The 57671-nt window shown below is 44.8% G+C and carries 45 protein-coding genes, 3 pseudogenes and 1 riboswitch (2 of these 49 cut by a window edge); of the genes and pseudogenes, 41 read left to right on the forward strand and 7 right to left on the reverse strand.

The features are described 5' to 3' along the window. The 7 genes from glyS to BM101_RS05165 form a co-directional block, all read left to right on the forward strand. On the forward strand, nt 1-1378 hold the 3' portion of the coding sequence (gene glyS, locus BM101_RS05135; protein ID WP_087031810.1) for a glycine--tRNA ligase subunit beta. Its footprint begins 686 nt before the window's first position; the window shows 1378 of its 2064 coding nt (coding positions 687-2064); its start codon lies beyond the left edge, outside the window; the stop codon is at nt 1376-1378. Nucleotides 1379-2204: 826 nt separating this feature from the next. Beyond that, the gene (gene obgE / locus BM101_RS05140) at nt 2205-3509 is read left to right on the forward strand and encodes a GTPase ObgE (RefSeq protein WP_087031807.1); all 1305 of its coding nucleotides are present in this window, start codon (nt 2205-2207) and stop codon (nt 3507-3509) included. Nucleotides 3510-3533: 24 nt separating this feature from the next. After that, complete coding sequence (locus BM101_RS05145) at nt 3534-5393, forward strand: acyltransferase family protein (RefSeq protein ID WP_177194389.1); 1860 nt, start codon at nt 3534-3536, stop codon at nt 5391-5393. A 2-nt stretch (nt 5394-5395) separates the two neighbouring features. Then, nucleotides 5396-6328, forward strand: coding sequence for a ribonuclease Z (gene rnz / locus BM101_RS05150; RefSeq protein ID WP_087031802.1), 933 nt, complete (start codon nt 5396-5398; stop codon nt 6326-6328). A gap of 174 nt (nt 6329-6502) precedes the next feature. Next, nucleotides 6503-6907, forward strand: a complete 405-nt coding sequence (locus tag BM101_RS05155; protein WP_087031799.1) for a lipopolysaccharide assembly protein LapA domain-containing protein — start codon at nt 6503-6505, stop codon at nt 6905-6907. Nucleotides 6908-7100: 193 nt separating this feature from the next. Further along, complete coding sequence (gene recJ, locus BM101_RS05160) at nt 7101-9431, forward strand: single-stranded-DNA-specific exonuclease RecJ (protein ID WP_177194390.1); 2331 nt, start codon at nt 7101-7103, stop codon at nt 9429-9431. Nucleotides 9432-9448: 17 nt separating this feature from the next. Next, complete coding sequence (locus BM101_RS05165; RefSeq protein ID WP_087032117.1) at nt 9449-9961, forward strand: adenine phosphoribosyltransferase; 513 nt, start codon at nt 9449-9451, stop codon at nt 9959-9961. 100 nt (nt 9962-10061) lie between these two features. On the opposite strand, the gene lexA is transcribed toward BM101_RS05165, so the two are convergent. Continuing rightward, nucleotides 10062-10685, reverse strand: coding sequence for a transcriptional repressor LexA (gene lexA, locus BM101_RS05170; RefSeq protein ID WP_087032115.1), 624 nt, complete (start codon nt 10683-10685; stop codon nt 10062-10064). Between the two features lie 233 nt (nt 10686-10918). Here lexA and BM101_RS05175 point away from each other — a divergent pair, with 233 nt between their 5' ends. From BM101_RS05175 to BM101_RS05185, 3 genes are all read left to right on the forward strand, one after another. Continuing rightward, nucleotides 10919-11149 (forward strand): YneF family protein, encoded by a 231-nt coding sequence (locus BM101_RS05175; RefSeq protein ID WP_087031796.1) that lies wholly within the window; start codon nt 10919-10921, stop codon nt 11147-11149. 92 nt (nt 11150-11241) lie between these two features. Beyond that, nucleotides 11242-12993: an ABC transporter ATP-binding protein gene (locus BM101_RS05180; RefSeq protein WP_087031795.1), complete on the forward strand. Its 1752-nt coding sequence runs from the start codon at nt 11242-11244 to the stop codon at nt 12991-12993. After that, the gene (locus tag BM101_RS05185) at nt 12993-14768 is read left to right on the forward strand and encodes an ABC transporter ATP-binding protein (RefSeq protein WP_087031791.1); all 1776 of its coding nucleotides are present in this window, start codon (nt 12993-12995) and stop codon (nt 14766-14768) included. The genes BM101_RS05180 and BM101_RS05185 overlap by 1 nt, the downstream gene beginning before the upstream one ends. Before the next feature lie 496 nt (nt 14769-15264). Here the strand turns inward: BM101_RS05185 and BM101_RS05190 are convergent, their stop codons facing one another. After that, on the reverse strand, nt 15265-15891 hold the full coding sequence (locus BM101_RS05190; protein ID WP_087031788.1) for a lysophospholipid acyltransferase family protein: 627 nt from the start codon (nt 15889-15891) through the stop codon (nt 15265-15267). Between the two features lie 169 nt (nt 15892-16060). Here BM101_RS05190 and BM101_RS05195 point away from each other — a divergent pair, with 169 nt between their 5' ends. From BM101_RS05195 to BM101_RS05270, 16 genes are all read left to right on the forward strand, one after another. Beyond that, nucleotides 16061-19279: a DEAD/DEAH box helicase gene (locus BM101_RS05195; protein ID WP_143084431.1), complete on the forward strand. Its 3219-nt coding sequence runs from the start codon at nt 16061-16063 to the stop codon at nt 19277-19279. Nucleotides 19280-19450: 171 nt separating this feature from the next. Then, nucleotides 19451-20236 carry a 30S ribosomal protein S2 gene (gene rpsB, locus BM101_RS05200; RefSeq protein WP_087031782.1) on the forward strand — a complete coding sequence of 262 codons (786 nt, stop codon included), beginning with the start codon at nt 19451-19453 and terminating at the stop codon, nt 20234-20236. Nucleotides 20237-20371: 135 nt separating this feature from the next. Then, nucleotides 20372-21253 (forward strand): translation elongation factor Ts, encoded by an 882-nt coding sequence (gene tsf / locus BM101_RS05205; protein WP_087031779.1) that lies wholly within the window; start codon nt 20372-20374, stop codon nt 21251-21253. Nucleotides 21254-21615: 362 nt separating this feature from the next. Next, nucleotides 21616-22338 (forward strand): UMP kinase, encoded by a 723-nt coding sequence (gene pyrH, locus BM101_RS05210; protein ID WP_087031776.1) that lies wholly within the window; start codon nt 21616-21618, stop codon nt 22336-22338. 2 nt (nt 22339-22340) lie between these two features. Next, entirely contained in the window at nt 22341-22898 is a 558-nt protein-coding gene (gene frr / locus BM101_RS05215; RefSeq protein ID WP_087031773.1) for a ribosome recycling factor, read from the forward strand. 202 nt (nt 22899-23100) lie between these two features. After that, a complete protein-coding gene (locus BM101_RS05220) occupies nt 23101-23862 on the forward strand; it encodes an isoprenyl transferase (RefSeq protein WP_087031770.1) in 762 nt (253 codons plus the stop codon). Nucleotides 23863-23872: 10 nt separating this feature from the next. Continuing rightward, complete coding sequence (locus tag BM101_RS05225) at nt 23873-24667, forward strand: phosphatidate cytidylyltransferase (RefSeq protein WP_087031766.1); 795 nt, start codon at nt 23873-23875, stop codon at nt 24665-24667. Between the two features lie 41 nt (nt 24668-24708). Further along, nucleotides 24709-25983 carry an RIP metalloprotease RseP gene (gene rseP, locus BM101_RS05230; RefSeq protein WP_087031763.1) on the forward strand — a complete coding sequence of 425 codons (1275 nt, stop codon included), beginning with the start codon at nt 24709-24711 and terminating at the stop codon, nt 25981-25983. A gap of 87 nt (nt 25984-26070) precedes the next feature. After that, entirely contained in the window at nt 26071-30408 is a 4338-nt protein-coding gene (locus tag BM101_RS05235; RefSeq protein ID WP_087031760.1) for a PolC-type DNA polymerase III, read from the forward strand. 166 nt (nt 30409-30574) lie between these two features. Further along, nucleotides 30575-31048: a ribosome maturation factor RimP gene (rimP, locus tag BM101_RS05240; protein WP_087031757.1), complete on the forward strand. Its 474-nt coding sequence runs from the start codon at nt 30575-30577 to the stop codon at nt 31046-31048. A 31-nt stretch (nt 31049-31079) separates the two neighbouring features. Beyond that, entirely contained in the window at nt 31080-32384 is a 1305-nt protein-coding gene (gene nusA, locus BM101_RS05245; RefSeq protein ID WP_087031756.1) for a transcription termination factor NusA, read from the forward strand. A gap of 18 nt (nt 32385-32402) precedes the next feature. Further along, complete coding sequence (gene rnpM, locus BM101_RS05250) at nt 32403-32687, forward strand: RNase P modulator RnpM (RefSeq protein WP_087031753.1); 285 nt, start codon at nt 32403-32405, stop codon at nt 32685-32687. Next, the gene (locus BM101_RS05255) at nt 32684-32992 is read left to right on the forward strand and encodes a L7Ae/L30e/S12e/Gadd45 family ribosomal protein (protein ID WP_087031750.1); all 309 of its coding nucleotides are present in this window, start codon (nt 32684-32686) and stop codon (nt 32990-32992) included. Before rnpM ends, BM101_RS05255 begins: the two co-directional genes overlap by 4 nt. Before the next feature lie 21 nt (nt 32993-33013). After that, complete coding sequence (infB, locus tag BM101_RS05260; protein WP_087031747.1) at nt 33014-35443, forward strand: translation initiation factor IF-2; 2430 nt, start codon at nt 33014-33016, stop codon at nt 35441-35443. 38 nt (nt 35444-35481) lie between these two features. Then, nucleotides 35482-35838 carry a 30S ribosome-binding factor RbfA gene (gene rbfA / locus BM101_RS05265; protein ID WP_087031745.1) on the forward strand — a complete coding sequence of 119 codons (357 nt, stop codon included), beginning with the start codon at nt 35482-35484 and terminating at the stop codon, nt 35836-35838. A 335-nt stretch (nt 35839-36173) separates the two neighbouring features. Then, on the forward strand, nt 36174-38198 hold the full coding sequence (locus tag BM101_RS05270) for a Na+/H+ antiporter (protein ID WP_087031742.1): 2025 nt from the start codon (nt 36174-36176) through the stop codon (nt 38196-38198). A gap of 289 nt (nt 38199-38487) precedes the next feature. Here BM101_RS05270 and BM101_RS14345 read toward each other — a convergent pair. After that, nucleotides 38488-38820, reverse strand: a pseudogene (locus tag BM101_RS14345) (hypothetical protein). Between the two features lie 497 nt (nt 38821-39317). Here BM101_RS14345 and katG point away from each other — a divergent pair. From katG to BM101_RS05305, 5 genes are all read left to right on the forward strand, one after another. Continuing rightward, nucleotides 39318-41510, forward strand: coding sequence for a catalase/peroxidase HPI (gene katG / locus BM101_RS05285; RefSeq protein ID WP_087031737.1), 2193 nt, complete (start codon nt 39318-39320; stop codon nt 41508-41510). Nucleotides 41511-41663: 153 nt separating this feature from the next. Next, complete coding sequence (locus BM101_RS05290; RefSeq protein WP_087031734.1) at nt 41664-42110, forward strand: nuclear transport factor 2 family protein; 447 nt, start codon at nt 41664-41666, stop codon at nt 42108-42110. A 9-nt stretch (nt 42111-42119) separates the two neighbouring features. Then, on the forward strand, nt 42120-43052 hold the full coding sequence (locus BM101_RS05295) for an SDR family oxidoreductase (protein ID WP_087031732.1): 933 nt from the start codon (nt 42120-42122) through the stop codon (nt 43050-43052). A gap of 72 nt (nt 43053-43124) precedes the next feature. Next, nucleotides 43125-43520: a hypothetical protein gene (locus BM101_RS05300; RefSeq protein ID WP_087031730.1), complete on the forward strand. Its 396-nt coding sequence runs from the start codon at nt 43125-43127 to the stop codon at nt 43518-43520. 410 nt (nt 43521-43930) lie between these two features. Next, complete coding sequence (locus BM101_RS05305) at nt 43931-44560, forward strand: RNA-guided endonuclease TnpB family protein (protein ID WP_218149883.1); 630 nt, start codon at nt 43931-43933, stop codon at nt 44558-44560. Between the two features lie 364 nt (nt 44561-44924). Here the strand turns inward: BM101_RS05305 and BM101_RS05315 are convergent, their stop codons facing one another. Further along, nucleotides 44925-46151: an arginine deiminase gene (locus BM101_RS05315; RefSeq protein WP_177194391.1), complete on the reverse strand. Its 1227-nt coding sequence runs from the start codon at nt 46149-46151 to the stop codon at nt 44925-44927. A 198-nt stretch (nt 46152-46349) separates the two neighbouring features. Further along, on the reverse strand, nt 46350-47051 hold the full coding sequence (locus tag BM101_RS05320) for a hypothetical protein (protein ID WP_143084432.1): 702 nt from the start codon (nt 47049-47051) through the stop codon (nt 46350-46352). Nucleotides 47052-47738: 687 nt separating this feature from the next. Here BM101_RS05320 and BM101_RS05325 point away from each other — a divergent pair. The 3 genes from BM101_RS05325 to ilvD all read left to right on the forward strand — a co-directional run bounded on the left by BM101_RS05325 (nt 47739) and on the right by ilvD (nt 50912). Beyond that, the gene (locus BM101_RS05325; RefSeq protein ID WP_177194393.1) at nt 47739-48287 is read left to right on the forward strand and encodes a redoxin domain-containing protein; all 549 of its coding nucleotides are present in this window, start codon (nt 47739-47741) and stop codon (nt 48285-48287) included. 455 nt (nt 48288-48742) lie between these two features. Further along, nucleotides 48743-49138, forward strand: a complete 396-nt coding sequence (locus BM101_RS05330) for a VOC family protein (protein ID WP_087031714.1) — start codon at nt 48743-48745, stop codon at nt 49136-49138. 79 nt (nt 49139-49217) lie between these two features. Then, nucleotides 49218-50912: a dihydroxy-acid dehydratase gene (gene ilvD, locus BM101_RS05335; RefSeq protein WP_087031711.1), complete on the forward strand. Its 1695-nt coding sequence runs from the start codon at nt 49218-49220 to the stop codon at nt 50910-50912. 102 nt (nt 50913-51014) lie between these two features. On the opposite strand, the gene BM101_RS05340 is transcribed toward ilvD, so the two are convergent. Then, on the reverse strand, nt 51015-51218 hold the full coding sequence (locus BM101_RS05340; RefSeq protein ID WP_087031708.1) for a hypothetical protein: 204 nt from the start codon (nt 51216-51218) through the stop codon (nt 51015-51017). A 322-nt stretch (nt 51219-51540) separates the two neighbouring features. Next, nucleotides 51541-51701: riboswitch (M-box (ykoK) riboswitch) on the forward strand. Between the two features lie 307 nt (nt 51702-52008). On the opposite strand from BM101_RS05340, the gene BM101_RS05345 reads away from it, so the two are divergent. From BM101_RS05345 to BM101_RS05360, 5 genes and pseudogenes are all read left to right on the forward strand, one after another. Beyond that, nucleotides 52009-52287, forward strand: coding sequence for a hypothetical protein (locus BM101_RS05345; protein WP_087031705.1), 279 nt, complete (start codon nt 52009-52011; stop codon nt 52285-52287). Between the two features lie 57 nt (nt 52288-52344). Further along, nucleotides 52345-53292 (forward strand): magnesium/cobalt transporter CorA, encoded by a 948-nt coding sequence (gene corA, locus BM101_RS05350; protein ID WP_087031701.1) that lies wholly within the window; start codon nt 52345-52347, stop codon nt 53290-53292. A 154-nt stretch (nt 53293-53446) separates the two neighbouring features. Further along, a complete protein-coding gene (locus BM101_RS14070; protein ID WP_177194394.1) occupies nt 53447-53617 on the forward strand; it encodes a hypothetical protein in 171 nt (56 codons plus the stop codon). A gap of 219 nt (nt 53618-53836) precedes the next feature. After that, nucleotides 53837-53947 (forward strand): annotated as a pseudogene (locus BM101_RS05355) (NAD(P)-binding domain-containing protein); the annotation flags it as partial. Nucleotides 53948-54191: 244 nt separating this feature from the next. Further along, nucleotides 54192-54452, forward strand: a pseudogene (locus tag BM101_RS05360) (NADP-dependent phosphogluconate dehydrogenase); the annotation flags it as partial. 147 nt (nt 54453-54599) lie between these two features. On the opposite strand, the gene brnQ reads toward BM101_RS05360, so the two are convergent. Further along, nucleotides 54600-55976, reverse strand: coding sequence for a branched-chain amino acid transport system II carrier protein (gene brnQ / locus BM101_RS05365; RefSeq protein ID WP_087031695.1), 1377 nt, complete (start codon nt 55974-55976; stop codon nt 54600-54602). Nucleotides 55977-56216: 240 nt separating this feature from the next. Here brnQ and BM101_RS05370 point away from each other — a divergent pair, with 240 nt between their 5' ends. Next, on the forward strand, nt 56217-57089 hold the full coding sequence (locus BM101_RS05370; protein WP_087031692.1) for a LysR family transcriptional regulator: 873 nt from the start codon (nt 56217-56219) through the stop codon (nt 57087-57089). Nucleotides 57090-57593: 504 nt separating this feature from the next. Continuing rightward, nucleotides 57594-57671 carry the beginning of a 5-methyltetrahydropteroyltriglutamate--homocysteine S-methyltransferase gene (locus BM101_RS05375; protein WP_087031689.1) on the forward strand. Its footprint extends 1047 nt past the window's final position, so only the first 78 of its 1125 coding nucleotides appear in the window; its start codon is at nt 57594-57596; its stop codon lies off the right edge, out of view.

A 57671-nucleotide genomic window follows, 5' to 3' on the forward strand; every position in this document is an offset into this window, starting at 1 on the left:
CGAAGCCGAGAACGACTGGATCATCCCTACTGATGAAGCTCTATTGGAAGAAGTGACTTCGTTGGTTGAATACCCTACAGCATTTTATGGGGAATACGACGAAAGATATCTGACCTTGCCTGAAGATGTATTGATCACATCCATGAAAGACCACCAACGTTACTTTGAAGTGAAGAACAAATCCGGCAAATTGCTTCCTTATTTCATTTCTGTCAGAAACGGAAATGCGGCATTCATCGACAACGTGAAAAAAGGGAACGAAAAAGTTTTGACCGCTCGCTTGGAAGATGGGCTATTCTTCTTCAACGAAGACAAACGCATAACGATTGAACAATGTGTCGAAAAACTTAAAAAAGTAACTTTCCATACGAAAATCGGCAGCATCTACGACAAGATGGGAAACACATCGGAAATCGCAGCGCATCTTTCCGATATTTTGGATCTGACCGTAGACGAAGAGAAACACCTGTTGCGTGCGGCCTCCATCTATAAGTTTGACCTAGTGACGAACATGGTATCCGAATTCACGGAACTGCAAGGTATCATGGGTGAAGTATACGCCGTTCAACGAGGCGAAACGGATGCAGTAGCTGCCGCTATCCGTGAACATTACTTGCCTATTTCCAGCGAAGGAGAGCTTCCGGAAACGCAAGTCGGGGCAGTGTTGGCTGTTTCCGATAAATTGGACAGCATCATCAGTTTCTTCCTGCAAGGAATGATTCCGACTGGCTCAAATGATCCGTATGCTTTGCGCCGCCAAATGATCGGGGTTATCCAAATCATCGAGAAATTCCAATGGGCCTTCTCTTTTGAGGAATTGCTGTCGAATCTTCTGAAAGAGGTCTATGCGGTATCCGATGAAGCATTGTTTGCAAAAACGATGTCAGAATTGATCGTCTTCGCTAAGGGCCGCGTGCAACAAAAATTGCAGGGCTACGATATTCGATATGATGTGGTGGACGCTACGTTGCAATCAACCGAAAAAGACGTGAATACAATGATCGCAAATGCGAAAGTGCTCCAGTTGCACAGCAACGATCCTTCGTTCAAACAAGTGGTGGAATCATTGGCGCGTGTCGTAAACATTGCCGGTGATGCAGAGGAAACGATCGCTGTACAAGCCGATCTTTTGGAGACGGCAAGTGAAAAGAATTTGTATGTTCAAATCAATCATTTGAATATCGCTTTGTTACATGGCGATCCCGAAGCGGATTATGCCGCTTTGGAAGCCATCACACCGTATATCGATGCTTATTTCGATGAAAATATGGTAATGGTCGAGGATATCGCAATCCGCAGCAACAGATTGAACACTTTGGGCAATCTGAAGTTGAGCATCATGCAATTTGCGGATGTCAGAAAATTGATTATTAAATAATAAAGTGATGGGGGCAGGGCTAACATTGTTTATTCCTGCCTCCCTTATTTTGGCTATTAGGGCAAGGATACCGTTGTGAAGCAAAGGGAACTCAGCTATTCCCTTCCTGTTTCGATAAGAATATGGTAAATTAAGTGCAGGGATAAAAGAGTCGCTCGGTTGTACAATGGAATCGCAGAGGATATTTTCTTTCCTGTAGCTGATTGCAGATTTCCATCTGAGCCATCGCTCGGAAATGATAAGATGATGTCAATCATCGTTCTTTTCCTGAAAAATTTGATTGGCACTGTGCTGTTCATATTTACCATTCAATAATGGAATGGTTGGTCAAGGGCTGAAAGGTCAACAAACCTACCGGACGGATAGGTGATTCTTGAAGCAATAAATCCTAAAGACTGTAAAAAATGCCGAAAGTATTGTGGAGAAGCTGATTCATGGCTCAAAAAAATTAAAAAACAAATTATTGCAGGATTTAAAAATAGTGCAGGTCCGTTCCAAGACCCATGTTTTGTAATCCTCCATGCAGACAGTCCGATTCATGCAAAGGAATGAGAGCTGGAATTCTTTGCTTGTTTCCGCATGCACGAATACGGATGTATGGTTCCCTCTATGGAGCCCATACAAGCATCGATGGATTAGGTATCTTTGTTTTAGATCAAGAGCCACAGCTAATGAACGTAATATTCGAAACAGTGCGTTTTTTCTCCGAGGAGTAAAACGGCTGGAATTAAGGATATACAATTGACTTAACGTTCGGTCGAAGAAAATAGATTTAATTTTGTTTAATATAAGAAAGTATTAAACATTTTTCCAAGGGGGAAAAAAGATGTCAATGTTTTTAGATCATGCGACCGTACATGTAAAAGCGGGTAAAGGTGGCGACGGGATGGTTGCATTCCGCCGCGAAAAATATGTTCCGGATGGCGGACCAGCAGGTGGCGACGGCGGCCGAGGCGGCAGCATCATTTTTGAAGTGGATCCAGGCTTGCGCACGTTGCTTGATTTCCGTTACAATCGCAGTTTCAGAGCGAAGCCCGGCGAAAACGGGATGAGCAAAAGTATGTTTGGGCGCGGCGCAAAGGATTCAGTGATCAAGGTTCCACCGGGTACCATTGTCCGCAACGCTGAAACAAAAGAATTGATTGCGGATTTGACCGAAGTGGGACAAAGAGCAATTATTGCAAAAGGCGGACGCGGCGGCAGAGGGAACAATCGCTTTGCTACGGCTTCAAATCCTGCTCCTGAAATCGCCGAAAACGGCGAACCGGGCGAAGAATTCGAGCTTGAGCTTGAATTGAAAGTCATTGCGGATGTTGGTTTGGTTGGCTTCCCTTCCGTTGGGAAATCAACGCTTTTATCGGTTGTATCAAAAGCGAAACCTAAAATTGCTGCCTATCACTTCACCACGCTTGTCCCGAATTTGGGGATGGTAGAAACAAGAAGCGGCGAGCAGTTTGTAATGGCCGACTTGCCAGGGCTTATCGAAGGCGCATCGCAAGGGATAGGCCTGGGGATTCAGTTCTTGCGCCATATCGAGCGCACAAGGGTCATCCTGCATGTCATCGATATGGGCGGCACCGAAGGCAGAGAGCCTTTCGATGACTACGAAAAAATCAACAAGGAATTGGAAAGCTACCAATTGCGTCTATTGGAACGCCCAACCATCATTGTTGCCAATAAAATGGATATCCCTGAAGCGGAAGAAAATTTAAAAGAATTTGAAGAAAAATTAATTGCAAAATTCGGCGCCGAAAATGCACCAAAAATATTCCCGATTTCAGCCTGGTCGACTACCGGTGTTGCCGAATTATTGGATTATACTGCAGAGATATTGCAGTATACGCCGGAATTCCCCTTATTCGATGAAGAGATCGAAACTTCTGTCCTTTACAAATTTGAAGATGGCAAAGACGAAATCAAGATTACGCGCGACCCAGATTCAACCTGGGTATTGAACAGCGAAAAATTGGAGAAATTATTCAATATGACCAATTTCGAGCACGACGAAAGCATTATGCGATTCGCCCGTCAAATGCGTGCAATGGGCATCGATGAGAAATTAAGAGCCCGTGGAGCGAAAGATGGCGATATGGTTCGCATCATGGACTTTGAGTTTGAGTTCGTCGATTAAGAAGGAAACAGGAAGGGGAAAATTGTGAACAGGCAGAATCGATTCATTGCTTTAGACGGATTACGGTCGATTGCGATTTTAGCCATCATTTTTTACCATTTGATTCCTTACCAAATTCCGGGCGGTTATTTGGGCGTCAACATATATTTTGTCTTAACTGGCTATTTCATAACGGATTATGTCATGAAAGAATACCAGGTTAAGCAAAAGCTTGCTTATAAAAGTTATATTACCAGACGTTTTAATCGGTTGGTTCTTCCGTTGTTGTGGATGATGGTAACCGTCACAGCTTACATCACCCTATTCCAAAGGGATTTATTATTGAATATCCGTTCATGGATCGTGTCCTCTTTGGGCATGTATAACAACTGGTGGCAAATCGCCAACGGAAGTTCCTATTTTGATCAATTCTATGGTCAATCGCCTTTTACTCATCTTTGGTTTTTATCTGTGTTGAGCCAATTCTATATTATTTGGCCATTGGTCGCACTGCTTGTTCTTGCGAAATTTAAGAAAAAAGATGCTCTTCTGTTAACAACGGTGGGGCTTTCTTTCCTTTCCATCGCTTCGATGGCTCTGCGCTATGCACCCGGCCAAGATTTTTCCCGCATCTACTATGGAACGGATACGCGGTTCTTTGCTTTCATGATCGGTGCGGCTCTATCCATCCTGTGGCCACTGCATTCTTTGAGCCCAGGGATTTCGAAGAAGGCAAAGCGCAGATTGAATAGCATAGGGGCGGTCGCCTATCTGATTGTCGGCATCATGATGAGAGTCATGTTGGACAATCAGGCGTTCACCTATCTGGGCGGGATGTATCTGAATGCGCTCGTCATTGCCATCGTCATTGCGGTGACCGCTCATCCGGCTACGTTTTTCTCTAAAGCGATGCGGTTTAAGCCAATCCAGTGGATCAGCAGAAGAAGCTATTTTCTTTATCTATGGTACTATCCAGTCATTGTTCTTTATCAAGCAAAAGTGCTGGATACAAGCAATGACCCCAATCGGCATATACTGATCCAACTCGTGCTCATTCTCATCGCCTCGGAAACCAGCTATCAATTTTTTGAAAGGGAAGCGTGGCTTCTCCCTTTTGTCCAGTCATGGGGAATGAAATCCAATATCCGGATAATGAAAGATATTTGGAAACGGGGAGAAAAGAAGCATCCTTGGAGTAAAACCGCAACACTGCTGTGCGGCGCGATTGTACTTGTTGCGGCGGTCGGTTTTGTTCAAGCGAAAACAGGTGAGGATCCTTCCGTAAAAGAACTGCAGGAACAGATCACGAAAAATCAAAAGACGATTGAAGCAGTCAATGATTACGACCAGTCAAGAAGCAGGGCGATCAATAATATCGAAGGCCTGAACCGAGACGTGATTCTGTTTTCTCATGATTTGAAGGTCACCTTCATTGGGGATTCCATCCTCTTAGCTGCAGCGGATAAACTGACACCGATTTTTGGTCAAGCAGTCATTGATGGTGCCGTATCCCGGCAATTATATCAGACTAATACGGTGCTCAAATCGCTGAAAGCCGAAGAAAAGCTGTATGATACAGTAGTCGTCTTTTTGGGGACAAATGGCACCTTCACGAAAGAGCAGATGGATGAGTTCCTGAATGCAATCGGTACGGACAGGACGGTTTTCCTCGTTACCACAAGCGTGCCGAGAAGCTGGCAAAATAGTGCCAATAGCCAAATGTTGCTTGCGGAACAGAATTACGCGAATGTCCACATTTTGGATTGGAATACGTACAGTAAGGGGCATGATGATTGGATGAGGGCTGATTTGGTCCATCCGAACGAAGAAGGCGCAAGACAGCTAGCTTTATATGTGGCTGAAGGGATTTATGCGGTTTTAAATGATGATAATGGGAGCAATTGACTATGAAAATACAATTTTTAGGAACAGGAGCCGGCGTCCCCTCCACCAGCAGGAATTTATCCAGCATTGCATTGAAACTTTTAGATGAGCGGAATGCGATCTGGCTCTTTGATTGCGGAGAAGGGACACAACAACGTGTTTTAAAGACGGCTATCCGGCCTCGGAAAATAGAAAAGATATTTATTACACACTTGCATGGGGATCATATTTTTGGCTTGCCGGGACTACTGAGCAGCAGAGCATTCCAAGGGGGCAATACGCCTTTGAATATCTATGGGCCCAAAGGTGTGAAAGAATTTGTTCTTACTAGTTTGCGCATCTCTCAATCCCATTTGCGGTACCCTATTTTCTTTCACGAAATAGAAGAAGAGGGTGTCATTTTCGAAGATGAACAATTTAGGGTCAGTTGCATGAAGTTGAACCACGGTATCGTATCATATGGATACAGAGTGGAAGAGGCTGACTATCCAGGCGAGCTGCAGGCTGAACGGCTGAAGGAACAGAATGTCCCGGCTGGACCGCTATATGGAAAATTGAAAAATGGGGAAACGGTGACGCTACCGGATGGCCGCATCATAAACGGGCAGGACTTCATCGGCAGACCGACAAAAGGCAGAATCGTCACCATTCTTGGGGATACAAGAAGGACAAAGAATACTGTTGTTCTGGCAAAGGATGCGAATGTCCTTATCCATGAGAGCACTTTCGGGAAAGAGGACCAAGCCATCGCGGCTGACTATTTCCATTCAACCTGCATCGATGCGGCAAACGTCGCAAAAGAAGCCGGCGTCAAGCAACTCTATTTAACGCACATCAGCGCCCGTTATTTGAGCGGAAATGCTACACAGCTTCAAAAAGATGCGCGCAGAATATTCGAGAACAGCAAATTGGTGAATGACTACGATGAGTTCGATGTTCCATTGGAAAAACTGTAACGGGGAGCCGCTTTTATGGGAAATGCAAATTTTCCATAAAAGGCCCCCGTTTTTCTTATCTTGCTGAAAGCAATAGCCCGATTAGTTTCTCAAACGGGGAGTTCTCAGTTGACTCTTTAATCGATTTACAGGGATAATAGGCTTGTAGATAAAAAGATAGGTGAGGCGATAAAAATGAAAAACCAATGGAGACTTGTTGCCAGTATCATCTTAATTTTAATCATTACTTTATTTGCGGTTTTTAATGTCGATACCGTACCCGTTAACTTTGGCTTTACCTCGGTCAAGGGGCCCTTGATCATTGTCATTCTGCTTTCCTTATTGATGGGGTCGCTCATAACCTTATTGGTTGCCACGGGCAGCGCTTCAAAGAAGAATAAGGAATTCAAACAAATGCGCGCAGAAATCGAATCAAAAGGAAGCGACATTCAACGTGCAGTCGACGAAGTGAAAGCAAATCATCAAAAACAAGTTGAAGAACTGCAAAATCAGCTGCTCGAAAAAGACGGCAAAATCAAATCACTGGAAGAGGAATTGATCAAAAGATATACCGCTGGCACACCCGTTCAACCGGGATAACAACAGAGTCTGCTGCAACGGGAAGATGGGGAACAAATCATGGAGTGAGATTTGTTTTCCACCTTTTTTCTTTGCGCGTATACAGACCATATTCTGATTTAGAAAAATAGCGGATTATGGTATCATAAATAGGTTGATGCTTAATGGCGTGAGCGATTAAGCATATGAATTGATGGAGTAAGGGGTAGTCGATGTGTTAACGGCAAAATTAAATTGGAAATTAAGGGAAATGCAGATGAGCCCAGAGGAATGCGCAAAAATCAGCAAATCATTGGGGCTCTCTGAAACATTCGTGAAGCTCTGCTTTCAACGGGGGCTGACTTCAGAAAAGGAAATCAAGCTGTTTATCGACGGTTCTGAAATGGCATTCCATGATCCTTTTTTGTTATATGATATGGAAAAGGCGGTCGAAAGACTTTCCCAAGCCATTGAAATGGGAGAGGAAATCGTCGTCTATGGAGACTACGATGCGGATGGCATCACAAGTACGAGCATCCTGGTCGAAACAATCGAGGTGCTGGGCGGCAATGTAGGCTATTATTTGCCGAATCGTTTTACGGACGGATATGGCCCGAATGCAGCGGCATTCATGAAATTGATCGAAAACGGTGCCCAACTGATCTTGACGTGCGACAATGGCGTCACCGGGCACGAACCGATTGAGATGGCAAAGAAAATGGGCGTGGATGTCATTATTACCGATCACCACGAATTGCCGGAAACATTACCGGACGCGTATGCAGTCATCCATCCGCGCCATCCGCTAGGGGAATATCCTTTCGCCGAGCTATCGGGGGCAGGCGTGGCGTTGAAGGTGGCGGCTGCGCTATTGGGGGAATTGCCTTACGAATCGCTTGACTTGGCGGCCATCGGGACCGTAGCTGATTTGGTGAGCTTGACGGGGGAGAACCGTTGGTTAGTGAAGCAAGGCTTAACCGTCATGAAACAATCCCAACGCTTGGGCTTGGCCGCACTGATGGAAGCGGCAGGCGTCACTGTCGACGCGATCGATGAAGAGACGATCGGATTCACGATCGGACCACGCCTGAATGCGATCGGCAGACTGGATGATGCCAGTCCGGGCGTTGAACTGATGCTGAGCTTTGATGAAAGCAGGATAGGCGAATTGGTTGACCATATCCAAGACAAGAATGTTGAGAGACAAGGGATCGTTAGCGACATATTCCAAAAAGCGCTTGCGGAATTGGACAAGTTTGAAAACGTTCCGGATGTCATTGTCTTGGGCAACGAGGAGTGGCACGAAGGCGTATTGGGGATCGTGGCCAGCAAAATAGTCGAAGAAACCGGTCGTCCCACCATCCTCTTCAATATCAACAAGCAGACCGGCGTAGCGAAAGGCTCAGCCCGCAGTATCGAAGCGTTGCACATCTATGAAGCGTTGGCGGCTTGCAAAGAGCTCTTATCAAAATTCGGCGGCCATAAGATGGCAGCCGGGATGAGCTGCCCGGCAACCTCGTTGGCTGATCTAGCAAAGAAGATCAACGAATATGCGGCACCCTTCCATGAAGATATATTGCAGGGCGAAACCATCTATGTGGATGATATTCTGACGCTGAGCACGGTAACGATGCCTTTTTTGAAGGAACTGGAGCTATTCAAGCCTTATGGGACGGACAATCCCAAGCCGATTTTCGGCTTCGAAGATATTCCGTTGACGGACGTCAGACAAATAGGCGCAGACAACAAACATCTGAAGTTTAAGCTTCAAGAAAACGAACTGTATTTGGACGTCATCGGATTCAATAAGGGGAATATCGGCAACCATCTGAACGAATTGGACAAGGTATCCTTGATTGGGGAACTTTCAATCAACAAATGGAAGGACATGGTTAAACCGCAACTTCAACTGAAGGACATCAAAAATAACCAGATCCAATTCTTTGATAAACGCAGCTCGACGATCCAAGAACAAATGCTGCAGATTGAGAATGCTGTTTATCTGTTTTCCAGTTCTTCCATGATGAAGCATTTCCACGAACGGATTCCCGCAAGTTCGGAAGCCGTCCTGCTTTCCGACATCACGGTGCATGCTTTGCGCGAGAAGGAATACACAAACCTGGTCATTTTCGAATGTCCGAGCGCCAATGAATTGGTGGCGCAATTGTTGAAGGGAAACAGCTTCGCCAACGTCTATGTGGCGAGCTATGCAACGGACAGCGTCTACAGCGAAGGAATTCCGTCCAAAACGCAATTCGCTTCATTCTACCAATATATCCGGACGCACCGCGACATCAATGTTAGAAACAGATTAGATGAATTGGCCAATTATTTAAAAATCAAGAAGAATATTATCATTTTTATGATTCAAGTGTTTTTGGATGCTGAATTTGTTACAATAGAGGACGGTTTTGTTAAGGAAGTGAAGGATCCGGCAAGAAGAGAGTTGGAGAAAACGAAAGCTTACCAGAATCGCATACTGAAAATGGATGCAGAAAAATTATTTTTATTCAGTCCTTTCTCGGAATTGACAAATTGGATGAATACGCAAATTAAAGCAGGATGAAAATGGAGGAATACAAAGTGGACTTGAAAAAATATATTGCAGACGTAAAAGATTTCCCGGAAAAAGGCATCATCTTCCGTGATATCTCGCCTTTGATGACGGATGGAGAAGCTTATCGTTACGCGATCAATGAAATTGTCGCCTATGCGAAAGATTTGAACGTGGATAAAGTAGTTGGGCCTGAAGCGCGCGGCTTTATGGTTGGTTGTCCGGTAGCGGTCGGACTGGGCTGCGGTTTTGCGATGGCGCGCAAGAAGGGCAAGCTTCCTCGTGAAACAGTCGAAGTATCCTATGGCCTTGAATACGGAGAAGCGACGCTTCAATTGCATAAAGATGCCATCCAACCTGGTGACAAAGTATTGGTCTGCGATGACCTGTTGGCGACCGGCGGAACAACTGCCGCAACAATCGAATTGGTCGAAAAATTGGGCGGAGAAGTTGTCGGTTTGGCGTTCCTGATCGAATTGTTGGGCTTGAAAGGGCGCGACTTGATCCAAGGCTACGACGTATTCGCTTTGATGGAATACTAAAAAAGAGCCACAAAAGATGTAATCAAGTAGGCTCTTGGGACCGAGTTGCGAAAGGCTAAAGCTAAAAAAAGAACGTACAGATTTCCTGTACGTTCTTTTTTTAGCTGATGTGGTTTCTGTATAGTCCGACGACTTTTCCCAGTATATGCACGTTGTCCAAAATGATGGGGTCCATGGTCGGGTTTTCCGGTTGCAGACGGAAATAGCCATTTTCCTTGAAGAATCGCTTGCACGTTGCCTCATCATCATCGGTCAGCGCAATGACGATATCGCCATTCTCAGCGCTGGCTTGTTGTCTGACGATGACGGAGTCGCCGTCGTAGATGCCCGCGTCGATCATGCTTTCGCCGCGAATCTTCAGCATGAATAAGCTGCCTGATACCGTTTTTAAATCTGGCGGCACTGGGAAGTAGTCGGTTGCCTCTTCTACAGCCAAAATCGGTTCACCGGCAGTGACGGTTCCCAGTAAAGGCATTTTATCCGATAGGATACCCAACTTATCCAACCCGGCTTGCGTCAATTCGATTGCTCTTGGTTTTGTCGGATCGCGTTGGATGAACCCATTTTTTTCTAATCGGGATAAATGGCCATGTACAGTGGATGTCGATGACAAATGAACGGCATTCCCTATTTCCCGCACGGTAGGAGGGTATCCTTTACCTTGTACCTCTTCATAGATGTATTGGAGAACTTCCAATTGACGCGAATCTTTATTTTTAATCATGAGATCATCATCTCCGTAATCTTTATTTATTTCATACAGTTTATCATTTATTGGAAAATAAATCAAACAAATGTTCGCATCCGACGGTGATTTTTGCTGCAGAGAACAGTGTTTTCAACAAAAAATAAAACGTTTTCTGTTTTGGCCGAAATATTTGCTGTGTTCCTATTTCTTTTTCCTCTCATTTTTAGTACAATAAACGAATGAATGCTTTTGGAAAGGGGGATGAATACGTGTCAACTACAGCATGGGTAATGATTGTGATTTTAGGTATTATTTTAGGAGCGGTTGGCGGATTTTTCCTTGCGAGACGTTATATGGTTAAATATTTCGAAGAGAATCCACCGATCAACGAAGATATGTTACGCTCTATGATGATGCAAATGGGACAAAAACCGTCTGAAAAAAAAGTGAAACAAATTTTGGCTTCCATGAAAGCACAATCTTCAAAGAAAAAGAAATAGAACATGAAAAAACGTACAAAATGTGGAGCTGCATAGATCCACATTTTTATTTTTTTGCACTAAATTAAAAATGATTGCAGGTGAAAATATAAATGGGGATTTTTAAAAAACTGAATTGGTTTTTTAAACAGGAATGGAAATCATATGTAGTTGGCGTTTTCTTCTTGATAATCGTGGCAATTTTACAGGTGGTCTCACCTAGGGTTGTAGGGATCATCATCGACGAAATCGCACAAGGGACTTTGAGCAGGTCTTCCCTGGCGAAATGGGTGTTGCTCATCCTCGTTTCTGGTATTTTACAATATCTATTCCGTTATATCTGGCGGATGAAAATCTGGGGCACATCTGCAGAGCTTGAAAAGATATTGCGTTCGCGCCTTTTCAAACATTTCACGGAAATGGATGCCACGTTCTATCAAAAATTCCGTACCGGCGATTTGATGGCGCATGCCACCAATGATTTGAATGCAATCCGGATGGTTGCAGGAGCAGGCATCCTGACGCTTGCCGATTCGATTTCTTCTGGCGGGATCACCTTGTTTACGATGTTCTTCCTGATCGATTGGCGCTTGACCCTGATCGCGATGATTCCACTTCCCGGGTTGACGCTGGTTTCAAGGATATTGGGGAAAAGGATGCACAAAAGCTTCCGGAAGGCCCAAGCGGCTTTTTCTGATCTGAACGACAAGACGCAGGAAAGTGTATCCGGCGTAAAAGTCATCAAGACCTTCGGGGAAGAAGAGCAAGACATCAGGGACTTTGAAGCCCGCACCAAGGATGTCATGTTGAAAAATAAGGAAGTATATCGGACGGATGCCTTGTTTGATCCGGCGATTCAATTGATACTCGGGCTTTCTTACGCTTTGACGATCATCTTTGGAGGACGATTCGTTGTGGAAGGCAGCATCAGTATCGGACAACTGGTTTCCTTCATCAGTTACATCAGCATGATGACCTGGCCGATGTTGGCAGTCGGCAGATTATTCAATGTCCTGGAAAGAGGGAGCGCAAGCTACAGTCGGATCGAAGAGTTGTTGGAAGAAAAATCGTCGATTGTCGAGAAGAAAGAATCATTTCCGAGCCTCATATCCGGAAACCTCGATTTTCAAGTTGAGCAATTCAAGTATCCGAACGCTACCGAAGCAAGCTTATCCGATGTAGTCTTCCATTTGGAACAAGGACAGACGTTGGGGATCGTCGGCAGAACCGGAGCGGGTAAAAGCAGCATTTTCAAACTGTTATTGCGCGAATATGATAATTACGAAGGCCGCATCCTCTATGACGGGGTGGATATCCGCGATTACTCCTTGGATGCCCTGTTGAAGGGCATCGGGTATGTTCCGCAAGATAATTTTCTGTTCTCGACCGATATCAGGGAAAATATCCGCTTTGCGGATCCGTCCATCAACCAAGAGGCGGTTGAGGCGGCAGCCAAATTGGCAGCCATCCACAATGATGTATTAGGCTTCCCTGAGGGCTACGATACGTTGGTTGGAGAGCGTGGCGTCTCCTTGTCTGGGGGGCAGAAACAAAGGATTTCCATCGCTCGTGCAGTGGTTCTGAATCCGGAATTGTTGATCCTGGACGACTCTTTGTCTGCTGTCGATGCGAAAACGGAGGAAGCGATCCTTAGCGGATTGAAGGAGAGACGCGCCGACAAAACGACCATCATCGCGGCGCACAGAATCAGCAGCGTCATGCATGCGAACGAAATCATCGTCCTAGACGAAGGGCGCATCGTCGAAAGAGGGACGCACCAGGAATTGATGCATTTGGATGGTTGGTACCACAGAATGTACGAAAAACAACAACTGGAAATTAAACTGGAAGGGGAGGATGCCTAATGGAGAAATCAGCGTGGGCTAAAAATGTTCCGATAAAAGAACAGTTTCGGGCAGTGAAGCGTATTTTTAAATACGCACATCCTTTCAGATTGCAATTTTATATTGCCTTGCTCTTCAGCATCGGCCTCTCTTTGGTGAACGTTGTTGCACCACGTATTATCCAAATTTATATGGACGAATATTTGTCAAAAGGAAATGCAACGACAAAAATAAGCGTTCTCTTTGCCGCTTTATATGTTGCGGTTGTCCTGGTAAAAATGCTGGTCATGTATCTGGAACGCTATATATTCAGCATGGCATCCGAAAAGACAGTGGAAAACATCCGCAATAACGTTTTCCGGAAAATCAACCAATTGGGCATGCGCTATTACGATACGACCCCCGCAGGTTCAATCGTATCCAGGGTCACCAATGACACCGAAACGATCAAAGAGTTTTGGAATGTGTTTTTGGCGTTGGCTGAGGGAATCTTCAGCATCATCACCGTCTTCTTTGCGATGTGGACATTGGATAAGGACATCACACTCATCTTTATTTACTTCGTTCCGGTCATGGCCGGGTTGGTTTGGTTTTACCAAAAATACAGTACGCGCGTCTATCGGATGATGCGTGAAAGGCTCAGCCAATTGAACACAAAACTGAATGAATCGATTTCTGGCATGCCGATCATCCAGCAATTCCGCCAAGAGAAGAGGCTGCAAGCCGAGTTCGATGAAATCAACGAGGCCTACAGCAAAGGGCGTGTGGCGATGGTGCAGATGAATGCCTTATTGCTGATGCCTGTAGTGAATCTATTGCAAGCGATCGCCTTAACGTTCGTGCTATGGTTGTTCGGGGTGAAGACGTTGAATGGCGTTGTTGAAATCGGCGTCATCTATGCTTTCACAACCTACATCCAAAACTTTTTCCGGCCGATGGGGATGATGATGGACAATTTGAGCATCTTGCAGGATGGCATTGTGTCCAGTTCCCGTGTCCTGAAAGTGATGGACAACGAAGAGGTGGCACCCGCACATCCGGAACAATCGGGACTATCCATTCAGGAAGGCAAAATCGAATTCAGGAATATCTCCTTTTCCTATGACGGGAAACATAATGTCTTGAACAACATCAGTTTTACGGCTTATCCGGGAGAAACCGTCGCCTTGATTGGGCAAACCGGCAGCGGCAAAAGTTCCATCATCAACATTTTATTGCGCTTCTATGAATTCCAGGAAGGGGAAGTGCTGATTGACGGGAAATCCATCAAAGAGTACCCCCTTTCGGAAATCCGTTCCAAGATGGGGTTGGTATTGCAGGACTCCTTCCTTTTCTACGGCGATATTGCGCGGAATATCCGTTTGATGAGCAGCGATTATTCAGATCAGGAAGTAAAGAACGCAGCGGCTTTTGTGCACGCCGATGCCTTTATCGAATCCCTGCCGGAAGCATACCATGCCCGAGTGATTGAGCGCGGTGCCAGCTATTCCAGCGGTGAGCGTCAGCTGATATCCTTCGCAAGGACCATCTTGCGGAATCCGAAAGTATTGATTTTGGATGAAGCCACAGCGAATATCGATACCGAAACGGAGCTACTGATCCAGGACAGCATGCATAAAATGAGGCAGGGCAGGACGACAATCGCGATTGCCCACCGTTTATCCACGATCCGGGATGCCCAACTTATCCTGGTGTTGGATAAAGGCAACATCATCGAAAGAGGCACGCATGACGAACTGATTGCAAAACAAGGCACCTATTATGATATGTACAGACTACAATCAATGAACGATTAACGAACCAAAAACAAAAAGACATCCCAGCAGTTTAAATGCTGGGATGTCTTTTTTTACAGGCCAGAAAGTATAAAATTCTGGATATAAGAAGCGCATCATTGAAGGTGTTTTAAAGGTTACTAATCTGTTTCACGCCAGTTCGGAAGGAAGATGAAGGGTCCTCTTGGCTCTGCGAGCCAAGACATACTGTTCGACTAACCTGCTGACGCAGGAAGTCTCTCAGCAATTGCGCGGTATGCTCATTTGCATGGTAGTCTTAGGAATTCATTCCTTAGACTACCAGTACAAGGCGACTGCAAGGAGCGTTGCTACCGGTCAGATTTCCTAAATTGTCATGACTCTTGCGATTTCAATCGCTTAGTCCTGTCATCAGACTATCAAAAATACCTAGCAGTGAGGCCCTCTGATGTCGCACTGTGACATCAGAGTACTTGACCGCTTTTTGGTCACAGTGTTTCCTTACTAGTCGAGGTAGGGCGGGCTTGTCCCGCTTTTCCTATTTGGCTACATAAACGAAATCCGGATCAATCTCTTTATCCAATTGGCGGAAAGCGTCGGTTATCTTTTGATCATAAGCAGCAAGCACTTCCCGGGAAACGCGTTTTTCCGCCGGCAGGTAGATAGGGTCGCCGATGCGTACGATCGCTTTTTTGTGCTTGAAGATGTTGAATAATTCTTTGAAAGAAAAGGGGCCTTGATAAACGATCGGCAGAATCGGGACGCCCGCCAATTTTGCGATGGTGGATGTTCCGCCCTTGATTTCATCGGAGTGCCGTGAACCTGTAGGGAAAATCAACAGGCTGTCATTGCCTTCTTTCAGAATGTTGACGGGTTGCTTCAATGCGCTAGGACCGGGGTTTTCGCGGTTGACCGGGAAAGCGTGCATACGGCGTAAGAGCCAGTTCATGAAACTGCCCTTGAATAGTTCCTGCTTCGCCATGGAAGAAAAAACGCGGGGATAAACGGCGAATGCGATGAAAATCGGATCCAGCAGGCTTCTGTGTGGGGCTGCTATTACGAACACAGTATCCTTTGGAATCTTATCTTTATTTTGGATTTCCGTTTTTCCGTTCAGGATAAATACTAAAAATTTCACGATATTTACTACTGCCTTAAAAAACATGATCTATCTCCTTTGCCTATAGCTTTATCGTTACTATTATGAGTCAATTTCCCTTGTTTTTCAAGAAAAACATTTCCGGGAATGGCTTCTTTAGCGGAAGAGAGTATATTTTTTGGCCGATTTAAAGTACAATGAAGAATGGATAGATTGAATGTGAGGGGCTGATAGAGTGAAATGGAGTATTCCAGATAGGATGATTCAACAAGGCAGAGAATATGTCAATGAGAGCCGTGTGTTGTCGATTCAGCCGGATTTCCAGAATCAAGTATGGCATAGTGAGGTGCTTGGAAGTCGCATGTATCACGTTACTTTGGACGGCACTGCCAGGGAACAAGATGTTTGCCAATGCAAATATTGGAAGACCCATCAATATTGCAAGCATACGATTGCGGTTGAATTATTCCTGAAAGAGAAATGCGGTACGCGCATTTTGACAGAACAAAGTGCGGAACATTTCCAAGTTGATTCTGACATTGCGGGGCAAGAATTTGTGTCGGACTTGACTCAAATCTTCTATCATGAAAATAGAGGTTCGAAGAGCATCACCACGAGGCCTGAATTCTCAGTCCATTACACTTTACAGGTTTTGCGGATCAAACCGAATGCTTATATGCATGGTGAATGTGTCCTTGCGCTGTCCTTGCGTGCAGGCTTGGACAAATTATACATGGTTACGAACATCGAACAATTTACGGAGCAATTTGTGAAACAGGAAAAATGGGAATACCGTACTGCGGATGAAATCGACTTTAAAGAAGTTCAGATCAAGGAATCCGATCAGCAAATACTTTATCGGCTGTACAAAATGATGGAAGAGCAGACCGGGGTTTTGAATAAACAACTGATCAATGTAACGGCAAGGAAAATCGATTCCTATTTGATCTTGCCGCCAAGTTCGGCAAAATCTGTCCTGATGGAATTATTGAAGACGGAGCGGGTGGAATGGTCGGGAAGCGATGAAACCTATGATACGGCTTTGTTCACATCAGAAAAACCGCCCTATAAGTTCCTGCTCGAAATAAAGGGCGACGGCATTGAAGTCCATATGGATCGCAGTTCAATCGTGCCGTTATTGGATTATGACTGGCTGATCGAGGGGAATAATATTTTTGAACTATCCATCCAGCAACAAAAGCTGTTGGATTATATCGCCTTTTTCAATAAGCGTTTTGATGGACAGGAATCGGTGTACATCGATGAGGCGGACGTTTCCGACCTGTTGACCTATGTGACGCCTTTGCTGAAACAGATCGGCTCGGTAAACTACAGCGAAGAATTGGCCGAACAGATGATTGACGAACCGCTGACCGTGGCCATCCATTTTTATGGCACACAGAAAAGGATAAAGGGGGATATCATCTTTCAATATGGCGATACGGCTTTTCAGCCGAGTGTCGGGCTGGAGGACGGCAGCCGTTATCTGATCCGGGACACAGTCGGTGAAGAAAAGATCCTTCAAGTTTTGGAGCAATTGAATTTTACGATCATCGAAAACCAACTTCTGTTGAACGCGACGAAAGATGTGGATCTGTTTTCGTTCCTTTACAGAAAAATTCCGGCTTTGCGCTTATACGCAGATGTGCAATTGAGTCCGGAACTGCAAAAGTTGGTCGTCGAGAACGCGACCATCTCCGCAAAGGTGCAACGGACCGCCCGCGATTCTTTCTTGGATATCCGTTTCGATGTTGAAGGGATATCGGAAAACGAAGTGGATCGCTTGCTGAACAGCATCAAAAAGAATGAACTGTACTTCAAAACGGAAGACGGGCGCCTGCTGTCGTTGGAAACGGAACCGATGAAGGAAATGAATCACTTCCTTTCGTTGATAAGGGAAGATTCCAAAATGAATAACGGAACCATCTCGATGCCGATGGTAAAAAGTTTTACGCTTGAACAGGAAATCCAAAAGCTGAACCCTGAAGTATACAGCCAAAATTTCTTCAAGGATCTGTTCCAGTACATCAAAAATCCGGAATCATTCCCTGCGGAACTTCCCAAATCGCTGCATGCGGATTTGCGCCCCTATCAGGTAACGGGCTTTAAATGGCTGAAATTTTTGGCTAAATATGGCCTGGGCGGCATTTTAGCGGATGAAATGGGTTTGGGTAAGACCCTTCAGCTCATCACGTTCCTATTGAGCGAAATAGAAGAGGGTCATAACGGCGACAAGCCATCCTTGATTATAGCGCCGGCCTCATTGATCTATAACTGGAAGTATGAATTCCAGAAATTCGCGCCGGATCTGCAGACGTGTGTCATCAGCGGGATGAAAAAGGAAAGAGAATTCCAGCTGGCTAATTTGCCCAAAGATGGCATCGCGATCACTTCCTATCAAAGTTTCCGGCAGGATGTCGAGCTTTACCAGGCGGTCGATTTCCATACGATGGTGTTGGATGAATCCCAGTATGTCAATAACTACCATACGAAAACGTTCCGGGCAATCACCAAGATGGCTGCAAAAGTGAACATCGCCCTGAGCGGAACACCGATCGAAAACAGCGTAACGGAATTCTGGGCCATCTACCAATTGGTATTGCCGGGCCTGTTCCCTAAGGTGCAAGAATTCAAAAAATTGACCTTGGAGCAAATCTCGAAAACGGCAAAACCATTCATGCTACGCAGACTGAAGGCAGATGTGCTGAGCGATTTGCCGGAAAAAACCGAATCGGATATCTACAGCAGCTTGAACCGGGATCAAAAAGTCGTCTACTTGGCCTATCTGCAGCAGCTTCAAGATGCCGTTGCCTATTATGATAACGAAGATTTCCAGAAAAATAGGATGGAAATCTTGTCCGGCCTGACCAGATTGCGGCAAATCTGTTGCGACCCGCGTTTAATCGATCCGGCTTATCAAGGCGGTTCCGGTAAGTTGGAACAGCTGATTGAGCTTCTGAGGAACGCGAAAGAAAACCGCCAACATGTCCTGGTATTCTCTCAGTTCACATCCATGCTGAAACTGATAGAGGACGAATTGGCAAAAGAAGGCATCAGCAATTTTTATTTGAGCGGGAAGACGCCGCCCTCCGAAAGGATCGAGCTGGTCAATCAGTTCAACGACGGCCAGGCGGATGTCTTTTTGATTTCATTGAAAGCGGGTGGCACCGGTTTGAATCTGACCGGCGCGGATACCGTCATCCTGTTTGACCTGTGGTGGAATCCTGCTGTGGAAGAACAGGCTGCCGGAAGGGCACACCGTATCGGCCAGAAGAAAAACGTTCAGGTCTATCGCTTCATTGCGGAAGGGACCATTGAAGAGAAAATCAATCAGCTGCAGCAAGACAAAAAAATGCTTTTTGATCAGCTGATCATCTCCGAAGGCGAAGAGGCTCTAAGCAGACAGCGGTTGTCGAACGACGACATCAAACAAATATTGGGCATCACATCTTAAAAAAGAAAGAAAGTCCTTGCATATTTCGTTTTATTTAAGTATAATTCAATACGGTGCAAAACCACATTTCACACCTTAATTGATATGGCGGACGTTGCTTGTTGAATAACGAGTTTCTGCTGTAAAAGAAATTAGGGGAGGAAAATAAAAACATATTTGGAGGAAAAAAACATGGCAGTAATTTCAATGAAACAACTATTGGAAGCAGGCGTTCACTTCGGTCACCAGACTCGTCGTTGGAACCCAAAAATGAAAAAATACATCTTCACAGAAAGAAATGGTATCTATATCATTGACTTGCAAAAAACTGTGAAATTGGTAGACGAAGCATACAAATATATGCTTAACGTTGCTGAAGACGGCGGCGTAGCTTTATTCGTGGGTACAAAAAAACAAGCACAAGATTCAATCAAAGACGAAGCTATCCGTTCAGGTCAATTCTTCGTTAACCACCGTTGGTTAGGCGGAACTTTGACTAACTGGGATACAATCCAAAAACGTATCAAACGCTTGAAATCCATCGAAAAAATGGCTGAAGACGGCACTTTCGAAGTACTTCCTAAAAAAGAAGTCGTAATCTTGAAAAAAGAACAAGAACGTCTTGAAAAATTCTTGGGCGGTATCAAAGATATGCCTAGAATTCCAGATGTAATGTTCATCGTTGACCCAAGAAAAGAAAGAATCGCTGTTCAAGAAGCACACAAATTGAACATCCCTATCGTTGCTATGGTCGATACAAACTGCGATCCAGACGAAATCGATGTAGTTATCCCTTCAAATGACGATGCTATCCGCGCAGTAAAATTGATCACTGCTAAAATGGCTGATGCTTTCATCGAAGGTAACCAAGGCAAAGATCAAGCAGAAGTTTCTATCGAAGAAACATTCGCAGCTGAAGCTGACGAAGCTACTTCATTAGAAGAAATCGTTGAAGTTGTTGAAGGCGGAAACGAGTAAGAAGTAACATCAGTTTGAAACAATGAGCTGTCTCAGAAAAGAAGAAAGATATAGCCAGTTAGGTAGCCGACATCTTTTCTATTCTCTTTGGGATAGCTTTTTTAATGAAATAGAATATTCAGGAGGAATCATAGAATGGCACAAGTTACTGCAAAAATGGTTAAAGAATTACGCGACATGACAGGCGTAGGTATGATGGATGCTAAGAGAGCTTTAGTAGCTGTAGACGGTGACATGGAAAAAGCGGTCGATTATTTAAGAGAAAACGGATTAGCAAAAGCAGCTAAAAAAGCTGATCGTATCGCTGCAGAAGGTTTAGCAAATGTATTTGTTGATGGTAATGTTGCTGTTATCGCTGAAATCAATGCTGAAACAGACTTCGTTGCAAAAAATGACAAATTCCAAAACTTAGTAGCATCCATTACAGAAACAATCGCTAAAAAACGCCCAGCTACAGTTGAAGAAGCATTGGCTTTGGAAACAGAAGAAGGAACTTTAGGCGACGTTATTTCAACTGCAACAACTGTAATCGGCGAAAAAATCACTTTGCGTCGTTTCACTATCGTTGAAAAAACAGATGCTGATGCATTCGGTGCATACTTACACCAAGGCGGACGCATTGCAGTATTGACTGTGTTAGAAGGATCAACTGACGCTGATGCAGCGAAAGATATCGCTATGCACGTAGCTGCCATCAACCCTAAATATGTTTCTCGTGAACAAGTATCTGCTGAAGAACTTGAACATGAAAAGAAAGTTCTTACTGAACAAGCATTAAACGAAGGCAAACCAGCCAACATCGTTGAAAAAATGATCACAGGCCGTATCAATAAATTCCTAAGCGAAATTTCATTGAATGACCAATCATTTGTTAAAGATCCAGATGTTACGGTTTCTCAATATGCAGCTTCTAAAGGCGGCAGCGTGAAATCATTCGTCCGCTATGCAGTAGGCGAAGGTTTGGAAAAACGCTCAATGGACTTCGCAGAAGAAGTAATGAGCCAAGTTAAAAGATAATAAAACTGCCCCTTAATTGGGGCTTTTTTAACAGCAAGGAAAGCATAAATGTTTTTGATATAAGAACCGCATCATTGCAGGCGTGAAATAGATTTTCAATCGGTTTCATGCCCACACATGATGTCTAGCGGTCCAAGCCTGCCTCTCGGAAATTAGATAAATCTGACCCATTGCGCGGTATGCTCATTTGCATGGTAGTTTTAGGAATTCATTCCTTAGACTACCAGTACAAGGCGACTGCAAGGAGCGTTGCTTCTTTAATGTTTCTGTCGAGGCAGGGCGGGCTTGTCCCGCTTTTCTTAAATCATAGTCAAACGCTCTTATACAATGGCGTTTTAGTTAAGACGGAGGGAAATATAAAAATGAGTGAACCAAAATATAAACGCGTTGTTTTAAAACTTAGTGGGGAAGCTTTAGCAGGCAATACTGGTTTTGGGATCAACCCGCCAACAATCGAGGAAATCGTAAAAGAAATCAAGGAAGTCCACGACCTGGGCGTTCAAATCGCAATCGTTGTAGGCGGCGGCAATATTTGGCGCGGTACGACAGGCGCAGAAATGGGCATGGAAAGAGCGCAAGCCGATTACATGGGCATGTTGGCTACTGTCATGAATTCTTTAGCATTGCAAGATGCTTTAGAAAACAACGGCGTTCCGACGCGTGTTCAAACATCCATTGAAATGAGACAGATTGCGGAACAGTATATCCGCAGACGTGCCGTTCGTCATCTGGAAAAAGGCCGTGTCGTCATTTTCGCCGGTGGTACGGGTAACCCTTATTTCTCTACAGATACGACTGCAGCGCTTCGTGCAGCTGAAATCAATGCTGATGTCATCTTGATGGCTAAAAACAATGTTGATGGCGTTTATTCTGCGGATCCCATGAAAGATCTTACAGCAACGAAATTCACTGAATTGACTCATTTAGATGTTATCTCCAAAGGACTTCAAGTAATGGATTCTACAGCAAGCTCATTGAGCATGGACAACGATATTCCGTTAGTTGTGTTCAACTTGAACAAACATGGAAATATCCGCCGTGTTATCATGGGTGAAGATATAGGAACGACTGTTAGGGGGAAATAATGATGGTTAAAGCAATTCTGGACAATGCTACAGATAGAATGAAAAAAACTGAGGCAGCGCTTTTGCGTGAATTGGGTTCCATTCGTGCAGGCCGTGCAAACGCTAGTCTTTTAGACCGTATTCAAGTTGAATATTACGGTGCGCTGACACCCGTTAACCAATTGGCATCGGTAACCATTCCGGAAGCGAGAATGCTGATGGTTACGCCTTATGATAAATCAAGCATCGGTAATATCGAGAAAGCCATTTATCAAAGCGATTTGGGAATCAATCCTTCAAGCGACGGCAATGTCATCCGTCTGGTCATTCCGGCTTTGACGGAAGAACGCCGTAAGGAATTGGCGAAACAAATCGGAAAAGACAGCGAAGGCGCTAAAGTTTCTATTCGTAACATCCGTAGAGATGCTATCGAAGAATTGAAAAAAGCGGAAAAGAATAAAGAAATCACGGAAGATGAGTTGCGTACTTATGAAAAACAAGTGCAAGACCTGACTGACAAATCTTCTAAAGAGATCGATAAGATTGCCGCTGAAAAAGAAAAAGAAATTTTAGACAAATAATCATTGGTTCAATGGTAAGGAAGGTCCAGGACAAACTGTCTTGGACCTTTTTTCAATGGCTCGCCATTCGAGTGGAAAAGGGACCATCAAAACGATTCCAGCGACAGCGAATTTAAAATTATCTTAATTAAGTGATTAACATATGAATTGGCCTCGTTTTTTGTTAAAATAAATAGAGTTATGAAAAAGTGAGGGATATAGGATGGCTTTTTTTAGAAGTGAAGATCCAAAAAATGAACTGATTTTTGATGAAGAGGGGCTCATCCCCGCTCATGTCGCCATCATTATGGACGGCAATGGCCGTTGGGCAAAGAAACGGATGATGCCGCGTGTTTATGGGCACAAAGAGGGGATGAATACAGTCAAAAAGATTGCGATTCATGCCAGCAAATTACAGGTTAAAGTATTGACGCTCTATGCCTTTTCAACCGAAAATTGGAAACGCCCAAATGAGGAAGTCAACTTCTTGATGGGATTACCGATCGATTTTTTTGATGTTTTCATGCCGGAGATAATGGAAAATAACATCAAAGTCACAACAATCGGTTGGATCGAACATCTGCCTGAGAAAACATTGAAGGTTGTGGAGAATGCAATCGAGAAGACGAAAAATAATACGGGCCTGATATTGAATTTCGCTTTGAATTATGGGTCCAGGCTCGAAATTTCGGAAGCCGCGAAACGGATAGCGCAAGATGTCGGCAACGGAACGATTACTTCTGATGACATCACAGAAGAACTTTTTTCATCATACCTGATGACAAGCCATCTTGGCGCTTTGCAGGACCCGGATCTGCTGATCCGGACGAGCGGAGAAATCCGCTTGAGTAATTTTTTGCTGTGGCAAGCAGCGTACAGCGAAATGTATTTCACGGATGATTTCTGGCCGGATTTCTCGTCGAAAAGTTTAGAAGCGGCCCTTGCTGAATACCAACACCGTAATCGCCGCTTCGGCGGGATTTGAGGAGGATGTCATGAAAACCAGAACAATTACCGCATTGGTGGCTGCCGCGATATTTATTCCGTTTGTATGGCTGGGATCCTGGCCGCTTCAGTTATTCATCATTGTTCTAGGGATGATTGCTGTATATGAATTGCTGAAAATGAAAAAACTGCCGCTTTTCAGTTTTGAAGGCATTATCACTATGGCGACCGCCATCCTGTTGATGATGCCCGAATCGTATTTGAGCTTCATCCCCTCTGGCATTGATGCTATGTTGATCATCTATTTTGAAGCGTTGGTGTTGTTCGTCAGCACCGTTTTTTCGAAAAATGATTTTACATTCGACGATGCTGCCGCCTCCGTTTTGACATCCCTTTATGTCGGAAGAGGATTTTATTATTTTATCCAAACCCGGGAAATCGGTTTTTGGATGGTCATGCTCGTGTTGCTGATCATCTGGGGGACGGATATCGGCGCTTATTTGGTCGGCAGAAAAATCGGAAAAAACAAGCTTGCGCCTGTCATCAGCCCGAATAAGACGATTGAAGGTTCCGCAGGTGGTACGATTTTGGCGTTAGTGATCGCCATCGTCTATTTCCACTATTACAACCCGCTCGAATTATCGATGGGCCTGCAGATCATGTTGACCATCATTCTGTCCGTCTGCGGGCAGATGGGTGATTTGGTCGAGTCTGCATTCAAACGTCATTTTGGGGTGAAGGATGCGGGGACAATATTGCCAGGACACGGCGGCATTTTGGACCGGTTGGACAGTACCTTGTTCGTTATGCCTGTCTTCCATATCTTTTTGCAATTCATCCTTTAATTCAGGATAGAACCAGTACGTAAATAGTCGGAGGGGATAACGTGTTTCAAACCATAATTACTTTCATTATCGTATTCAGCATATTAGTGATTATCCATGAATTCGGCCATTTTTATTTCGCAAAAAAATCAGGCATCTTGGTGCGGGAATTTGCGATCGGAATGGGCCCGAAAGTATTCTCTCACAGAAAAAATGGGACAACCTATACAGTCAGGATATTGCCGATCGGCGGTTATGTCAGAATGGCCGGTTTAGGCGATGAGAATGTAGACTTGAAACCGGGGATGCCGGTTAAAATTTCTGTTGATGACGAACAAATGGTAACGCAGATCGATTTAAGCAACAAACAACAGATTCATGCCGTGCCGATTGAAATCCTTGCCGCGGATTTGGAAGATAAACTATTCATCAAGGGAATTATCCCTGGCAGCGCGGATCCGGTCACCTATAAAGTGAAGCGCGATGCGACGGTTATCGAGCAGGATGGCACCGAGGTGCAGATTGCGCCAATCGATGTGCAGTATCAATCAGCTCCGCTATTGAACCGCATGATGACAAACTTTGCCGGTCCGATGAACAATTTCATTCTTGGCATTGCGGTATTCATCGCGATTGCCTTTATGCAGGGCGGTGTAATGGCCAATGACAGTCGTTTAGGTGAAATCCAGTCCGGAAGCCCCGCCGAACAGGCTGGTCTGCAAAGGGACGATGAAATCGTAGCCGTAAACGGGAAAGCCGTCGATACATGGACAGCGTTGGTCGAAGCGATCCAAGTAAACCCTGAAAAAGCTGTGACGCTTTCTGTCATCACCGATGGACAGGCAGAACGGGAAGTGGTGGTGACGCCGGATAAGAAAACGGATGCGAAAGGGAATGTGTACGGCTTGATTGGGGTAGCCGCACCAATGGATACTTCCATCAGCGCGAAGGTCAGCTATGGCTTTCAACAATTTTGGTTAATAGCAACCTCCATCTTCAGCTTGATCTTCTCCATGTTCCGCACCGGATTCAAGGCCGATGCCTTTGGCGGGCCAGTGGCAATCTATGCGGCCACAGAGCAGGTCGTCAGTTACGGATTTTTGAGTACGCTCAGCTTCCTCGCTTATTTGAGCATCAACTTGGGTGTGGTAAACCTATTGCCGATTCCAGCATTGGATGGAGGCAAAATATTGCTGAACATCATTGAAGGGGTCCGCGGCAAACCGATGGAGCCTGAAAAAGAAGGCATTATCACCGCAATCGGTTTTGGCTTGCTGCTGCTGTTGATGGTATTGGTTACGTGGAATGATATCCAAAGATTTTTCTTTGGTCAATGATCTAGGATGAAACGAATAGAAAGATTCAAAGAAAGCACGATTCATTCTTTGAATCTTTTTATTTGTTAACAGAAAAGGAGAGCTCAAATGACTTTATCGAAAAAAGAACTGTTCAAACAGCTCTTGGAACAAATTAATTTACAGCATCAAACGGATTATCTTCCCTATTTTGAAAATGGAGAGGTTGAAAATGTCATTGTCCATAGGAAATCGAAACTATGGTCCTTTGTCTTTGTTTTTGACAATGTCTTGCCTTTTGAAGTGTTCAACGCTCTGCTGTTGCAATTGAAGATTAAATTTCAATCCATTGCGGCGATAGATTTTCAAATCAAGACCAGGAATCCGGTCTTAACGAATGAGGGCATCCTTGATTATTGGGAAACCGTCGTTGAAAGAAGCAACATCTCTTCTCCGCTTGTGCAGGGCCTCTTTGCAAGGCATACACCGGCTGTGAACAACAACAAGGTCGTCATCAGCGTCGAGAACGAAATCACCAAAAATCACTTGGCTGACAACTATTTGGCTATCATCCAACAGAACTATCTGAATTTGGGTTTCCCTAGCTTCCAGATAACGATTGAAATCGATGAGGAAGCATCCGAAGCGCGGATGGCGCAATTCCTTGCCAGAAAAAAAGAGCAGGACGATATGTTGATCAAGCAGGCTGAAGAAGCAATCAAGCAGAATCAACAAGAAAGACAGCGCGGGGACGGCTCGAACGGGAAAGCTGCCAGCAACGGGCCATTGACCATCGGCAGGCAGATTTCTTCAAAAGAGGAAGTCAAACAGATGAGCACCATTACGGAAGAGGAACGTTCCGTCGTGATCGAAGGCTATGTTTTCGACAGTGAAGTGCGCGAACTGCGCTCAGGCAGAAAATTGCTGATCTTCAAAATGACGGATTACACGTCATCCTTTTCGGTTAAACTGTTCTCCTCGAACGAAACGGATGAGCAGAATTTCGAATTGGTCAAGAAGGGCATCTGGGTCCGGGTCCGCGGAAGCGTGCAGGAAGACACCTTTATGCGGGATTTGGTCGTGAATGCGCGCGATGTCAACCAAGTGACCCATCCTGAACGGAAAGACACGTCACCAGAAGGCGAAAAAAGAGTGGAATTGCATCTGCACTCAAACATGAGCCAGATGGACGCAACCAACAACATCGCCGATTTTGTCAAACAAGCGGCAAAATGGGGGCATAAAGCGATTGCGCTGACGGATCATGCAGCCGCCCAGGGCTACCCGGATGCCCATGCGGCCGGCAAGGCAAACAACGTCAAAATCCTCTATGGGATCGAAGCTTACGTGGTCGACGACGGGGTTCCAATCGCCTACAACCCCGTTCACGAAGATCTGAGCGAAGCCACCTATGTCGTCTACGATACCGAAACAACGGGATTATCGGCGGTCTACGATACTATCATCGAATTGGCTGCCGTCAAGATGTACAAAGGGAACGTCATCGATACCTTCGAAGAATTCATAAACCCAGGTCATCCTTTATCCCAGACGACGATCCAATTGACGGGCATCACGGACGATATGGTCAGAGATGCGAAGCCGGAAAAGACGGTATTGGAAGAGTTCGCTAAATTCTCCGAGAATACGATACTTGTTGCGCATAACGCCAGCTTCGATATGGGATTCCTGAACAACAGCTACGGGCGGAACGGGATGCCGGAGGCGCCCAATCCCGTCATCGATACGCTCGAGATGTCGCGCTTTTTGCATCCGCACCTGAAATCGCATCGGTTGAACACGTTGGCGAAACGCTATGGCGTTGGCCTTGAACAACATCACCGGGCAGTATACGATTCCGAAACAACCGGACACCTCTGCTGGATCTTTCTGAAGGAAGCGTCAGAAGAACACAACATCCTGTTTCACGATGAATTGAACAAGTATATCGGCGGCGGGGATTCCTACAAACGTGCGCGTCCTTTCCATGCCACTATCCTTGCCAAGAATCAGGATGGCTTAAAAGATCTGTTCAAAATCATTTCCTCATCAAATATCGATTATTATTATCGTACGGCGCGTGTACCGCGCAGCATGCTGCAAGCGAACCGGGAAAATCTGTTGATCGGATCCGCCTGCAGCGAGGGCGAGATTTTCGAGGCGATGATGCAGAAAGGCGCCGAGGTGGCCAAGATTAAGGCAAAATTCTACGATTACATCGAAGTCATGCCGAAAGAGGTCTATGCACCCCTTATCGCAAGGGAATTGGTGAAAAATGAACATGACCTGGAAGAAATCATTTCTCAGATCGTTACGATAGGCGATGAATTAGGGAAAACGGTCGTCGCGACCGGAAATGTCCACTACTTGAACAGGGAAGATGCAGTTTACCGTGAAATCTTGATGAGTTCGCTGAAGATAAATAGCGGCAGACAACTGCATTTGCCGGAAGCGCACTTCCGCTCGACCGACGAAATGCTGAACTGTTTTGCCTTCCTGGGAAAAGAGAAAGCGAAGGAGATCGTCGTGACGAATTCCCAAAAAATAGCCGACAGCATCGAGGAAATCACCCCAATCAAGGATCAGTTATATACGCCAAATATGGAAGGATCGAATGAGGAGATAACGAAACTTGCTTATGATGAATCGAGACGGCTTTATGGTGAAGAACTGCCGGAGCTAGTTGAAAAAAGACTGGAGAAGGAATTGAACTCGATCATCGGGAATGGTTTCTCGGTCATTTATCTGATCTCCCAGAAACTCGTGTTGAAAAGCAATCAGGACGGTTATTTGGTAGGTTCGCGGGGATCGGTCGGTTCCAGTTTCGTCGCGACCATGACCGGGATTACGGAGGTCAATCCGTTGCCGCCGCATTATCGTTGCCCGGAATGCAAATACTCCTACTTCTACGAGGATGGTTCGATCGGTTCGGGCTATGACTTGGAAGAAAAAGACTGTCCGAAGTGCGGGGCCAACCTGGACCGCGATGGGCACGATATTCCGTTTGAAACTTTCCTTGGATTCTATGGGGATAAAGTACCCGATATCGATCTGAATTTCTCCGGGGAATACCAAGCGCAAGCCCATGCCTACACGAAAGAACTGTTCGGTGAAGATTATGTCTACCGTGCCGGTACAATTGGTACGGTTGCGGATAAGACCGCCTTCGGATACGTGAAAGCCTACGAACGGGACCACAACCTGCGCTTTTCATCGGCAGAGGTGGACCGCCTTGCCAAGGGATGTACCGGCGTCAAGCGGACGACCGGCCAGCATCCCGGCGGTATCATCGTTATTCCGGATTATATGGATGTCTATGATTTCACGCCGATCCAATTTCCGGCGGATGCCCAGGACTCGGAATGGAAAACGACCCACTTCGATTTCCATTCGATCCATGACAACGTGCTGAAACTCGATATCCTTGGACACGATGACCCGACCGTCATCCGGATGCTGCAGGATCTGTCGGGAATGGATCCGCAGACGATCCCGCCGAACGATCCGGATGTCATGACCATATTCGGAAGCACGGATATTTTGGGTGTTACGCCGGATCAGATTTTCAGTAAAACGGGGACGCTGGGCATACCGGAATTCGGTACGCGCTTTGTTCGGGGAATGCTGGAACAGACAAAACCAAATACTTTCGCCGAATTACTGCAAATTTCCGGACTGTCACACGGTACCGACGTTTATCTCGGCAACGCCGAAACGCTGATCCGGGAAAACAATATCCCGCTGGCGGACGTAATCGGTTGTCGGGATGACATCATGGTCTACCTGATCCACCATGGCCTGAACGATGGCCTGGCTTTCAAAATCATGGAGAGCGTGCGGAAAGGGAAAGGGATTCCGGATGATTGGCAAGCGGAAATGCGGGCTCAGGAAATACCTGAATGGTATATCCAATCCTGCCTGAAAATCAAGTACATGTTCCCGAAAGCCCATGCCGCCGCCTACGTATTGATGGCGCTGCGGGTTGCCTATTTCAAGGTGCATCAGCCGATTCTTTATTACTGTGCTTTTTTCTCCGTCAGGGCGCAAGATTTTGATCTGGTCGCAATGACGCAAGGGAAAGAGACGATCAAATCGCGCATGAAAGAAATCATGGATAAGGGACTGGAAGCATCCGTGAAAGAAAAGAGTTTGCTGACTGTATTGGAATTGGCGAACGAAATGGTCGAAAGAGGATTCGCCTTCAAAATGGTGGACTTGGACAAATCGCATGCGAAGAACTTCGTGATCGAAGGCGACAGCCTGATTGCGCCATTCCGGGCCATCCAAGGGCTGGGAGAAAACGTGGCGAAGCAGATTGTGCAGGCCAGGGAAGATCAGCCGTTCCTCTCAAAAGAGGATTTGGCAACGCGGGGGAAAGTTTCGAAAACCATCATCGATTACATGAATGAAAACGGCGTATTGAAAAACTTGCCGGACGAAAATCAACTTTCTTTGTTCGATTTTTAACCGGTCGGCTCAAAAAGGCCTCAATTACGGCAAGTTGTTGCATATTACGTTTAATTAGTGTATGATATAAAAAGAATAAATGGTCGGATGGAGTGAGCGGAAACGTTCACTCTTTTTATGCAATCAACCAGAGTCAATGCTAGAGAACCGATAAAGGAGGGTTTCTGTGAGTCGTATAGTAGAAGAAGTTCGCGCAGTGGTCCAACCCATTGTGGATGAACAGAATTTTGAATTAGTGGATCTTGAGTTTGTGAAGGAAGGGAAGAACTGGTTTCTTAGAATTTATATCGACAAACCAGGTGGTATCGATATTGAGGAATGCGCCTTGATCAGCGAAAAAGTCAGCGACGCCTTGGATGCCATTGATCCTGATCCTATCCCGCAAGCATACTTCCTAGAAGTTTCTTCGCCAGGTGCAGAACGTCCTTTGAAAAATGAAGCGGATATGCAAAATGCCATCGGCCAATATGTACATTTGTCATTTTACAAGGCTATCGACGGTGAAAAGTTTTATGAAGGCATATTAAAAGAAGTGACAGATGAGAAGGTCGTATTGACCATCAGAATCAAGACAAGAACAAAAGACATCGAAATTCAAAGAAATCAAATTGCAAATGCGAGATTGGCTATCCAATTTTAATCTGAATTTGAGATAGGAGTGAAAAGTAAAAATGAGCAAAGAAATGTTAAATGCTCTTGAAGTTTTAGAAAAAGATAAAGGTATCTCAAAGGAAATAGTCATCAGCGCCTTGGAAGCTGCCCTTGTGTCGGCGTACAAACGCAACTATGGCCAAGCACAAAACGTGGAAGTGGCATTCGACGAAAAAAAAGGCGACATACACGTCTATGCAGTAAAAGAGGTTGTCGATATGGTATTCGACTCGACTTTGGAAGTAAGCCTGGAGGATGCCTTGGAATTGAACAAGGCCTATGAGCTTGGCGATAAAATCCGCTTTGAAGTGACTCCAAAAGATTTTGGACGCATCGCTGCCCAAACCGCAAAACAAGTCATTATGCAACGTATCCGCGAAGCGGAACGCAGCAACGTCTACAACCAATTCATCGCATACGAAAATGATATTCTGACCGGTGTTGTTGAAAGACAGGACAGTCGCTATATTTATGTGAGCTTAGGCAAAATCGAAGCTGTTTTATCTAAACAAGAGCAAATTCCTAACGAAGTATTCCAACCGCATGACCGCATCAAGGTGTATGTCACAAAAGTCGAGAACACATCAAAAGGACCGCAAGTATTTGTAAGCCGCAGCCATCCGGATCTGTTGAAACGTCTATTCGAGCAAGAAGTTCCTGAAATCTACGACGGCGTAGTGGAAATCGTTTCGATTGCACGGGAAGCAGGCGACCGTTCTAAAGTTGCTGTCCGTTCGCGCGATAAAAACGTAGACCCTGTCGGTACTTGCGTTGGACCAAGAGGACAACGTGTCCAAGCCATCGTGAATGAGTTGCGCGGAGAAAACATGGATATCGTGGAATGGAACGAAGATCCTTCCGTATACATCGGCAATGCTTTGAATCCGGCGCAAGTCGTGAAGGTTGATTTCCATCAAGCAGATGGCAGCTGCACAGTCATCGTACCGGATTACCAATTATCATTGGCCATCGGTAAAAAAGGTCAAAATGCTCGTCTAGCGGCAAAATTGACAGGCTATAAAATCGACATCAAGTCAGAAACAGAGTACAATAAAACATTGATGGAATCTGGTGCGCAAGTAGTTGATGCAACCGACGAAGAAGACGAAAACACATTGAATTCGTTTGCTGGATTGGATAAAATCTTCGCTGCAGAAGAGGTTTCCGAAGATGTGGCTGTTGAAACGGAAGAAACAGATTATAACGAAGAATACGAGAACGATGAACAAATTCTTGATTCTGAAGATGTAGAAGAATTGATTTCCGAAGTTGAGACGGATCCTGAACAAAGCTACGATGAATTAGTAGATGACTATCGAGATTAATCAATGAGGTGATTATTCATGAAAAAAAGAAAAATCCCGATGCGTAAGTGCGTTGTTTCAAACGAAATGAAACCAAAGAAAGAATTGGTTCGTATCGTCAAAAATCAAGAGGGCGAAATTGCCATTGACCCGACCGGTCGCATGAATGGACGTGGAGCTTATGTTTCACTTGAACCTGAATTGGTAAAAAAAGCTTGGAAACAACATATTCTGGATAAGCATCTGGAAATGACCATCAGCGATGAATTCTACCAAGAACTGTATGACTATGTAGAACATCAAAAAGCAAGGAGCTTATTATGACACCTGAAGAAAAAATGTTGAATTTACTTGGTTTGGCTTTACGTGCAGGTAAATTGACGACAGGTGAAGAAATGACCGTCAAGGCTGTTCAAAAGAATGAAGCCGCATGTGTCATTTGTGCAAGTGATTGCAGTGACAATACCAAAGAAAAATTAGAAAACAAATGCCGCTTTTATAATGTTCCGCTTGTAATGATTTTCACTACAGCGGAGATCAGTCAGGCAATAGGCAAAACTCGTTCCATTTGCGCCCTGACTGATAGAGGATTTGCCAAAAGCTTTTTGCGGCTGAAAGGAACAGAGTAATGAGATAAGGAAGGTGACGACATGGGGAAAAAACGTGTCTACGAGTACGCAGATGAACACAAAGTATCAAGTAAAACAGTCTTGGAAAAAGCGAAAGAATTGGGAATCGATTTTCACAGTCATATGTCTACAATGGAGGACAGTGACATCAGCAAGTTGAATAAATCGATCCAATCGTCTGCAGCTGCAAAAGGGGATGCGAAAGCTAGCACGCCTCCGACAGCGAACAAGCCAAGCCAACCAACAAGCAACCAAAAAATAAATACAACCGGTCAACCAAAACAGAATGATAAGCGTGAACTTAGTCAAGACAAAAACGTTAAAGATAAATCCTCTCACCATTCTCAAACTAAACCGAGTACCAATCCCGTTAAGCAGACGCAAACAAGCAACAATCAAAATAAAAATACCAATCGACCTGCCCAAACAGCAGGTCAAACCGGACAAACAAGTCCAAATACTAAAATGAATCGAGTTGAATCTGTTTCGCCAAACAAATCTAATGATAAATCAGCGCATACCAATGCACCTTCTTCAGCTACACCAAATCGTCCAGCCTATGGACAGTCTGCTGGAGGATCTAATCAACGCAATAAAGGGAGAGGAAACGCTCCTTACAACAAAAACAAACGCTCTAAATTCAAAAAAGGCTCTGTAAAGCAAGGGCCTGCTGTTCCACCAAGAAAGTTCAGAGAATTACCGGAAACATTCGTCTACACCGAAGGCATGTCCGTTTTGGACGTTGCCAAAAAATTGCATCGTGAGCCAGCTGAAATCATCAAGAAATTATTCATGATGGGCATCATGGTAACGCAGAATCAAGAGCTTGGAAAAGAAGCCTTGGAATTGCTTGCCGCTGACTACGGTATCGAAGCGGAAGAAAAAGTGGTTGTCGATGTCTCTGATTTGAACAGCTATTTTGAAGTGGAAGACAATCCGGAAGATTTGAAAGCAAGACCACCCGTTGTAACCATCATGGGTCACGTCGACCACGGTAAAACAACATTGCTTGACTCATTAAGAAACACAAGCGTCACCCTAAGCGAAGCCGGCGGTATCACACAGCATATCGGGGCTTACCAAATCAAAATCAACGGCAAACCGATCACCTTCTTGGACACACCAGGACATGCCGCGTTTACAACCATGCGTGCCCGCGGTGCTGATGTTACCGACATCACCATCATTGTGGTGGCTGCCGATGACGGTGTTATGCCGCAAACCATCGAAGCCATCAACCACGCGAAAGCTGCTGAGGTTCCGATCATCGTTGCTGTCAACAAAATCGATAAGCCAGGCGCAAATCCTGATCGCGTCATGCAAGAATTATCCGACCAAGGATTGATTCCGGAAGCATGGGGCGGCGATACGGTCTTCGTTAACATCTCCGCTAAATTTGGGCAAGGTATCGATGAACTATTGGAAATGATCTTGTTGGTTGCTGAAGTGCAAGAATTGAAAGCTAATCCAGATCGTTTAGCTATCGGATCCGTCATCGAAGCACGTTTGGACAAATCAAAAGGACCGATTGCGACAGTACTGGTGCAAAACGGTACATTGAAAATAGGCGATCCGATCGTAGTCGGCAATACTCATGGTCGTGTCCGCGTGATGACCAACGATCAAGGCAGACGCGTAAAAACTGCAGGACCTGCAATGCCAGTGGAAATCACCGGATTGAACGCAGCACCGCAAGCGGGGGACCATTTTGTAGTCTTCGAAGACGAAAAAACAGCTCGTCAAGCAGGGGAAGAACGTGCCAAACGCGCTTTAATGGAACAACGTTCAAGTCAAAACCGCGTTACATTGGATAACCTGTTCGCAAGCTTGAAGGATGGCGAACTGAAAGAAGTCAACGTCATCATCAAGGCCGACGTACAAGGTTCGGTGGAAGCTTTGGCAGCAAGTCTGCAAAAGATTGAAGTTGAAGGCGTACGCGTTAAAATCATCCACTCTGCAGCGGGTGCCATTAACGAAAGCGACGTAACGTTGGCGGCGGCAAGCAATGCCATCATCATCGGATTTAACGTTCGTCCTACGCCGCAAGCTAAAATCCAAGCGGATGCTGAATCGGTTGATATCCGTCTGCACCGTATCATCTATAACGCAATCGACGAAATCGAAACAGCCATGAAAGGGATGCTTGATCCAGAGTTTGAAGAACAAGTTACCGGACAAGCCCTTATCCGTGAAACCTATAAAGTTACCAAAGTCGGTACCATCGGCGGCGCATTCGTTACTGACGGGTTCATTGCAAGAAACAGCAGCATCCGCGTAATCCGTGATAACATCGTTATCTTCGACGGTAAGCTAGCTAGCTTGAAACGATTCAAGGATGATGCAAAAGAAGTTAAAAAAGGCTTCGAATGCGGCTTGATGGTTGAAGACTACAATGATATCCGTATTGATGATGTCATCGAAGCGTACCATATGGTAGAAATCAAGAAATAATGCACCTCGCAGTATTTCTCAGTAAGGAGTGAATTCAGATGGCTAATTTTAGAGCTGGAAGATTGAAACAAGAAATTCAACGCGAAGTAAACGATATTTTGGTGAAACGCGTTAAAGATCCGCGTGTCAAGGACGTCAACATCACAGATGTTGAAATCACGGGCGATCTGCAACAAGCAACCATTTATTACAGTACACTTTCCAGCCTTGCAAGTGAACGCGAAAAAGTTCAAACAGGCTTGGAAAAAGCGGCAGGCCTGATCCGCAAAGAATTGGGATCGCGCCTATCCATGTACAAAACGCCTGAATTAACATTCAAACGCGATGAATCAGTCGATTACGGAAGCAAAATCGACCAATTACTACGCAAATTGCATGAAGACGAAAAACAATAATATTTTCCGGTATTCATGAAATACAAAAAAGCAATCCGAATAAAATTCGGGTTGCTTTTTTGCATTGAGCTTATCCGTTAATGATACATTATAAGAAACGCAAGATTTTGAATGGTTAAACAATACATTGGAAATGCATTATGTTATAATTTAATTACGATACAATTATGTTATGAAATCTTTTCGAAGAAGCGCCATCTTAATAAAGGATAGCTTCTTTGGTTATAGCATTACCAAAAAATAGCACTCTTCCATCTAAACATTATTCATGGGGAAACCTTTGCCAAGGAAATCGGATTTGAGAATATAAAATTGTTTACATGAGGAGGGAAATTATGAGTTTGTTGATGATGGTGATGTTTCTTCTGGTCTGTCTATTATTTTCCAATGTTATAAGCCATTATATCCCATCCATCCCGACAGCGTTGATACAAATCGTTATAGGAATCATCATCGCATTGGCGTTTAGGGATATTTCGTTCCAGTTGGGGTCGGAATGGTTCTTGCTGCTTTTTGTGGCACCGCTTCTGTACAACGATGGAAGGCATTTCCCACGCGAGGAATTATGGAAGATGAAGGCTCCTATTTTCGGGAATGCTATTGTGTTGGTGCTTTTGACTACCGTCGGCGGTGGATATTTTATCCATTGGCTTGTACCCGCCATTCCGCTTGCGGCGGCATTCGCTCTGGCTGCGATCCTTTCGCCGACTGATCCCGTGGCGGTCAACGGGATTGCGAATCGTATCCATATTCCCGAAAGAGTCCTGACTTTGGTCAGGGGGGAATCGCTGATCAACGATGCCACTGGTCTGGTCGCTTTCAAATATGCCGTAGCTGCTGTCGTGACGGGTTATTTTTCGATGACGGCGGCTGTCCTTAATTTCGCCTATATATTCATCGCAGGAGCGGTTCTGGGCCTCCTGTTGGGGCTAATGATTACCTGGGTCAAGCACAGCTTACGCAAGAAAGGGATCAGCGATGTGACGTTCCATTCCTTGCTGCAAGTGCTGACGCCCTTTGTCATCTACATCATCACGGAAGAATTCCTGCATGCCTCTGGGGTGATCGCCGTCGTTGTGTCCGGAATTATCCATTCGATAGTTGAGGAACGGAGCGAAACCCTGATTGCGGAGGAGAAACTGCTGACGGAAAATATCTGGTCGATTATTTTGTTTGTTTTGAACGGGATTGTATTCTTGCTGTTGGGCTGGAACATCCCTTCATCAATGGCTGCAACTTTGGAAGATCCCAATTTGAGGAACTGGGTTGCCTGGGAGTACGTTGTTGCCATTGGATTGATGATTATGGTAATCCGTTTTATCTGGACTTACTTTTTCTTCAATTACCGGTACCACTTTGGTAGAGCAAACAATAGCGACCGCTTAAGTTTCAAAACTTGCCTCTGGATCAGTATTACGGGAGTCCGCGGTGCGGTAACAATGGCTGGGGTCCTCACTATTCCGTACCTCCTGTATAATGGTGCGGTCTTTCCGGAACGCTCTTTGCTGCTCTTTTTGGCGGCAGGGGTCATTCTGTTCACCTTAATCGTCGCAACGGTTTTATTGCCACTATTGAGTGAGGAGGGTGCGAGAAAAGGGAAAGTATCGAATAAAGTGGATTTTGCCGAGGCCAGGAAAAAAATCATCCTGGAAGCCATCAAAAAGATCAAACAAGAGATGGATGAGGAGAATGAAGTGGTCGCCTATGAACTGATTGCCAAATACAAAAAGATGTTAAAAGGCATTCATAAACAGAATGTTGCGGAAACAAAAGATTACCGACATAAGATCAGAGAAGTTCGGTTAATGGCATTAAAAGAGGAGAGAAAGTATATCCGCGAAGCAATGGTTGATGATCAAGCGGATATGGAAATTTTAGAAATTCTTGAAAAAAATCTGGATCACCGGGAAGAAGTCCTTTCGAATAATTCCCGTTCCGATGCAAAGTATATTGTCGGAAAATTGATCAGGGGATGGCAACGCTACAGAGGGAAATACCATCAACACGAAGAAACGGGCAATGTACAGCTGCATCCAGGGAAAGAAATTCAAATGAGAGCTTTCCAGGCGGCCCTTGCAGCGCTGGAGAAAGGCACATTTAATCAAATGCATGCGGATATTGTTCCTATCGTCATCTTGGATTACAAGAGAATGATTGGCCGGTTGATAGCCCCTAAATCAAGATACAACGAAAAAAGGGAAGAGCAAAGGGAGAGCTTGTGTATCAAAATCATGGATGCGGAACGCTTTGAAATCAGTAGGATGTATGAAGCCAGTGAAATCAACAATAAAATGGCAAAAGATTTAAGGCGGTTTATCAACTACATCGAAAGTGTCACTCTTTATGAGTATGCCGAATAATTTGCGACACACTCTGCTGTAGGTCAAATTGCAGATTGTGTTCTGCATTTATGAAAAAATGAAGGTAAAAGCGTATCTATTTTGATACGAGCTTTTATCTTCATTTTTCTGTAATAGGGTGATGCGTACTATTCCTTCACTACCTGATAAGCTTTTCGGATAACCTCTACAAGCCGTTTTTTGCAGTCGTCATCGGTGAAGGCTGCCTCCAGTGCCATCAAGTTGAGCTTTTCCATCAGGCCTTAATCCATGCAGTCATAGTAGCCATCCAGCAGCATGTATTCATCGGTCAACGTTGTTTTCCTGAGACTGTGCGATTATCGGTATTGATGCTGATTTTTATGTCAGCATCGAGGAATTGCTGGAAAGGATATTCCTTCATGGATGCAACAGCTTTCGTCTGCAGATTGCTGGTCGGGCAACCAATAGAACGGAATCACGCACATTTGTGATCAGCACAGCCACATTCGCCGGTATGCAGGGTGAGCGGAATATGGTATTGCCTTCCTGCCGACAAAAAGTTTTCGAATAAGTTAGGCGGGAATGCCGTTTCGTTTCCGGCCAAATCGATGCCGGATACACCTTTGTTAAGATGTTTTTGGGCTGATGGAACCGTCCAAATGGTAGCGTAGGTCCACTTTTGGTAAAGCTTTTACTTTCGTGTATTCCATTTTGTAATGCATCCCGAAAAAATAGATTTGTTCTATTATACAGGATTTTATGGAGAATATTCGGCTGATTTTTTGGACACTTCACCTGCAAGAATATAAGCAAAAAGCTTATGGCATTGTCAAAGTTTTCTTGAGAAGTCTTGGAAAAAACTGCGCTATGGATAACGCAAAAGAAAACATTCTTGTCGATACTAGGCTTTTTTCGAAAAATCAAGCCATCCATTGACAGCTCCTCTAGAACTGTCAATGGGTGGTGACTGTCTTTTCGGATTTTTACTGAGCTGCAGGCGGTATCTATAACGGATTCGTTGACGGTAATGTGGTATAATCAGTAAGAAAGAAAGCGCTTGCTGTCGTTGCGGTTGACGAGAAGAATCGTCGGCGCAAGGAACATGTCCGAAATAAGCACGTTCATCTTGGTTGAAATTTTGTGAGGAGGTTTTTAATTATGGAAGAAATGAAATGTCCGGTGACGGGCAAAACGAGAAAAGCTATATCTGGTGGTGGCACTTCGAACAGGGACTGGTGGCCGAACCAGTTGAACCTCAAAATTCTTCATCAGAACTCAAACTTGAGTAATCCGATGGGTACCGACTTCAACTACGTTGAAGAATTCAAAAAACTCGATATGGAAGCCATAAAGAAGGATCTATATACGTTGATGACCAACTCGCAGGATTGGTGGCCTGCCGATTACGGGCACTATGGGCCATTTTTCATCCGTATGGCGTGGCACAGCGCCGGCACATACCGCATGGGCGATGGCCGCGGTGGTGCAGGATATGGAATGCAACGTTTTGCGCCCCTCAACAGTTGGCCGGACAATGTGAACCTGGACAAGGCACGCCGTTTACTTTGGCCGATTAAACAGAAATATGGGAAGAAGATATCTTGGGCTGACCTAATGATACTCGCCGGAAATTGTGCTCTAGAGTCCATGGGATTCAAGACATTCGGTTTTGGTGGTGGCCGAGAGGACGTTTGGGAGCCGCAAGAAGACGTTTATTGGGGCGCTGAGACCGAGTGGCTTGGCGACAAGCGATACTCGGGCGACCGGGATCTTGAGGATCCTCTTGCCGCTGTGCAGATGGGCCTGATTTACGTAAACCCTGAAGGACCAAACGGAAAACCTGATCCAGTCGCCTCCGGCCGTGATGTGCGAGAGACTTTCGCACGTATGGCCATGAACGATGAAGAGACCGTCGCGCTCATCGCTGGCGGGCACACCTTCGGGAAATGCCATGGTGCTGGGCCTGCAACCCATGTTGGACCTGAACCGGAGAATGCTGGCATAGAAGAACAGGGCCTCGGTTGGAGGAGTAGCTTCGGCAGCGGCAAAGGCGGCGATACGATCGGCAGCGGTCTCGAGGGAGCTTGGAAGGCGAACCCGACAAAATGGGATATGGGTTATCTGAACACGCTGTTCAAATATGAATGGGAGCTGGTCAAGAGTCCGGCTGGCGCAAATCAGTGGTTGGCCAAGGATGTAGCGGAAGAAGACATGGTGGTTGATGCGCACGATCCGTCGAAGAAAAACCGGCCGATGATGACCACAGCGGACCTCTCCCTTCGCATGGATCCGATTTACGAACCGATTGCGCGACGCTACCAGCAAAATCCCGATGAATTCAGGGATGCTTTCGCCCGTGCGTGGTTTAAACTGACTCACCGCGATATGGGGCCACGTCCACGCTATCTTGGCTCTGAGGTTCCTGCGGAGGAACTGATCTGGCAGGACACGGTGCCGGCAATCGATTATGAATTAATTGACGAAAAGGACATCATCGCTCTCAAGAGCAAGCTTCTGGCTTCTGGCCTGTCTGTTTCCCAGCTTGTCGGGGCGGCTTGGGCTTCGGCGTCCACATTCCGTGGTTCAGATAAACGCGGTGGGGCGAACGGGTCGCGCATCCGTCTTGCACCACAGAAGGATTGGGAAGTCAACCAGCCGGCGCAACTGAAAACGGTGCTCCAGATTCTTGAAAAAATCCAAGCTGATTTCAACAGTGCCCAGACAGGTCAAAAGAGGGTTTCACTCGCCGATTTGATCGTCCTGGGTGGATGTACAGGTATAGAGCAGGCCGCAAAGAATGCCGGCCGCAATTTGGTCGTTCCTTTCATGCCTGGACGCACGGATGCATCGCAAGAGCAAACCGATGTGAAGTCATTTTCAGTACTCGAACCGAAGGCAGATGGGTTCCGCAACTACCTGGAAACCAAATCGTCCGTATCCGCAGAGGAAATGTTGATTGACCGTTCGCAACTGTTGACCTTGACCGCTCCTGAAATGACGGTTCTGCTTGGAGGCATGCGCGTCTTGAACGCCAATTACGGCCAGTCTCAGCACGGCGTCTTCACCAATAGGCCAGAGACACTCACGAATGACTTTTTCGTGAATCTGCTCGACATGAGCACAGTGTGGAAGGCTACAACTGAAGCCGGAGACGTGTTCGAGGGCCGCAATCGCGCGACGGGAGAACTCATGTGGACCGGCACCCGCGTTGATCTCATCTTCGGTTCAAACTCCCAACTCCGGGCCATAGCGGAAGTCTACGCTTGTGATGACGCCCAAGATAAATTTGTATATGATTTCGTGTCGGCTTGGAATAAGGTGATGAATGCAGATCGTTTCGACCTGACCTGAAACATAACAGGAATGATTCTGATGGTTTTTAAATTGAGAGGCCGCTTACTTCAAGAGGATGGCTGTTTAGTAGTCTTGCTGAATAAAGGGGGGCGGCAATTGCTGCTCCCCACTATTTGTTTAAAATATAAACATTAGATGAGGTGCATCGTTATGGATGAAAAACGTATAAATCTCACGGAGGACACGGTTCGAGATCTTTGGTCCCAGACTTATAATACCGAGGGGAAGCCTGATTGGTCGCATATCTTTCCCTATTACCACCCGGAAATTGTTTTTCAGGACGCCATTCAGAGGCTTGAAGGCATAGATGATTTTAAAGCCATGTGCGCGCGGCTTACCAAGCGATGCAAGAGTCTCAGGATGGATATAAGCTCAGTTGTACAGGGCTCCAATATTATTATCATAGAATGGAAGATGACGATGTCCTTCCGGAAGTCTCCCGATACACCGATTTTTGGCTGCACCAAACTGACCATTCATGATGACGGAAGGATAATTGAACAAAGGGATTACTATGACCTTTGGGGGGATATTTTTAACGGCGTGCCGGGTTTTTCGAAATTGTACAGAAGGTTTATGCGCCGATTTTTTGGGTAGGAGGATGAGATGATGAAGCTGAGGCTGCCGGATGAACTGATATTCATCAAAAACGGGAAAGCGATACAGAAGAAGAGTACAACTGCCATGGAGGGGAAAGTCTGCGTAATAACCGGGGCAACTTCAGGCGTCGGTCTTGAAGCATCAAAAAGGCTGGCTAAGGCGGGCGCCCATATCGTCATGGTATGCCGGAATCCGGATAAAACGGAACGCATCAGCAGGGAGATCAAGGCCGGATGGAATGTTCCGGTTGATATTATTATTGCGGACTTCAGCCGTCTTGATGAAGTCCGGCATGCCGCTGCTCTGATAATAGAAAGATATCCTAAAATCGACGTCCTGATCAACAGCGCCGGCATCCATTCCACTAAGCGCATGTATACTTCAGAAGGTTTCGAAATGGTTTTTTGCGTCAACCACCTGGCCCCGTTTCTGTTTACCCAGCTGCTTATTGACAGGCTTAAAGAAAGTGCGCCGGCCCGCATCATTCAGGTGAATTCCGAAGGGCATCGTTTCAATGGTCTCAATCCGGATGATATCAACTGGGAAAGACGTCATTATACTGGGCTCAGGGGCTACGGGGCCTCTAAAACAGCCCAGTTGCTTACCGTCTGGGAACTCGCGGACCTTCTGAAGGGGTCAAGGGTCACCATTAACGCAATGCATCCGGGCGATGTGAAAACAAATATAGGGAACAACAACGGGTGGCTTTATAGATGGTTTTTGCATCATGTAACCTGGCATTTCCTGAAGGACCCGGCAATATCCGGAGAGGCTATTTACTACTTGGCTTCCGATCCGGAAATGAGCGATGTCAGCGGCCGTTTTTTCAATCTGACTATCGATGAAAAACCTGCCGCCCATGCCCTTGACCGCGAAATGGGAAAGCGCGTATGGGAGCTCAGCATGGAAATGACTGGGCTAAGCCCGGGAAAACAATAAGAATGGGATAGGTTATGCAATGTGTCGGCAGAATAACCGAAAGAACTATTGAATGAGTTTGGAGGAGCGGATATGTCAGTATTAGATAAAATCGCTTATCTGCAAGGCAGGAAAGACGAGGCACCGAATCAGGAACTGGCAAAGGAACTGATCGAGAACAATGATGTGGCTGGCATCAGAGAGATTGCAGAAAATATGTTCAACAGTGATAAAAATATTCAGAGTGATTGCATAAAGGTATTGTATGAAGCAGGTAATATAAAACCGGATATGATTGCGGAATACGTCGGAGATTTCATTAAATTGTTGAGAAGCAGAAATAACAGGCTAGTTTGGGGGGCAATGTTGGCTTTATCAAAAATTGCAACAATCACAGCTGATGAGATATATAAAAATCTCGAAATAGTAGTGAGAGTCATGCAAGAGGGCTCAGTCATTGCAGTTGACAAAACACCATTAAGGTTTTAGCAGCTGTAGCATCTCAGAATGATGAGTATAATATAAAAATATTTCCGTTCCTCTTGGATCACCTCAGCAAATGTCGCCCGAAATAAGTTGGTCAGCATGCTGAAAATATATTTCAGGCAGTTGACCAAAAGAATCAGGATGAATTTATCAAGGTGCTAAATGCGCGGGAAGGTTCTTTGACAAGCGCTCAAGTAACCAGAATCAACAAGCTGTACAAGAAACTACCTGTAAATCATCAGTCATCGTCCGGCCAGCAACATATGATTCGATAGTTCTATGCAGATATATTTAGGGAGGGGGATGAGACAGGTGGGTATATCAGATATGGATAAGCTTCTCGCAACCCGCTATGACAATGGTGCAGATTTTTGGAAAACTGCAGACGGACGGATCGGCATAGAAAAACCTGATTGAAGTATTTTGCCGTCGTTTCAGACGAGACAGTCTATGAGAACCCGCGGTTTTTCCACAAGCTAGAGTCGAAGCTCTCCAAGGAACAAAAAATCCTTTCCCGGCGGGCAAAGCAGGCCAAAAAGGACGGACGAAAACTGTCCGAATCGAAAAACTACCAGAAACAGCGCGTCAAAGTCGCCCGGATTCATGAACGAATCAGCAATGCCCGAACGGATTACCTGCAAAAGACTTCGACCAAAATCGTCAAAAACCACGACGTCATCGGAATCGAAGATTTGCATGTATCCGGCATGCTGAAAAATAAGAAGCTTTCCAAAGGAATATTGGAAGCATCATGGGCGCAGTTTCGGACGATGCTGGAATACAAGTCAAAGTGGTACGGCAAGCAAGTCGTCGCCGTTGCCCGGAACTTTCCTTCCAGCCAATTATGCTCGTGCTGTGGCTACCAAAACAAAGACGTGAAGAATCGCTCTGTCCGGGAATGGGATTGCCCACAATGTAATGCTCACCATGACAGGGATCTGAACGCAAGCATAAATCTAAAAAATGAAGCCTTGAGGCTTCTAACCGTAGGAAGCTACGGGGATAGCTTAGTCAATAATCACTCGATAGAGCGATGTTCCTAAGAATCTCCCACCTCTAAGCAGTAGCGTAGGTGGGGGTAGTTCAATATGTGTATGTTCTTTCTTTTTTTCAAAAAGCCCGTAAAGACGAGCGATTTAACGAAGCTTTTGGGATGTTGAGCAGGAAGCTGGACAGCAATAATAGACTGAGCGCAGAGCTTCATAACCGAAAAAAGCGCGGCCACCTTTGTTTAATGGGAGCCGCGGAAATGGGCGAAATGGAATTGAGGAGATGCTAAAAATGTGTGTTATAAAAAAATATTTTAAAACGGGAGTTGTGGGTTAAGACCTTTCAGCTCCCTTTTTTGTAGGGAAGTATTGCTGTTGGCCTTCTATTTCATGAATAGGATAAAGCGTCTAGTTATGCTTATTCAGAACGCAAGAGGGGCATGCACATGCAATGAGGGCCACCGTGGCCGCGCCCAAGTTCGCTGCTGGGGATTTCCAGCACTTCGACGCCGACCCTCCGTAAGGCTTCATTCGTTTTGATGTTTCTGTCAAAAACGATCACTTTGCCCGGAGCCACAGCCAAGGCGTTCGTTCCGGCATACCATTGCTCTCTTGCTGCCGCTATCGGATCTCCGTCACCGCATTCGATCAACATGATTTCCGCAACACCCAAGTGTTTTTCCAGCGCTTCTTTTAGCGGTGACAGCTCTTCGTATATGGACATATCGTTTTCTTTGGACGGAGCAAGGATGAATAGATGCATGTCCTTCATTGCCGCACTGTGAACCAGGAATTTGTCATAATCCAACATGGTCATGACGGTATCCAAATGCATGAACGCCCGCTTCTGGGGGATCTGGAAGGCCATCACTTTTTCGATGGATGAATCGCCATCCTGGAACAGATTATACGCAAGTTTTTCGACCGACGCTGAATCGGTCCGCTCGGATATGCCGACTGCTAATGTTTTCGCATCAAGCATCATGATGTCTCCGCCCTCCAACGAAGTGCTCAAATCAGCATCATAATAATGCCTAATGGCTTCATCATGCAGCACAGGATGGTATCGCAAAAGATACCTTCCGTAGATTGTTTCCTGTGCCCTTGTGTCATAACGCATATGACTGATTGCCACGCCGTTTCCGATAAAACAGAAAGCGTCGCGAGCGAAGTATAGGTTTACCATGGGGTCTGTTATAAAGGGGTAGCCATCTGCTGTCAGGCTTGATAAATGATCCGCTGGTGCGGCCGCCAAATCGCTCTTCAGGATGCCGGACATCGTTTTTTCAACCAGCACTTTCGGATTGGTGATCGCCGACAGCAAAGCCTGAACTCGTTTACGGTCGTGAATCGCAGGGATTTTTGCTTCCAGGATGTAGTCTTCAATAAACGAATGACGGATGCCATCGTTCTCGAGTATATCCGACATCAAATCCTCCAGAAAAATGACTTCGATGTTCTCCCTTTTTAAGGCTTCGGTAAAAATATCATGTTCTTCTTGCGCTTTTTCCAAATAGAGCAGGTCATCAAACAGTAATTTTTCTAAATTATCCGGTATTAAATGCAATAATTCCTTTCCGGGCCGATGAACGATTACTCTCTTTAGCGGATCTACTTCACATAAGATCTGTATCGGATTTGCCATCATAAACCTCCAATAAACTTTTTCGCATAAACGCAACGACCCACCAATAATGGGTATGTGCTTTACCTTCATTTTACAACTAATCAGAAAGTATCTCCATTTTTGGATAAGCATTTATTGGAAAAGCGCCGCAAGTAAAAAAATGGTGTTGATGAATTTTTTCATCAACACCAAGATTGGATGACGCGGTACTCCGGGTTAAATAGTATTCTCTGTTCGGGATTTTTTTCTGTTGACACGGCTCATTACTTGCTCTTCGCTGGAGTTGTCTACTTCGGCTGACGTGTTTCTTGCTTTCCCTATCGTTTTCTTAGCCGTTCCGCGGAATACTTTAAAGAGTTCAAGCGCAAAACAAACGGCAGCGATGATGAAACAAATCGAAATCAGACGGGTAGTTAGACTATTTGCACCCAACATGCTGACGACGGCTGTTTGATTTTGCAAATACTTGATAATGATTCCTAAAACGGCACTTAAAACACCAATTTTTACGTTTGTGCTCAATTTCTTCAAATATTTGTTGAGTTCGGATAGAATGCAAAGCAGAGTAATGGCATAACAAGCCATCGCTAAGTAAGAGAAGATATTATATACCCCCAGTATCCCTCCTAACAGACTATCCAGGCTTGTCTGTGTATGCAAGTAACTGAAAATGGTCCCCAAGACAGCGCTGGAAATCCCAACCCTTACATTTGTGCTCAATTTCCCAGATAGCTTGCTCAGAGCGGAGATAAAGTAAAGCAAGGCAATGACATAAAAAGCTATAGATAGATAGGAGCATAGATTATTTATGCCTGAGATGCCCGCTAACATACCATCCACGTTTGTATTGGTGTGCAGATAACTGGAAATAGCACCTAGGATGGCGCTGGAAATTCCTCGTCCTAAACTGGTACCCATTTTTTTCGATAGCTTATTAAGCCCGGATGAAAAGCTAAGCAGGGCACTGGCATAACAACCGATCGCTAAATATAAGCAGAGATTATATATTCCGAACATGCCATTTACGTTTGTTCGAATCTGCAAATAACCGAAAATGGTTCCTAGAAAGGCACTGAATAACCCAAATTTTAAATGAATGTTAATATTAAAGTTCCGATTCTTCTTTTGTGCAGAGCTTTTAAAAGCAAAAAGCGCAATGAGTGCAATGACAACAACGGCAATGATTTCTATTTTAATTTCCCCCTTGGATTAGATTGATAACTTTTTCATGTGTCAGGTATAATAACGAACCGCGAAACATGGAAGCTTTATGAAATGCCTCTATTTTTTTCTGTAACTGCTTCAGTCAGCAGGCTAAGATGAACGGCAACTTGTGAAATAGACAATAAACATGCGAATGATGGGCTCAGACTTTTGAAACAGGCATCTGCAAAACATAATAGCATACTTACATGATAAATGTGTTTCAAAAATGCGATTGTTTTGTTAAAATGTCACCTGTTATCACAAATGTTGTAACAACTGAATAGACAAATCAATGCATTGAGTGTAAAGTATGAATACGTGAAATATGCGTTCTTAGTATGATTTGTTGATGAAATATTCATGCAATCAGAAAGGACAGTAATTGAAAGGGTGATCCGCATGAAATTGGTTGAAGGAATAGAAATGACTGATTTTTCGTATACAACAATTGATGGAACATACAAGAGCTTCAGAGCTCAACTCAATAATGATTACACAGTCATTTTATTTTTGAGACATTATGGCTGCGGTATGAGTCAGCTGGATATGCTGAAGTATCGGGATGCTTATCAATTCCTGCAAAGGAAGGGTGTCGATGTCTTCATGGTCATTCAAGAGCCAACGGAAACAATCGCTGAGAAAGCCGCGAAAGCGAATATACCTTTTCCGATCATTTCAGATCCTGAACAAATTTTATATCAACTGTTTGAGATTCCCTCTTCCGAATCAGTGAGAAAGCTTGTTGCCGGCGTTTCTGAGGAGAAACTTAACGAAATGATAGACTACGGAATCGACTGTTACCAAGTTGAAGGGAATGAGTTACAGTTGCAAGCCACTGTTGCTTTTAATCGAAGCGGGCAGGTTGTGTACAGCCATTACGCTGAAAACATCAGCGATGTGCCTTCTCCAACGGAATTAGTGGAACGGTTGGAAGCCAGCCTGGCCTAAAGTCAGACGGGGAAATCTTCAGGGCCAGATTGTTAGTGAAAATGATGAACTAGCCGTATGGTTTTTGAGAGATTTCAACGGCTGATATAACTCCCTCATGGTTTGAATAAATTTGGTTTGCTGACCAATATTCAAACCATGGGGGCGTTTTGTTGTATCTTCGAAACGAATTTGAGTATAGAGAGCGAGTCTTTGCATGGATTGCCCCAAAATAGAAGCTGATCAAGCGTACTCTCACAGTGGTGAGTTATTCAGGAAACGGATAAAAAATCGTATAATTAGCGTTTATGGCTATGCGGAACTATAATTGAAATTAATAGGGTCCTCAAAGGAAAGAAAACGCTCTGATGCAATCACAAAGATAATTGAACTGTATCACTACACTGTCTTTGGGAATCGGATATTTTGCTTGGGGTTGATCGTCAACTCTGTACAACAAATAGGGGGTAATCATGATGGGAAGAGTCATTCATTTTGAAATCCATGTAGACGATATGGAACGTGCCAAAACATTTTACGGAGAGGTATTCGGTTGGACGTTCGAAGATTGGACTGCTTATGCAGGGACGCCTTATTTTGGAGCATTAACTGGCAATGGGAATGAACCAGGAATCAATGGTGCTTTGATGCTACGCAAAAGTCCTAAACCAGAAGTAAACCAGGGCTTAAATGCTTATGTCTGCACAATGGGTGTGGAGGATTACGATTCCGCAGAAGCTATCATCCTCAGAAACGGCGGTACGGTCTCCCTGCCGAAAAATGCCCTGACGGGGATGGCATGGCAAGGCTACTACTTTGATACCGAAGGAAATATATTTGGCATTCATCAGCCCGATGTGAACGCTAAATAGACAGTCGTTTATATACAGCTTATGTTTTAGTCTGCCACCCGTTAAAGAATCCTGTTTGCTTTTCAGAAGGAGTGATAGTATGTCGGAAGAAAATGATTTGCGTATCAATAGCCATGTTTTTGATGGGCCGTTAAGAGCACCGAACCGGGCAATGTTAAGAGCTGTGGGTTTGACCGATGAAGACTTCAAGAAGCCAAAGGTGGGAGTCGCCAATACGGAAAGTGACGTCACTCCTTGTAATATGCATATCGGTGCTTTGGCGAATGAAGCGAGGGCCGGCATAAAAGAGCACGGCTTTATTCCCTTTGAATTTCATACCATCACCATTTCAGACGGCATTTCGATGGGCACGCCGGGAATGCGCTTCTCGCTCCCGAGCCGAGACATCATTGCAGATTCGATCGAAACGGTAGTCGGCGGTGAAAGTTTTGATGGTGTTGTCGCTTTCGGTGGATGCGACAAAAATATCCCCGGTTGCTTGATTGGCATCGCCAATGCAGGCGTACCGGCTGTTTTCGTCTATGGCGGCACCATCCAACCAGGGAAACTGGACGGAAAGGATATCGATATCGTTTCCGTCTTTGAAGGTGTGGGGCAATATAATAGCGGCATCATCGATGAGGCACAATTAACGAGAATCGAAAAACATGCTTGCCCGGGAGCCGGTTCTTGCGGGGGCATGTATACCGCCAACACCATGGCGTCCGCCGCAGAAGCTATGGGTATGAGTCTGCCGGGCAGTTCCTCGCATCCAGCAGTAAGCCCTGAAAAGAGAGAGGATGCCAGAGCGGCAGGGCTCGCCGTATGCCGGATGATCGAACAGGGTGTTTACCCCAAAGATATCATGACAAAAGAAGCATTCGAAAATGCGATTGTTCTCGTAATGGTTTTGGGTGGTTCGACAAATGCGATCCTACACCTGTTGGCGATTGCCAATGCTATCGAGGTAGACCTGACGCTGGATGATTTCGCCCGCATTCAGAAGGAAGTCCCTCACTTGGCTGACATGAAACCGAGCGGTCGTTATGTCATGCAGGATTTATTTAAAATTGGCGGAGTGCCGGCTGTGATGCGCTATTTATTAAAAGAGGGCTACTTGCATGGTGATTGTCTGACCGTCACGGGCAAATCGATTGCTGAAAACTTAGTTGATTTCCCGGATTTGACGCCTGGTCAAACTGTCATTATGCCATTGGAGCATCCAAAAAGGGAGGATGGTCCCCTTGTCGTTTTAAGCGGGAACTTGTGTCCTGAGGGCGCCGTTTCCAAATTATCCGGAGTATCTGTAAAGAAACATACAGGCCCGGCTCGGGTCTTCAATGATGAAGATTCCGCTACCGCGGCTGTCATGAACGATGAAATCCTTGCGGGTGATACCTTAATCATCCGGTACGTAGGTCCAAAAGGCGGTCCGGGCATGCCGGAAATGTTGAGTATTTCAAGCATTTTGGTCGGGAAAGGGTTAGGCGAATCGGTCGCTTTGATGACGGATGGCCGTTTCTCTGGCGGGACACATGGGTTGGTGGTCGGGCATATCGCCCCGGAGGCGCAAGTAGGCGGTCCGATTGCCTTTGTCGAGGAAGGGGATATCGTCACGATTGATGCGGTAGAACATACGCTGACGCTTCACGTAGCCGATGATGTATTGCGAGAACGACGCCAAAATTGGGTTGCACCGCCGCTGATGAAGAAGGGTGTGCTTGGGAAATATGCCCATAACGTTTCGAGCGCTTCGCGAGGCGCCGTCACCGATTTTCGCCATGAAGATTGGTAGAATAGTCTAGAAAAAAGAGGAGTTTCCGCATCACCTGATCAGGTGACGTGGAAACTCCTTTTCTCTTTTCGCTGTATTAAGTATTTTTAGCTATTTTTTCCTTTATTTGTCACCATCCGAATTAAATTCCACAATTTCTTCTGCTTTATCATCCAATTCTGGATCTGGATGGTTGGATTTTGGTATTTTGTAGGCTCCTTTAGATTCTGCTTCTCCGGAAATTGGATCTGGATGTGAATGTGCATCATTCGCTGCAGCCACTTCATTTTCGCGTAATTCTTTCTCAAGTTCAGTATTCTTATCCATTACTTTTCCTCCTTATGATTCGTAGCGTAAAATAATGCTGTTCCATGTATCTATTAACTATACAATCTTCCGTATCGCAGTAATTCGGAAACGTTTTCTAACTCTTGAGCTCATTCTATGATAGGCAAGGCGAAATAGCAAATGAAACGCATGAGCCAAACAGTGTATTTCACTAATATTTTTGGGGAAATCGATATTCTTGATTTCTTGTAGAGGAATGAATGTTTTCGCCTTTGCCTATCCCTATCAGCAGTCATTTATAACGGTCTTGGATAAGAAAGGGTTGACAGTTTAGTTCATACGTAGTACTTTTAAAGTAACTTAATATTTCCGGTAGGTAAGGCTACTACAGGGATACGGATTGCTGCCGCGAAATGGTGGAGACACCATAAGAAGGTTTGAACAGGCGATATCGAAACCAAGGTATCATCTAACGCAATTTCATCGCCCTGCAGAGCTAAAGCTCAAACGGTGGCATCAGTGCAACTAAAAAAAATTGTGCTGTGTATTTTTATGGACATATCATCCCATACCATTGTTTGCGCCTTGGTATGGGATTTTTTATTGCGGAAATAACGAGTGTAATCGAAATAGCGAGGTGAGAAGAATGGATGCGGGAAGTAGTACAGACATAGGGCCGAAAGGGCGAAGTAGAAACAGAAGACATGCGCAGACCAACTGCATCTGTTCTTCTGACTAAAAACTGAATAGTTAATTGGCTTTGCTCTTTCAACCATGTCTTATCATCCCTAATTGTCTAACCGACAAACAAATATAGGAGGTAAAGACCATGCTGAAAATGAGAGAACGTGTATCAAACAGAATGGCTGCCAACGAAACGGCAGAAAAAATTGAAAGAAAGATGCATGGGAATGAACGTTTGCGCTCTGAAGCAAAAAACACAAGAGTTCCTGTGATGCATCAGCTAAATACTACCCCAAACGGGTCCTCCAAAGAAACCGATGAAAAGAATAGGACGACATACGGAGATAATAGCGTTACACAAGCAGACAAGAAGTACCTTTTCAAAAGAATTGCTGCATCACCTTACTCCTTCGTGCAGACATAGATCAATAATAAGCCACATCCAATATTATTGAAAATACTGCTAGGAAGGTGCTGCATCATGATAAAAGTTATTGGAATTACGGATGAAAACAAATTAGAAACAGACATTGCTATAAATAATGCAAATTTTGATCAATACAAATGGTTCTGGGTCGACTTTAATGAACCAACGGCTGAAGAAGTGAAACATTTGACCGACACTTTTCACTTCCATCCCCTGGCTGTTGAAGACTGTGTTCAGACACTTCAACGGCCGAAATTGGATTATTACGATGATTATACATTTTACGTTACTCATAAAGTCAGTGAAACAGCAGAAGAGATCGTCAAGGAAGAATTGGATTCTTTTGTCGGGGAAAATTTTATCGTAACTTTCCATCTTTCCGCCTCAAAGGAAGTGGATCAAATCCAGAATAGATTGTTGTTCTGTAAGAATATTGATGATTGGGATAGCTATTATATACTCTATGAAATTTTGGATAAAATCGTAGATAATTACTTCCCGCTCATCAATAAAATTGAGGATGAATTATTGGAAATTGAAGATGATATACAGAACGATTCAACAGATGAGGTCATTGACCATTTATTTGATATAAGACATCGGTTGTTGCTCTTCAGGCAAACGGTTAACCCGATGCGGGATTTGGTTTACCGTATGTTGAATTCCCGACATTTGGGTGGCATAAAAAGCAGAAGAGAATATTTCTCCGATATCCATGACAATTTATTAAAAGTAACGGAGCTGATCACGTCTAATCGAGAAGTTACCACCGATATGCGGGACAGCTACCTCTCAATGGTTTCGCATCAATCAAACAATTTGATGAAAACACTCACGATTATGACTTCGATTTTCTCCCCCCTAACTTTGATTTCCGGTATATACGGAATGAATTTTCGGAATATGCCGATATTGCAATGGGAATATGGTTATTATGCTATTATGGGATTGATGCTGATTATTGGAGTATTGATGTTTCTTTGGATTAAGAGAAAAGATTAAGGTGAGATTGAATGTTGACGAAAAACCTATTTCCGTTTATCCATTTAGCATGCACAAAGTATGGACGTCATCTTGTTGGTGTATAGAATTCATTTTTCCCCGTTCCTTCGGTGGTTACCTTCTATAGATCATTGTATCATGGAGAAAACAGAAGATGGAACAACCTGATTTAGCTTATATAGAATTAACTTCAGCTACCAAGATACTCATGCTTGGTGGCTTTTTAAGCGGAATTTTTAAGACTGCCGCCAATGATGTCTTCGGTTCAGCTATAATCCCTAGTCATGGGGGCAGCCAATTTTTCAACCGATATGCAAATGTGTAACGGTTTTGTGGTTATTTTTTTGATGATAACGATGGTACATTCATACCCTTGAGATAAATATCAAATACCTGAATGGAAAATAATTAAAGAGAAATAAAAGTTTATTGATAAGAAAGTAAGTGTTTGTCTTGAAAGTTGTTCATTTTCAGTATTCTCTGTTAGGCATATATGGATATTATTAGATTTGAGAGGCGTGTTATTATATTGAATAAGCAGCAAATCGGGGTTATCGGTATGGGTGTTTCTGGCGGGGAAGAGGGAGCCTTAAAAGGCCCTGCTTTGATGCCGGCCGGGCAAAAAGAAGCTTATGAATTGATAGCGCCAATCGTCAACAACCCATGAGTTTCGCTACTACCAAACGTTGATGCTCCCATCGTTTAGAGCCTTTTACCATGCGGGATAGTTTGCGCTGTTCTCTTGCTAGACGTTCTTCCATGACTCGATAGTAGTGCGGGTAATTGGCTCTCTTACCTTCACTGTCTACGAAGAAATTGGCTTGTGAGTAATCTAGTCTAAGAATACGTTCAACAGCGGGAATCCCAATGCTTTCGACTACCATTTCAAACGCAACAGTGATGGATACTTCAAAGATATCGCTGTTAAATACCAAGAATCCGTTCGTGACGTTGTCGAAACTGCAGTAAAAGCTGGCATTCCGGTTCCAGGTTTTGCAAGTGCGGTAACTTACTACGATTCTTACCGCACAGAAATATTGCCAGCGAATATCATCCAAGCACAAAGAGATTATTTTGGTGCGCATACATACGAACGTACTGATAAATCAGGCGTTTATCATTTTGAATGGGCAACAGGCATAGAAGTCAAACAAGACTGAAATTTTTGAAAGCATGCGTCAGTAGTTACAAAAGTTATTAACTAGCATGGTTACTATGGAAGATACAGAACCTATTTGCAGTCCAAAATAAAAACCTTTCAGACTGATGCACAGTAGCGCACCAGTTTGAAAGGCTTTTTTTGTTGTCTATTTTTCCGGATGAGCGGATGCAGCACCCGCTATTTTTGTATCATAAAACTGAATGATGAGCCCGACAATAAGTCCTATAACCGCGGGCACGATCCATCCCAGCCCCAAATCGTAGAAAGGCAGATAGTGCGAGGCGAAAGCAAGCACGGCATCCAGGTGCAAGGCATTCTTGACGCCATCGGGAAGGGCCTTGGCAAAGTCGAAGATAGCCGCAAACAGGGTAAGTACGGTAACCGACTGATAGATGCACGGCGCTCCCTTGAAGAAGCGATGAAACAAGCTGAGTAAAATCAACGTGATGGCAAGCGGATAAAGGAACATCAAGACCGGTATGGAGAAGGAGATGATATTGCTCAAGCCGATGTTTGCGATGCTGAACGAGATAGCGCAAAACAGGATTGTATACGTTTTGTAGCTAAGCGAACGAGGGAAAAGTTCTGCGAATGTTTCACTGCAGGAAGTGATCAATCCGACCGCCGTTTTCAAGCAAGCGAAAATCATTGTGATCGCGAGTATGATGCCACCGATATTACCGAAATAATGTTTGGAAATAAGCGATAAAGCTGCACCGCCGTTTGCGGCTATTTCAATAATGCCGCGGCTCTGCGCTCCGATAACGGCAAGGGCGATATAGATCAACGCCATGATGGTCATGCTGAAGAATCCGGATTTCACTGTATCTGCAGCGACAGTATTCGGATTTTTGACCCCTAAACCGCGAATGACTTTGATGACCACAATGCCAAACGCCAAGGAGGCTAATGCATCCATCGTGTTATAGCCCTCCAGAAATCCTTGGAAAAAACTGGTGGTTCCGTAGCTTGATGCAACTGGAATGTCGGATACCGCGCCCATTGGATTGAGGAGGGCGGTCACTACCAGAATGCCGAGAGACAGCAAGAAGATCGGGTTCAAAATTTTTCCTACCCAAGTCAGAATATTTGAGGGTCTGAGGGAAAAATACAAAACGGCCGCAAAGAAAAGGAATGAGTAGATTGCCAGATAGAGCGAGGCCATGCCATCCGACAGATTCGTTGCCAAACCGACCTCGAAAGAAACGGTAGCCGTTCTCGGGATCGCAAAGAATGGTCCAATCGTCAGATATAACAGACAGGTGAACAGCTTGCTGTAAACGGGATGGATGCGGCTGGCCATATCAAAGAGCCCGGTGCTGTGGGAGATGCCCATAGCGACGATACCCAGCAAGGGAAGCCCCACTCCAGTAATCAAAAAGCCGATTATTGCCGGCCAAACATTCGCCCCCGCAAGCTGCCCCATATAGACAGGGAATATCAGATTCCCCGCTCCGAAGAACAAGCCGAATAGCATTGAGGCGATATAGGTGTAATCTTTTGTTGTTAATTTTTTATCCATAAATAAATGCTCCTTTGAATGTATTTTCTCTGTCGTTCATGAGATCCCTGATGTATTCGTATTTTTTCAATCAAGCCATGATTACATTCTATCTGGTTCTGTTCAAATGTTAAGCGACGGTATATAATACATCTATTAGGAAATCTAATATATTAGATTACGCGATTGCATGGTTATGGCTACTATGAAACCGATCGCTTTTTATAAAAAATAAAACGATGCCGAGATTAGGAGAAGGACATGGATATCAAAAAATGGGAGACGCTTTTAAAAGTTGTGGAGGTTGGAAGCTTCTCAAAGGCTTGCGAGGAGTTGGGCTATACCCAATCCGGTTTGACGCACATGATGAACAGTCTGGAAAAAGAAGTCGGCTTTCCTGTGCTGCAGCGCGGACATTATGGCGTACGGTTGACGGAAAATGGGGAACGGATCATCCCGGCAGTGAAGGAAGTCATCTTGGCCGACAATAAATTGATGCGTGAAATCAATCAAATCAATGCCGAGGAAAATGGCACCATCCGCATCAGTGCCTACACCAGCATCGCTGTTCAGTGGTTGCCTGCCATCGTGGTGGGGTTCGCCAAAGAATACCCCAATATTAATGTGGAAATCTTCAATGGCGGCGTTACCGATACATATAATTTGCTGGAAACCGGCAAGGTAAATTTGACTTTCGGGAGCTTTCAGGCCAACTCAAATTTTAAATGGATCCCCTTGAAGTATGACCGGATGCTGGCGATCTTGCCGGCCGATTATGATACAAAGGGTCTGGATTATTTTCCTGTGACCGGTTATGAAGGGAAATCGTTCCTGATGCCTTCATATGGCTTTTCGTTCGACATTATGCGTGTCATCAACGGGAACAATGTGAAACCAAATATCAAGGAAACTTCCCTTGATGACCCAGCCATCATCGCCATGGTGGAAGGCGGCTGGGGAATCAGCATGCTTTCCGAGTTGGTTATGCAGGGCCAAAACAGCAAAGTCCTTGCTCTACCATTGGCACCGGCGGCCGTACGTGAACTCGGGATTGCCTTGCCGAAAGACACAACAATCTCGCCGGTAATCAAAAAATTCATCGCATATGCGCAAAAAATAATAGGAAGCCTTTGAGCGCGGAGCCCATAATGATAAAGGAACATTACGATTATAGAAAATAAAGGAGAAAGCCGATGCTAATGATGGGCTTTCTCCTTTATTGACGATTGCCTATCCGTAACAAGTCCGCAAAAATGTAACTGTCCAGCATATAGGCTGAATGTGAGAGAAACTGCATCAAATGACTGTAATATATCACAGCGTACGACTGTATCAAAAACGGGGAATATTATGATCGTTCATTTGCGGAATCAAAGGAAGCTGCCCTCCGAAGAGTAGCCTTCTTTTCCGGAATGGGCTTTTTTTGTTAAAAAGATTGATGGATATGAGATGGAAATAATACGATGCATAGCTTAAATCTATATCTAGGCATATAATTTTAGAACTGCCTTATAACTTTTTCCTGTGCTATAATTCATTCACAGTCAATTATAACAGGAACTTAATTAGCCGATCTATTCAATGAAATTTAACGATCAAAACATAAAAATAGAATTCATTCAAAAAGGAGAGATTTACATGGGAGAACATTGTAAAACGCATGCATTCCACAATGACGTAGTGGGGAGCTTTTTAAGACCCGAATATTTAAAAGAA

The organism is Trichococcus palustris (genome assembly GCF_900114465.1).
Classification (GTDB): domain Bacteria; phylum Bacillota; class Bacilli; order Lactobacillales; family Aerococcaceae; genus Trichococcus; species Trichococcus palustris.

Excerpts from the sequence above, each read along its gene's own strand:
- obgE (WP_087031807.1), top strand. The coding sequence starts at position 2,205 with ATGTCAATGTTTTTAGATCATGCGACCGTACATGTAAAAGCGGGTAAA.
- rnz (WP_087031802.1), top strand. The coding sequence starts at position 5,396 with ATGAAAATACAATTTTTAGGAACAGGAGCCGGCGTCCCCTCCACCAGC.
- BM101_RS05155 (WP_087031799.1), top strand. The coding sequence starts at position 6,503 with ATGAAAAACCAATGGAGACTTGTTGCCAGTATCATCTTAATTTTAATC.
- lexA (WP_087032115.1), bottom strand. The coding sequence starts at position 10,685 with ATGATTAAAAATAAAGATTCGCGTCAATTGGAAGTTCTCCAATACATC.
- BM101_RS05180 (WP_087031795.1), top strand. The coding sequence starts at position 11,242 with ATGGGGATTTTTAAAAAACTGAATTGGTTTTTTAAACAGGAATGGAAA.
- BM101_RS05185 (WP_087031791.1), top strand. The coding sequence starts at position 12,993 with ATGGAGAAATCAGCGTGGGCTAAAAATGTTCCGATAAAAGAACAGTTT.
- BM101_RS05190 (WP_087031788.1), bottom strand. The coding sequence starts at position 15,891 with ATGTTTTTTAAGGCAGTAGTAAATATCGTGAAATTTTTAGTATTTATC.
- rpsB (WP_087031782.1), top strand. The coding sequence starts at position 19,451 with ATGGCAGTAATTTCAATGAAACAACTATTGGAAGCAGGCGTTCACTTC.
- tsf (WP_087031779.1), top strand. The coding sequence starts at position 20,372 with ATGGCACAAGTTACTGCAAAAATGGTTAAAGAATTACGCGACATGACA.
- pyrH (WP_087031776.1), top strand. The coding sequence starts at position 21,616 with ATGAGTGAACCAAAATATAAACGCGTTGTTTTAAAACTTAGTGGGGAA.
- frr (WP_087031773.1), top strand. The coding sequence starts at position 22,341 with ATGGTTAAAGCAATTCTGGACAATGCTACAGATAGAATGAAAAAAACT.
- BM101_RS05220 (WP_087031770.1), top strand. The coding sequence starts at position 23,101 with ATGGCTTTTTTTAGAAGTGAAGATCCAAAAAATGAACTGATTTTTGAT.
- BM101_RS05225 (WP_087031766.1), top strand. The coding sequence starts at position 23,873 with ATGAAAACCAGAACAATTACCGCATTGGTGGCTGCCGCGATATTTATT.
- BM101_RS05235 (WP_087031760.1), top strand. The coding sequence starts at position 26,071 with ATGACTTTATCGAAAAAAGAACTGTTCAAACAGCTCTTGGAACAAATT.
- nusA (WP_087031756.1), top strand. The coding sequence starts at position 31,080 with ATGAGCAAAGAAATGTTAAATGCTCTTGAAGTTTTAGAAAAAGATAAA.
- rnpM (WP_087031753.1), top strand. The coding sequence starts at position 32,403 with ATGAAAAAAAGAAAAATCCCGATGCGTAAGTGCGTTGTTTCAAACGAA.
- BM101_RS05255 (WP_087031750.1), top strand. The coding sequence starts at position 32,684 with ATGACACCTGAAGAAAAAATGTTGAATTTACTTGGTTTGGCTTTACGT.
- infB (WP_087031747.1), top strand. The coding sequence starts at position 33,014 with ATGGGGAAAAAACGTGTCTACGAGTACGCAGATGAACACAAAGTATCA.
- rbfA (WP_087031745.1), top strand. The coding sequence starts at position 35,482 with ATGGCTAATTTTAGAGCTGGAAGATTGAAACAAGAAATTCAACGCGAA.
- BM101_RS05270 (WP_087031742.1), top strand. The coding sequence starts at position 36,174 with ATGAGTTTGTTGATGATGGTGATGTTTCTTCTGGTCTGTCTATTATTT.
- katG (WP_087031737.1), top strand. The coding sequence starts at position 39,318 with ATGGAAGAAATGAAATGTCCGGTGACGGGCAAAACGAGAAAAGCTATA.
- BM101_RS05290 (WP_087031734.1), top strand. The coding sequence starts at position 41,664 with ATGGATGAAAAACGTATAAATCTCACGGAGGACACGGTTCGAGATCTT.
- BM101_RS05295 (WP_087031732.1), top strand. The coding sequence starts at position 42,120 with ATGATGAAGCTGAGGCTGCCGGATGAACTGATATTCATCAAAAACGGG.
- BM101_RS05300 (WP_087031730.1), top strand. The coding sequence starts at position 43,125 with ATGTCAGTATTAGATAAAATCGCTTATCTGCAAGGCAGGAAAGACGAG.
- BM101_RS05315 (WP_177194391.1), bottom strand. The coding sequence starts at position 46,151 with ATGGCAAATCCGATACAGATCTTATGTGAAGTAGATCCGCTAAAGAGA.
- BM101_RS05320 (WP_143084432.1), bottom strand. The coding sequence starts at position 47,051 with ATGGGTACCAGTTTAGGACGAGGAATTTCCAGCGCCATCCTAGGTGCT.
- BM101_RS05325 (WP_177194393.1), top strand. The coding sequence starts at position 47,739 with ATGAAATTGGTTGAAGGAATAGAAATGACTGATTTTTCGTATACAACA.
- BM101_RS05330 (WP_087031714.1), top strand. The coding sequence starts at position 48,743 with ATGGGAAGAGTCATTCATTTTGAAATCCATGTAGACGATATGGAACGT.
- ilvD (WP_087031711.1), top strand. The coding sequence starts at position 49,218 with ATGTCGGAAGAAAATGATTTGCGTATCAATAGCCATGTTTTTGATGGG.
- BM101_RS05340 (WP_087031708.1), bottom strand. The coding sequence starts at position 51,218 with ATGGATAAGAATACTGAACTTGAGAAAGAATTACGCGAAAATGAAGTG.
- BM101_RS05345 (WP_087031705.1), top strand. The coding sequence starts at position 52,009 with ATGCTGAAAATGAGAGAACGTGTATCAAACAGAATGGCTGCCAACGAA.
- corA (WP_087031701.1), top strand. The coding sequence starts at position 52,345 with ATGATAAAAGTTATTGGAATTACGGATGAAAACAAATTAGAAACAGAC.
- BM101_RS14070 (WP_177194394.1), top strand. The coding sequence starts at position 53,447 with ATGGAACAACCTGATTTAGCTTATATAGAATTAACTTCAGCTACCAAG.
- brnQ (WP_087031695.1), bottom strand. The coding sequence starts at position 55,976 with ATGGATAAAAAATTAACAACAAAAGATTACACCTATATCGCCTCAATG.
- BM101_RS05370 (WP_087031692.1), top strand. The coding sequence starts at position 56,217 with ATGGATATCAAAAAATGGGAGACGCTTTTAAAAGTTGTGGAGGTTGGA.